The following is a 54778-nucleotide window of genomic DNA, read 5'->3' on the forward strand; positions in this document are numbered from 1 at the left end:
GAAACCTTGTTCTCACAATTGTGCGATCAGTTCATGATAAGACGCAACTATGCGAAATCTTTTGATGGGTTTAAGACCAGAATACTATCTAAAATAACAGCATTAACAACCATTCAATACATTAACAGGTTTATTTTCAAAAGAAATATTAACAATATTAAAATTAGCATTATTTAAAATGCACAACGGGTTAATATTAGAAAAATCTAGCATTGGAGGAAATGCTTTTTTAACTGAAAAAATTGAAAACTATCCTAGATTTCAATCCATTTCAGGTCCAAAATTAATGGAGAAAATGGAAGAACAAGCGAAAACTTATGGAGCGGTTATCAAAACAGGTGAAGAAGTGGTAGCGATAGAAAAGAAAGATGATATCTTTACAATTCAGACAAAAAGTAAAACATACTTAGGGAAGTCTGTAGTGTTATCTACAGGTTCAACATATCGAAAACTGGGAATTCCAAATGAAGAAGAACTAATAGGTTCTGGAATTCATTTCTGTGCAACCTGCGATGGTGCTTTTTACAGAGACAAAGATATTATAGTTATTGGAGGAGGAAATTCGGCATTAGAAGAAGGTATCTTTTTAGCAGGATTCTGTAAAAGTGTAAAAATTATAAACCGATCTGAAAATTTCTCTGCTTCCAAAACCTATGTAGAAAAGTTAGAAACCATAGAAAACATTTCTATTTATATGAACAAAACATCATTAGAATTTATTTCTAATGAAAACGGATTGTTTGAAGGATTAAAAATAAAAGACAATGATACCAATGAAGAATCAATAGTAACAGCAGATGGCGTATTTATCTTTATAGGATTAATTCCAAATACACAATCGTTTCAAAATGTTGTAACGCTCGATCAAAGAGGCTTTATTAAAACAACTGGATTGGCAGAAACTTCTGTACCAGGTATATTTGCGGCAGGTGATTGTAGAGAAGGCGCAATTGCACAAGTAGCAGCCGCTACAGGAGAAGGTGTATTGGCAAGCTATGGAATTAGAAATTATTTAAAATAAAAAAAGAAAGGACATTTATATGTCACAGCAAACAAAAGAACATAAAGTATTTGAAGCTCCAGAATTCAACGTTAATCAATGGATTGATGCTAACGGAGAGGCAACAACACCCATAAAACTTTCTGATTTTACAGGAAATTTTAAAATCATTTACTGTTTTCAAAGTTGGTGTCCAGGTTGTCACAGTCGCGGCTTACCTGCGCTAAAAAAAATGGTTGAAGCTTTACAAGATAATCCCAACATTACATTCTTGGCAATTCAAACTGTTTTTGAAGGGTTTAATGAAAATACCTATGAAAAAATGGTAGAAATCCAAAACCAATATGAGCTGAAGATCCCTTTTGGTTATGATGCAGGGAATGATGGAAAATCAAGGTCAAACATCATGAAAAACTATCAAACAGGAGGAACTCCTTGGTTTATATTCATAGACAAACATGATAATATAGTATTTGAAGATTTTCATCTAAATGTAGATGCTGCAATTGATTTTTTAAAAGCGTTATAATTATGAATACGATTCCAGTACTTAAATTATATGGAACTGAAGGTTGTCATAAAACAAATTATTACAAGCTTTTGCTTGAAGAAACAAAATTACCATATCAATTTTTAGATGTAGTAAAAAGTGAAGACCATGCATCAGAATTGCGTGGTCTTTATGAAAATAGAAAACTCAATTTTCCAACAATTACTATTGGGAAAAAGAAATTGAGAAATCCATACAAAGAAGAATTGGAGAAGTGGCTAAACAAGTTAATTCCGAGTCGTTTAGAAATTGTTCACGACAAAGAACACAATCAGTATACTTTAGATATTAATGGAGAATTGGCAAAAGTGCAATAAAGACTGAAAGACAATAAAATGTATCTCGTGCATTCGGAAGTTCCTTATAATTTAAGAGGACAAGGTATCGGGAAGGTACTCGTTGAAAAAACATTTGAAAAACTTACCGATGAAGGTTACAAAGCTATTGCAATATGTAGTTATGTAAAAGCTGTAGCGAAACGAAGTGAAAAATGGAAAACAATTATTGAATGACCTTATTGTCAAAAATAAAAAAACTACCAGAAGGATATTCAGAAGTTATGTATAATAACAGAAAATACGGTGTGACAAAAAGTGAATTCAATCAAGGTAAAAGTTACAAGGTTTATGCAAAAGAGCTAGGAGGAAATAACTTTATAAGTCTCAATTATTATTGTACAAATGAACGAGAAATTTTAAAGCCCTGTGAGATGCCTGAATCCAAAGTGATACACTTTTTAGAAAACTACATAAGTATATGTTAACATTTTAAAAATGAATGATTATATTTAAGCTGAAAAAACTACAACCAATGATAAGATATTTACAATCAGTAGGAATAATACTTCTTTTACTGTGTTTCAGTGCATGTGCTACTTTTAAAGCGCAATATGAAGAGAAAAAAAGCGTGAATTCGTATCCAAAGGATAAAGAAATCAAACATTCTTTTTATTTAATTGGTGATGCGGGAAAATCTCCAATTGGAGAAAAAACAGCAGCTTTAGAAATGCTAGAAAAAGACCTGAAATTAGCTTCAAAAAACAGTACCGCCATCTTTTTAGGAGACAATATTTATCCAGCAGGTTTGCCAAAAAAATCGAGTGAAGATAGAGCGTATGCCGCACATCAATTAGATGCTCAAACGAGTATTGTAAAAGATTTTAAAGGACAAGCAATCTTTATTCCTGGGAATCACGATTGGTATAGTGATGGTTTGGAAGGACTAAAACGTCAAGAAAAATACATTGAAAAGATTTTGGGAAAAGACACATTCCTCCCAGAAAATGGTTGTCCAATTGATAAAATTCACATAAGCAAAGATATTGAACTGATTTTGGTTGACAGTCAATGGTATATTGAGAATTGGGACAATCATCCAACCATAAATGACAACTGTGAAATAAAAACACGCACAAAGTTCTTAGATGAGTTTAGTAGCCTTATCAAAAAGGCAAGAGGAAAAACGACTATTGTAGCGTTACATCATCCAATGTATACCAATGGTTCGCATGGAGGACAATATACGTTTAAAAGTCACATGTCGCCAATTCCGATTGTAGGTTCACTTAAAAATATATTGCATAACACTACAGGAATAGCCAATGTGGATATCTTTCACAAGCGTTACAACGAACTCAGAAAGCGCATCATTACACTTTCGCAAGAAAATGATAAAGTCATTTTTGTTTCAGGGCACGATCACAGTTTACAATATATCATAGAAGACAATTTACGTCAAATAGTAAGTGGTTCTGGAGCAAAAGTATCGGGAACAAGAAATGTTGGTGGCGGGCAGTTTTCGTATGGAACACAAGGATATGCACGTTTAGATGTTTTCAAAGACGGTTCTTCCCATGTGCGTTTCTATTCTTCAGATGATGATAAACTAGTTTTTGAAACAGAAGTATTACCACCGAATGTGAAGTTTACAAAAATGACATACCCATCACAATTTCCAAAAGAAAAATCAGCGTCTATTTACACCGAAGAGGAAACACAAAAATCTGGTTTCGGAACTTTTCTTTGGGGCGAACGTTATCGAAAACAATACAGCACAAAAGTAACAGCACCAACCGTAAACTTAGATACACTTTATGGCGGATTGAAACCTGTACGGAAAGGAGGAGGAAACCAATCAAAATCATTGCGATTAGAAGATAAAAATGGTGCCCAATACGTAATGCGAGCGTTGCGCAAACAAGCCTTGCAGTATTTACAAGCGGTACTATTTAAAGATCAATATATCAAAGGACAATTTGATGATACAAGCACTGAAGATTTAATCTTAGATGTATTTACAGGGGCACATCCGTATGCTCCTTTTGCGATAGGAACGTTAGCGGATGCAGTTGGAGTATATCATACAAATCCAGTATTGTACTACGTACCAAAACAAAATGCTTTAGGACAATATAATGATGAATTTGGAGGTGAATTGTATATGATTGAAGAACATACTTCCGAAGGACATAGCGACAAAGCAAGTTTTGGGTATCAAGATGAGTTAATTAGCACAGATGATCTAATGAACGAGTTGCACAAAGACGAAGACATTGTCATTGATGAGGCAGCATATATTCGTGCTCGTTTATTTGATATGTTGATTGGTGATTGGGACAGACACCAAGATCAATGGCGTTGGATAGAATTTAAAGAAAATGGTAAAAAAGTATATCGTCCTATGCCACGCGATCGCGATCAAGCATTCTCTATCATGTCGGATGGATTCTTATTGGGAACAGCTGTGAAACTGATTCCTACTGCTCGATTGTTGCTTGCATACAGTGACGATTTAGTAGATGTAAAAGGAGTAAATGTAGAACCGTATCCATTAGATATGGAACTCATTCAACAATCAGAAAAAGCTGTTTGGGATGCTGAGGTAAAACGAATTCAAGAAGGATTGACTGATGATGTGATTGAAAAAGCCTTTTTAGAATTCCCAAAAGAAGTACGTGATGAGCGCGTAGAAGAAATCAAACAAAAACTAAAAGCAAGACGAGCCAATCTTCAAAAAATAGCAGACAGATACTATGTCTTAGTTAACAAGTTTGCAGTAATCAAAGGAACCAACAAAGACGATTGGTTTGATATTGAACGTTTGCCAAACGGACAAACCAAAGTAACAGCATATCGTATCAAAAAAGGAGAAAAGAGCGATATATTCCACGAACGTGTGTATGCAAATACAGAAACCAAAGAGATTTGGGTGTATGGTTTGGATGATGATGACCAGTTTCATGTATTTGGCGATGGAAAATGTATCACACGAATTCGTCTAATTGGAGGACAGAATAAAGATGTATACGACATTCAAAATGGTAAAAAAGTAAAAATTTACGATTACAAATCAAAAGAAAGTGAATTTTTAACCAATAAAGGAAGCCAGAGGCTTACGGACGATTATGAAACGAATGTATACGATTACAAGAAACTAAAAAACAATACCAATCAATTAATTCCTACTATCGGATTTAATCCAGATGACGGAATCAAAATAGGTGTTGCTAATACTTACACAAATTATGGATTTGAACGCAATCCTTTTACATCAAGACATACCATTTCTGCAGAGTATTTCTTTGCTACTAATGGATTTGATTTAAAATATAAAGGAGAATTTGCCCACGTAATTGGTAATTGGAATTTACAGCTCAACGCACAATTTAATAGTCCTAATTATTCAGTGAACTTCTTTGGTTTTGGAAATGAAACTCCCAATTTTGAAGCTGATGAAAATGACGCTATCGATGTAAATTTAGATTACAATCGTGTAAAAATTAGAACGATAAAAGTGCAACCTACATTGGTCTGGCGTGGTGAACTAGGGGCTAGTTTTACTACAGGAATATTTTATGAAAGTAATGAGGTAGAACGCACCGAAGGGCGCTACCTTCAACAAGTATTTGCAGCAAACTCAAGTGTCTTTGATAAACAAGATTTTTATGGAGTAGATGCCAAATATCATTTTAAAAATGTGGACAACGAAGCCTTTCCAACTATGGGGATGGAAATAAGCTTGGAATCAGGCTATAAAAATAATGTAAGTACTACTCGAGGTTTTGGGTATTTTATTCCTGAACTCTCTTTTGTACACAAATTAATTTCAAATGGTCGATTGGTATTGGCATCTAAAATTCGCGGTCATATGAATTTTGGAGACGGATTTGAATTCTATCAAGGAGCAAGTATTGGCGCCAGAAATGGCCTGCGAGGATTTAGGAATGAACGTTTACAGGTAAACGCTCTTTTGTTCAAACTACGGATTTACGCCTAAATCTCAGTAAGGTAAAAACAGTAATATTGCCACTTCATATTGGAATTTTTGGAGGATTTGATTATGGAAGAGTATGGATCAGTGGAGATAACTCAGATAAATGGAATACTTCCCTAGGAGGTGGAATTTGGGCAAATGCTGTAGATATGTTATCGGCAAACATATCAATATTCAATTCGGATGATGGATTACGTTTCGCTTTTGGTATTGGATTTGGATTTTAATCTAAGTAAAAAATGAAATTATTTAGAAACCAAAGAAGCAAACTTTTGAATAATAAAAAACTAGGAAACTACTTATTGTATGCTATCGGTGAAATTATTTTGGTAGTGATTGGAATCCTAATAGCGGTTTCTCTTAACAATTGGAATGCAAGTAGAAAAGAACAAGATAAATTGTATAATATTTACAATATTGTTTTTGCTGATTTAAATAATGACATTAAAGAGATCGATAAAATGGAACTTTATTATGATAAAGTCCAACCACTATTTAACAAAATATTGAAGGATTCTGTAAAAGCTATCGATTATGCATTTAATCCACAATACACATATATAATGATCGGTTTTCCTGAAATTACATTCAATAAACGTGGATACAATCAACTAACCGCATTCAACATAGATAAATTTCAAGATAGTTTACCAACGCAAATCATAGAATTCTACACAGAACGCTTACGTGAAATCAAAATAGATGATGACATGCGAGCTGATGATATCAAAGAAAACTACTCACACTTTAAAAATAATTATGCATGGTGGTCCGATGTCATATCTTTAAAACCTAACAAAGACTTCATCGACTATGCACTGAACGATCCCGATTACAAAAATAGAATAGCTACAACGCATTTTATGGCATATCAAGTATTCTTGCCAGAATTAAGAACCTTTAAAAAGCGAGCCTTGAAAATCTTAGCCGCAATTGAAAAACGTATTCCAAACAAGGAATAATCGTACTAAATTAATCTTTGGATAGGAAATATTTTAAGAAAAAAAAGTAGTAGTGTAAGTTAATGGTATTTGTTAGAAAAAAAGAATGCTAAACGTAATTATGATTGTATGTCTTGTATTTGATTTTTATCTACTTTTTAAAGTCCTATAAATACATGTTTTAATAGTCAAACTACATAGTTATTTGGAGTTCGTTTCAAATATCAATTGGGTTTAATTAAAATATTACCTATTTTACAGATGAAAAAATGATTGTTTAATACACTGTGTGACACATTTTTTTAATTTATAAAAAAGGGCAAAAGATAATAATGAAATGATTCTTACTGCGTGATGATGAAATTAAAAAACCATAACAAAAGTGAGGTTTAGTAGTCCTAGATTATCATTATTCACCTTAAATATATAATAGTTTTTTCTTTGCTTTTTAAGGTGTAATGTAACACAAAGAAGTATTTTAATAACCATAAATAACATAAAAAAACAGAACCAAATCAGTGAAGTTGATTCAAACTCAATTTTCAATAAATGATCAAAATATATTTACTCCACTGAAGTAAATACCTATTTGTCTTTATTGGTTTAAATGAAAATTAAATCACTGTATAGTTTTATAAAAAATCGCAATTATTAAACTTTGGTAAGCAAACAAAAGCCAGTATTATAATAATTAATATCATAAAAAACTAACCATATTATTTAACATTTTTTCTTATTTTTATTCAAATTGAAACCTTTGTAACAGACTCATTTCCAAAATGCAAAAAGTAATCAATTCAACATATTTCAAATTTACACCAGTGTACACCAAAGACGGTAACACATTATACTTTGCATCTGACATGCCTGAAGGAAAAGAACAATCAGACTTATATAAAATAGCAATCAAAGGAACGGAATATGGAGAACCTGAAAACTTAGGAGATGTCATCAATACAGGAGGAAGGGAAACCTTTCCGTTTATAGGTAAGGACAACAAGCTTTATTTTTCATCCGATGGATACTTTGGCTTGGGAGGGTTAGATGTTTTTGTGTCAGACAACGACAGGGCAAATGCAAGTAACTACAGGGAAGTTTTTAACTTGGGTCGCCCAATAAACAGTCCTGAGGATGATTTTACCTTCATCATCAATGAAACTTCAGGAAGCGGATACTTTGCTTCCAATCGTGAAGGAGGTGCAGGCGATGATGATATTTATAGTTTCAAACGCACAGAAAAAATTATTTTATCTTGCTCCCAAAAAGTAGAAGGAATTGTGATGGATGAACAAACCAACACGCTAATTGCCAATGCAAAAGTGTTGTTGTTAGATGGAGATAACAATATAATAGGACAAACTTTTACCCAAAATGATGGCAGTTTTGCATTTGGATTAAAATGTAACAATCCATATTTGCTAAGAGGTTCAAAAGAAGAATATTCAACTGCAGAAAAATCATTTGGAACCACGAATGAACTAAGTAAAGTTGTCAAGAAAACCTTATTTCTCAAAAAAGAGAGAACATTAGGGAAACCTATATTGGCAACAATCGGATCAGATTTGGTAGCAATATTAGGACTCAATCCCATCCATTTTGACTTAGATAAAGATGTCATTCGAGGCGATTCAGAAATAGAATTATGCAAAGTAGTTGCAGTGATGAAATTATATCCAAATATGAAAATTGACGTTCGCTCACATACGGACAGTAGAGCAGATGACACATACAACATGAACTTATCAAACAGACGTGCCCAATCTACCATACAATTTTTAATAACCAATGGTATCAATAAAAGTAGGCTCACAGGCAAGGGCTACGGAGAGACGAGGCACGTAAATAGATGTAGTAACGGCGCCCCATGCGCTGAATACGAACATCAACTCAATAGACGAAGTGAATTTATAATCATAGAAAATTAATACGATTCGAGTACGTGGCAATTTTTAACTAAAACGCTTGTCTATTTAAGCCCTAGAGTGTCGCTAGCTCTAGGGCTTTCTTCTTTTTAGTCGTTTCTTGAAAGAAAGAATCAACTTTCAAGGACAATTCAAAATAACTATCTTCACCGATAGGGAAAATACAAGAAAACCATGATCATAACAGCTTCAGAAATACAAGAAATTCTTTATGCTCATAAAGAAGATTTAAGTTTTATCTTAGGAAATGGAATCAATTTACATTACCAAAAAGACAATGTTTCATGGTATAACTTACTACTCGATCTGTGGAAAGAACACGCAGATGTACCTATGGATGAAATCCCAGAAGGTATCTCATTTATAGAATTCTACGATGCGTTGGGCTTGCAAAATGTAACACTATCTGGTTTTTCCACACAATTACAAAAAGATGTAAAAGCAAAAATGCTCAATTGGCAACCTGATGATGCACAAAACTTAATATTAAACAAAATACAAGCATTCAATGCGCCAATATTGACGACCAATTTTGATGATTTAATTCCGAAATCTATGAAACTCAACCTGCATCGAATTGCAGATACGAGTTTCACAGATCACTATCCTTGGGCAACCTATTATGCAAATGACAAACTCAATACACCTATAGACGGATTTGGAGTTTGGTATATGAATGGTATGGTAAAATATCACAGAAGTATCAAACTTGGACTCTCTGAATACATGGGAAATGTAGAACGTGCACGTAAAATGATTAATAGTAATTATGGATACATTCCAAATGACGATACAAATCCTTGGGTAAAAAATAATACGTGGATAGATATCATGTTCAATAAATCCCTGTGCATCTTCGGATTGAGCTTGGACGAAACGGAAGGGTTTTTTAGATGGTTACTCATTCAACGCGCCAAATTCTTCAAGCGTTTTCCAAAATACAGTCACAAAGGTTGGTACATCATGAAGAAAGAGAAAAATAATCCAAAAACAGTCGGAAAGAAATTTTTCTTAAAATCTGTTGGAATAGAAGTCATTGAAGTAGAAAACTATCCAACACTTTATGAAGATATCTGGAAGTAGTTTTTATAAATATTTGGTATTAGTGGGCTTCAAAATACTTTTCTAGGGATAAAAACTAAAATGCTTTATAAGTTTACAGCTGTAATAATTTAAACTTTGATTTAAAGAGTAACTAAAAACAACTTACCCAATACCTAATAAACCGTTCGCTATATTCTATTTTCCGTTCGTCATAATTTCGATTGTAGAAACTCCAAACTGCTATACTTTTACATCGTAATCAAAAAACGACAGACATGCAATCATTTTTCAAACTCATATTTAAGCTTGTTTTTTTCTTGGCATCCATTATTGCGTCCGCGCAAGATATCTCAGGAACTTGGAAAGGAGAATTAAGTGTACAAGGAATGGAACTTCCTATTGTATTCAATATATCTCAAAGCGACAATGGATATACTACAACACTCGATAGTCCAAAACAAGGAGCGTATGATATGCCAACGGATCAAACTACGTTTGAAGAAAACAAATTAACAATTACCTACGGTCAAATAGGAATGGAATACACAGCTACATTCTCTGATGGAGCTTTCAAAGGAACATTTAGTCAAGCTGGACAATCCTTTCCTTTAGACTTAAAAAAAGGTGAAAAAGAAGAAAAAGAGGTTAAAAAAGCAAAACCACAAGAACCAAAAAAACCATATCCGTATGCTTCAGAAGAAGTAAATTTTACAAATAAAAGTGCGGATAACATAAAGTTTTCAGGAACATTAACCTTACCTACCAATGTAAAGAATCCGCCAGTAGTAATTTTAATTACAGGTTCTGGACCACAAAATCGTGATGAAGAATTACTAGGACACAAACCATTTTTAGTCTTGGCAGATCACTTAACAAGACAAGGAATTGCAGTACTACGTTACGACGATAGAGGAACGGCAAAATCAGAAGGCGATTTTTCATCAGCGACTTCATTTGACTTTGCTTCCGATGTAGAAGCAGCAATGGAATACTTACAAACACGCAGCGATGTTGTTGATATAAATAAAATTGGTCTAGTTGGTCATAGTGAAGGTGGATTAATAGCACCAATAGTAGCAGCTAGAAACAACAAAGTAGCATTCTGCGTATTATTAGCAGGGCCCGGTGTAGATGGGAAAGAAGTATTGCTTACACAAGGAAAGCGTGCTGCAGAGCTAGAAGGTTATCCAGCAAGTGATATTGCAATTTCTCAAGAAGTGTCAGCGAAAGTTTTTGATATTTGTGCAAACCATAATGGAGAAGAATCCAATAAGCAAATGAAGGAGTTAATGGAAAGTTTAAAGACAAGAATGACTTCGCCAAAAGCAAAAGAAGAATTAACAGATGTAGCAATCAATCGTCAAATAAAAATGTTTACTTCTCCATGGATGCAAGCATTCCTAGGATACGATCCGCAAACATCATTAAAAAAGGTAAACTGTCCAGTATTGGCAGTAAATGGAGAAAAAGATTTTCAAGTATTACCAAAATTAAATTTAGACGGAATTAAAAAAGGCTTACAACATAATAAAGACGTAACTATCAAGGAATTTAAGGACCTAAACCACCTATTTCAAACCTCAAAAACAGGAGCGTTAAGTGAATATTCTGAAATAGAAGAAACATTTGCTCCTGTTGCGTTAAACTTTGTTTCAGAGTGGATCAACACAAGATTCTAAATCATCAATCAATACAATAATGCACTTTTTCAGCCTCGAGAAAGTGCATTTTCAATACATTTGATACTTACTTGCAAAACATGGCAGTTTCAAAAAAAACAAATACAATTATATTTTGGATTTTACAGATTCTTGGCTGGGGATTATTAATTACTATTAATACTTGGGCAGAAATCTACTTTAAACAAAATAGTCAAATACAGGCTGTGTACTTTTTCTTTGAAGGCTTGGCATTTTTAATTCTTGGAATTGGGCTTACCACATGGATTCGGTTATATCTAAAGCGAATAAATTTTGTAGAAAATCAAACCCAGAAAAACTATATCAAACTTTTCATAGTATATATATTGGTAGGTTTGGTATTTATCATCACAATCATTACCTATAGTAAATTAGCATTTACGTCTATTCATGACGAAATACTACCTATTACTGCTAGGATGATTATCCTGACGTCTGTCAATATCTATATTTATATATTTTTCTGGATATTATTGTACGTAGCAATCAAATCAATAGCACGTATGCAACGCAATAAAATGGATCGCTTACGTTTAGAAGCTTCTCTGAAAGAATCTCAGTTAAATACACTCAAAGGGCAGCTCAATCCACATTTCATGTTTAACAGTTTGAACAATATTCGCGGATTGATGCTAGAAGATGTAAGCAAATCAAGAGAAATGCTAACGCGACTTTCGGAAATGCTTCGCTATTCATTAAACGTAAACAAAGTAGATGCCATACAAATTGAACAAGAAGTAGAAACAGTGGCAAATTATGTCGCACTTTCTAAAATACAACTAGAAGATCGTTTACAATATGAACAAGAAGTAGATGAATCATTATTACAAGTCAAAATCCCTCCAATGATTCTGCAAATGTTAGTAGAAAATGGCATAAAGCACGGAGTATCGGCACAGAAAAATGGTGGAAAAATAAAGTTGATTGTGACAGATAATAATCAAGAAATCATTTTACAAGTCAACAATACTGGAACACTAAAATCAGAAACAGATTCCACAAAAATTGGTGTTGATAATATTAAAAAACGATTGGAATTATTGTACGGAGAAAAAGCTACATTTATATTAAAAGAAGTGGAAAATGAAGTGCAAGCTGTCATCAAAATACCTGTAAGCTAACTATGGATACAATCACTGCAATAATTGTTGAAGACTCTCGCCTAGCGCGGAATGAACTCAAAGTGCTTCTAAAAAAGCATCCGCAAATTGAATTGGTTGCCGAAGCAGAAAATGTAGATAAGGCTTACGAACTTATCAATCGAAAACAACCACAGGTTTTATTTTTAGACATCAACATGCCTGAAAAAAATGGTTTTGACTTATTAGAAATGTTGGACAATGTTCCCATCACTATTTTTACAACGGCTTATGACGAATATGCAATTAAGTCATTTGAATACAATGCTTTCGATTACTTGCTAAAACCCATCAATCAAGACCGATTCTCCAAAACGATAGAAAAAGTCATTGTCGCTATTGAAAAGGAAGCAACGGAGCAAAAACCATTTGAGTTACATCGTCAAATATTTATCAAAGATGGCGAAAACTGTTGGCTCATTCGTATTTCAGAAATTGCAGTATTTGAAATTGTTGGAAACTATACACGTGTCTATTTTGAAGACAACAAACCCTTAATTTACAAATCGCTCAATCAAATAGAATCCAAACTTCCTGAAGAAACCTTTTTCAGAGCTAACCGACAGCAAATCATCAATCTAAATCATGTAGATAAAGTCGTTCCTTGGTTCAATGGAAAACTCAAAATTACAGTCAAAGATTCCAATCAAGAAATAGAAGTATCACGAAGACAATCATATAAATTCAAAGACTTATTAGGTTTTTAAAGAACTAAAAGTCTGACGTTAGTCAGACTTTTACATATAATAATTAAAAATACTAGGTTCTAGAAATTAAATTTACCATTGGTATTCTTTCTGTCAGCTTCAGGCATAATGGTTTCTATAACGTCCCAATGTTCAGCAATTTTTCCATTTTCAATACGGAACAAATCGTAAAAAGAAGTTGGTTTTCCTGCAAAAGTTCCTTCACTTACCGCTAATACAAAGTTTCCTTCTCCTGACACAATATGATTCTTAGTATATACCATCGTAATTCCTTGTTTAGCCATAGCTTCCAAAGCTGCACCTAAACCAGAAACTCCATCTCCAATAGCTGGATTGTGTTGAATATAATTATCACCATCAAAATAGTTTCCAAGTTTATCAAACTGACCGTTCATCAAAATAGTTGCTACAAAATCCTTAACGAGTGCTTTGTTTGCAGCAGTTTTGTCTAAATCAAAACTTGTAGTTGGTCCATCTGTTTGTGTATGTCCACTAGGGTTCGGAGCTGCTGTTTCCAATAAATTATCCCAATGTTCTACAATCAATCCATCTTCGAAACGGAAAATATCAAAACCAACTTTTGGTCCAAAAAAGTCATATTCTGTATGTGTAAAAACATAATCACCATCTTCAAAAGCTCTGACAATATTTGCTTTAAATCCGCCTTCAGGTTTGTGTTGTAAAATTGCTCCAAAACCTTCCAATCCGTCGGCAACAGCTAAATTGTGTTGAATGTATTTATTTGGATTAATATATGCTACTGCTGTCTGATCGCCAGTTTCTAAACTTTCCAATAAAGTAACTGCTTTTTCCTTGTTTGTAAGTGTTTTTTCCATCTTCGTTTCTGTGTTTGTCTTAGTTGTATTTTCTTTTTTCTTTTCTGTTGTATTACATGACACTATTGCCAATGCGCATATAATAAGTGTACTTTTAAATTTCATTATTTTGAATATTTTTAACGAGACAAAAGTATACCTGAATGAAAGAATAACGTAGGTGTAAGTTGAAATGAAAAGGGTTAATGTCGAACCTTGGTTACTTTGAATGAAGTTTTTTGAACTGATTTGGGGTCAATCCCGTATGTTTTTTAAAATACTTTACAAAGTTAGTAGACTCCGTAAAACCTAATTGATACGTAAGTTCTGTACTTTTTATACCAGAATTTATCAAATTTCTTTTCGCTTCTAGAATGATAAAATCATCAATACATTGTTTGGCTGTTTTTTGAATCACCTCTTTACAAATATGATTCAAATGCTTGTAAGTAATGCCTAAAGACTTCGCATAGAAATCAGCATTTCTTGTTGTAGTAAAATGATGTTTGATGAGGTTTTCAAACTGAATAAATAAATACAAATACTTAGATGCTGTTTTATATTCTATTTGCTGATTGCGTAACTGTTCTATTTTGGAAACAATAATTGTGAATAAACCACGAACAATAGTTTCCTTGTGCGTTTGGTCAGCATTATAAAATTCTTGAAACAACAGGTCAAAATAGGAAACCACATTTTTATCTTGAGGAATCTGAATCATTGGTGAAAATAGTTGTGAAGCAAACAATCGAAAAATAATAGATTCTGGCAATATTTTAAACTGTTTCTCAAAATACGATTGAGTAAATAGAATAGCATATCCTTTTACATTCTCAGCAAATCGAAAGGCATTTACTTGTCCTTTTCGAATACAAACCAAAGAGTTTTTTTGAACATCATGCGAAACAAAATCGATCAAATGTCTAGTGTTTCCGTTCGTATACAAAAAGAAAGCATAAAACGCTGTTTGGTGTGGTTGTTCAGGATAGTGATCGTGTGAGCGAACCAAAATATCTTCCAAGCGAAGAATTTCAATACCATCTAGTTTATCATAACCAGATTGAAATTCTATTGCTGGAATATCTTGAGACATGTACTGTAAATTTTAACCGCGATGTGTTTTGGAAGAAGCACTAGTTAAATCGTTAATTCCTTTCAATTCTTCCTCTGTTAAATGACGCCATTTTCCAACGGGTACATCTAAAGAAACATTCATAATACGTGTGCGCTTCAGTTTTACAACTCTATAATCCAAATACTCACACATTCTACGAATTTGACGATTCAATCCTTGTGTCAAAATAATTTTGAAGGTGTATTTTGTAAGTTGTTCTACTTTACACTTTCGAGTTAGTGTGCCTAAAATTGGAATTCCATTGCCCATTTTCTTTATAAAGTCGCTCGTAATCGGACGATTTACGGTCACTTTATATTCCTTCTCGTGATTGTTACGAGCACGCAAAATTTTATTCACAATATCACCATCACTTGTCAAAAAAATCAAGCCTTCACTGGGTTTGTCCAAACGTCCTATCGGGAAAATTCGCGTCGGGTAATTAATAAAGTCAATAATATTATCCTTTTCCACACGTGTATCTGTTGTACATACAATTCCGATAGGTTTATTAAAAGCCAAATACACTTGCTTTTCCTTCGGATTAGAAATCAATTCACCATCAACACGTACTTCATCTCCTGGCGCAATTTTCGTTCCCATTTCAGGAACTTTCCCATTAATAGTTATACGTCGTTGTTCAATCAATTTATCAGCGGCTCTGCGCGAACAGTAACCTACTTCACTTAAAAACTTGTTGATTCTTGTCAATTGTACTTCACTCATCTAAAAGGCATTCAAAGTGCAAAGCTACGGAAAATAAATATGTGGTGTCTTAGAAAGAAACGACTTAATCAAGTTGAAAGCTATACAAATTTCGTCCACTTCCGTGTGATTCTTCATCAGAAATATATACGGTGTCATTTCCTTTAAAACAAATACTTTCTTTTTGAGTAGTATGTCCTAAATCGTATTTTTTCTCCGTTCCGCCTAAAAAGTTATCACCTTTAAAATCGGTAAATTGCCAAACAGAATTGTGTGATAACAGCACAACTTTTTTTCCATTTGGACTTATCGCTGCTGAGGTTATCCAACATTCAAGTTTATCGCAAGTGTTGAAAGTACTAATAAACTGGGCTTTATGTTTTCCTTTAGTAGCTGGGATTTTATACAAATTTGTGCGTCCGTAGGCTGATTTTGTGCGACTCTTTGTAAACAAATACAAATATCCACTATGATAAAAAAATGATTCTACATCAAAATGTCTATTCTTCTTTTTAGGTGGAAATTTTTTCTGATCAGGAAATGAGAACTCAATCTTCACCGGATCAATGCTCTTTTTGGTAGCCAAATCATTCGCAGACAACATATAAATTCTTTGATGCTTTCGATCATTAGCATTATTTCCAAAATCACCAATATATAAATTACCTTCTGAGTCTTTGGTCAAATCTTCCCAATCTCTATTCTTACCTTTAATGTGTAAAGTTTTGTAAATCTTTCCTTTAGAATTGACTTCAAAGACTTTGGGATCATTTCCACTATCATTAATCATCCAAAAACTATCAGAATTTGGAATTGATTCCATTCCAGAGACTTCTTTTAAATCACTTGAAATCTTTCCAGTGTAGTTCAATTGTCCGTAATTCACAGTACAATTAGAAAACAACAATAGAAACAGGCAGTATTTTAGATAATCAAACTTCATGTACATGGATTTTGATCAAAAATAAAATATTTAGTAGAAAACATAAAATTTTCAAGTTCAATTAAGAAGAGTTTAAGACTCATTAAATTTTAGATGATAAATGTTGAATTTTAAACTAAAAAGCATTTCTTTACAGGAAATCTTTCAATCAAATCAACAAATATTCATGGGAGTTATCGATGTTCTAATCATTGGCGGCGGAGCAGCAGGTTTTTTTACAGCTATTAATATCGCTGAAAAACATCCTGAGAAATCAGTTGTGATTGTAGAAAGAGGAAAAGAATTTTTAACCAAAGTTCGTATTTCTGGGGGAGGAAGATGTAATGTAACACATGCATGTTTTGATCCGAAAGAACTTATAAATTACTATCCAAGGGGCCAAAAAGAGCTTTTAGGACCCTTTCATCAATTTTGTTGTGGCGATACGATGGGTTGGTTTGAAGAACGCGGTGTGGAATTGAAAATTGAAGATGATGGCAGAATATTTCCTGTTACTGATTCTTCCCAAACGATTATTGATTGTTTTTTGTGTGAAGCGAAAAAGCATCAAGTTGATTTTAGAAAAAATCATGCGGTTAAGCATATCTCAAAAACCAATGATGTTTGGCAAGTAGAAACTAGTCAAGGAAAGCTACAGGCTGCGAAAATTGTAATGACTACAGGAAGCAACCCTAAAATGTGGAAACTCTTAGAAACACTTGGTCATACAATTGTGCCTGCGGTCCCATCATTATTTACCTTCAATATCAAAGATTCACGAATCAAAGATTTACTAGGAATTGCAACACCAGCAAACGTAAAGGTTGTGGACACAAAACTAGAATCCAATGGACCTTTATTGATTACACATTGGGGAATGAGCGGACCAGGAATTTTAAAACTATCTGCTTGGGGCGCACGAATTTTAGCAGACAAACAGTACAACTTTCAAATAGAAGTCAATTGGCTAGATCATATTTCTAGAGAAGATTGTTTGGAAATGATCAAAGATTCTAAAATCGAACTCGCAAAAAAAGCAGTACACAAAAACAATCCGTTTGAGGTGCCAAAACGTCTGTGGCAACGTATTATTCAAGCAGCAGGAGTCAAAGAGCAAACGCGCTGGGCAGATTTGAAAAAACAACAAACTGAACAATTGGCAAGTCAGCTAACCGAAGCAATTTTTAATGTAAAAGGAAAAAGTACATTCAAAGAAGAATTTGTTACGGCTGGAGGAATTCATTTAAAAGAAGTCAACTTCAAAACTTTCGAAAGTAAAAAACACGAAAATCTGTACTTTGCAGGTGAAATCCTGGACATAGATGCCATTACGGGCGGATTTAACTTTCAAAACGCTTGGACAGGAAGTCATATTATTTCTGAAACAATCTTTGATAGTTAGATTTTTTGAAACGTCATTACGAGGAATAATGACGAAGTAATTTATTCCTTGACAAAAAAATTGTTTCAAGTTTTCTCAAAACTTTCGTAAGCACGTTTCCTAACATTAAAGACTCCGTTAGAAAGTAATTATTCCATTGGGATATTTTCAAATTAGCACATTAAAAAAACCGTATCTTTGCCTAAATTTTTAAAATCGTCTATGGAAATAGCTGCATTTCTGCCCAAAGCATATACAAAAAATGTTGCCTCAGGAATAGTCACTTGGAAATCGCCAAGTAATATTGCACTCATCAAATATTGGGGAAAAAAAGAAGATCAAATTCCACAAAATCCATCCATCAGTTTTACGTTGGATGCTTGTGCTACAACTACAAAATTGACATATAAAAAGCACGATACTGCACTAGATGATTTTTCATTTGACTTGTTTTTTGAAGGGAAACAAAAAGACGATTTCAAACCGAAAATCAACACGTTTTTACAACGAATTGAATCATATCTTCCATTTTTAAAAGACTATCATTTTACGATAGAAACTTCAAATTCCTTTCCGCATAGTAGTGGAATTGCTTCGTCTGCCTCTGGAATGAGTGCGTTGGCATTGTGTTTAATGAGTTTGGAAAAAGAACTCAATCCATCAATGACAGCAGAAGCATTTAACCAAAAAGCATCATTTTTGGCGCGTTTAGGTTCAGGAAGTGCAAGCAGAAGTATTGAAGGTGATTTAATTGTGTGGGGAACACATGAAGATACTGTGGGAAGTTCAGACTTGTTCGGAATAAAATATCCGTACAAAGTACATGAAGTCTTTAAAAACTATCACGACACAATTCTGTTAGTGGATAAAGGTGAAAAGCAAGTCAGTAGTACAGTTGGACATAATTTGATGCACAATCATCCGTTTGCTACTCAGCGTTTTGCGCAAGCACATGAAAACTTAACAAAAATGCAATCTGTGTTAGCTGAAGGCGATTTAACAGAATTCATTGCAATAGTTGAAAGTGAAGCTTTAACACTTCATGCGATGATGATGACTTCAATGCCGTATTTCATTTTGATGAAACCAAACACATTGGAAATTATCAATCGAATTTGGAAATTTCGTGAAGAATCTGGAACGCACGTTTGTTTTACGCTAGATGCAGGAGCCAATGTACATGTGTTATATCCTGAAAATGAAAAAGATATCGTATATCCATTTATTCAGCAAGAACTAACAAAATTTTGCCAAAACGAACATCATATCTGTGATAGAATAGGTTTTGGAGCAAAAAAGTTGTAAATTTACATAACAATAGTCGCAAATTGAACGAACAAATGAAGGGACCTCTTTTTTATTCAAAAATCTTACTCTTCGGAGAATACGGAATCATCAAAGATTCCAAAGGATTATCCATTCCATACAACTTTTACAAAGGAGCATTAAAAATTGACGAGAATCTTTCAGATGAAGCAAAAGACTCTAACGAAAGTTTAAAAGGTTTTGCCAACCACTTAGAAGCCTTAGATGCTGAATTGGTGACATTTGACATTGCTGCTTTAAATCGTGATTTGGACAAAGGAATGTACTTTGATTCGTCTATTCCTCAAGGATATGGAGTAGGAAGTTCAGGTGCTTTAGTAGCTTCTATCTACGACAAGTATGCGTATGATAAAATCACAGTTTTAGAGAACTTGACACGAGAGAAGCTCTTAACATTGAAAGAAATTTTTGGTGCTATGGAATCGTTCTTTCATGGAAAAAGTTCTGGTTTAGATCCTTTAAATAGTTATTTGAGCATTCCAATTCTAATCAATTCTAAAGATAATATTGAACCTACAGGAATTCCTTCGCAAAACGAAGTTGGCCAAGGAGCAGTATTCTTATTAGATAGCGGAATTATGGGAGAAACGGCACCAATGGTTAATATATTCATGGAAAATATGAAACAAGAAGGGTTCCGTAAAATGCTTAAAGATCAATTTATAAAACATACAGATTCCTGTGTGGAAGATTTCTTAAAAGGAGATGTAAAATCCTTATTTGGAAACTTAAAATCATTGTCGAAAGTAGTTTTCAATAACTTCAAACCAATGATCCCACAACAATTCCATTCACTTTGGAAACAAGGAATTGATACCAACGATTATTACTTGAAACTTTGTGGATCTGGCGGCGGCGGATACATTCTTGGATTTACACAAAACATTGAAAAAACAAAAGAAACGCTCAAAGATTACAAACTTGAAGTAGTATACAACTTCTAAAGTTTGGACGTGAATGCTCTCTAGAAAGCAAAAGCTATTTCTATACAAACTCTTCAGTCTATTTTCTGTTGTCAGAGTATACAACATCCTTATTATTGTAATTGCGCAATATTTGGCTGCCAAATACATCTTGGCACCAAAAGAAGGCTTTATGGAAATCATTTTAGATGGACATTTATTAGCAATTGTGTTAGCTTCGGCAGTTGCAATTGCGGCAGGATACATTATCAATAATTTTTATGACGCCGAAAAAGACTTAATCAATCGACCAAATAAATCAATGTTAGATCGTTTGGTAAGTAAACGTACAAAACTAACAACATATTTTATTTTAAACTTCATTTCGGTAGCCATTGCTAGTATTGTTTCCTTCAATTCGTTTATTTTCTTTTCTGCTTACATTTTCGGAATTTGGTTTTACTCTCATAAACTCAAAAAGATTCCATTTATAGGAAATCTAACTTCGGCAGTATTGGCAATTACGCCATTTTTTGCTGTATTTATCTATTACAAAAACTTAAGCAGTGTCATATTTGTACATGCAGCTTTTCTATTTTTACTCATTCTGATTCGTGAATTCATCAAAGATTTAGAAAATATTAAAGGCGATTTGGCACAAGATTACAAAACCATTCCTGTAATGTATGGCGAAAAAGTGTCGAAAGGACTCATAACCTTCTCGGCAGGAATTGCCATTGCCGTTACTGTTTTTCTAATTTCCCGTTACGATACAAGCTATATGCTGTATTATTTCTACGGCAGTATTGGACTTTTAATTATTTCGGTAGTTATACTATATAAATCTACGGCGAAGTCTCATTATATCTTACTTCACAACATTTTAAAGTTCATTATTGTTTCTGGCGTTTTCAGCATTCCACTCTTAAATATTGATGTGATTTTAAATAAAATTACTAGAGTTTTGTGATAAAAATTCGCAGACGCTTAAAAATTGTTAAAGCAACTTTAAAGTGTGTTTTTCTTCTCTAAAATTGGTAATTTATAGCAACTTAAATGTTAAACTTTTAAAGGTTCTTAAGGTTTCATCGACAGATAGAATTAAGGAATAGTAAATCAAAAAAATCTATGGCATCTTCACATGAATTAAAAGTCGCACTCGCGCAAATTGCACCAGTTTGGTTAGATAAATCCAAAACTATCGAAAAAATAAAACAACAAATTCTCGATGCGAGTCAACAAGATTGTGAACTCATCGTTTTTGGAGAAGCCTTATTGCCAGGATATCCGTTTTGGGTTGCCAATACCAACGGAGCTGCTTTCAATTCAATCATACAAAAAGAAATTCACAGACATTATGTTCAAAATTCCATCCAGGTTGAAAAAGGCGATTTAGATGAGATTTGTGACTTAGCAAAACAACACAATATTGCCATTTATTTAGGATTGATGGAACGTGCTGCAGATCGTGGCGGACATAGCATTTACTGTTCGTTAGCATACATCAATCAAGAAGGAAGCATAGAATCCATGCATCGAAAATTAATGCCAACCTATGAAGAACGTTTAACATGGGCAAGTGGTGATGGAAATGGTTTAAAAGTACATCCGTTAAAAGATTTTACCGTTGGCGGATTGAATTGTTGGGAAAATTGGATGCCTTTGCCAAGAGCCGCTTTATACGGAATGGGCGAAAATGTGCATATTGCAGTTTGGCCAGGAAGTGAAGTCAACACCAAAGATATCACGCGTTTTATTGCAAGAGAATCACGTTCATATGTGATTTCTGTGTCAAGCTTGATGCGAAAGTCAGACATTCCTGCAGACATTCCGAATGTAGCTGAAATTTTAAACAATGTTCCAGATGAATTGGCAAATGGCGGATCGTGTATTGCAAGTCCAGATGGCGAATGGTTAATTCCACCAGTCTTACATACCGAAGGTTTGATCATTGCAACCTTAGATTTTAATCGAATCTTGGAAGAACGCCAAAACTTTGATGCTGTTGGACATTATTCGCGTCCAGATGTTACACAACTGTTGGTGAATAGAGAGCGTCAGAGCACCATTAAAATTAATGATTAATAAATTTCTATTTTTGAGTTAGTTGTATTTTATCAAATAAAAAATATTCTGTATATAGATGAGAGAAGAATTAGAGATTTTACGATCGGAACTTTATAAAAGTTGTAGTGAACTATATAAAATAGAAAGCAATACAATAACGGTTGAACCTGATTTTACGTTTGAATCTAATATTGAATTAAAAGATAAAGAAAGGAGTTGTAAAATTTATCCATTCTTTTTTGGTGAAATTCCAAAATATGTTTTTGAATGGGATGGTTGCCCAATTTTTGAAATTTCCAGTACAAATCTTCAAAGACAAGGAGAACTAATAATTAATTGGGTATTAGAAAAGTCAATGCCTTCAACTATGCAGAGTCAATTTCCAGAAATAAAACTTAGCGAACTTGCAAGGTACTATGAAAGAGGTGAAGGAATCAAAGGTGAATTCATAGAGAGCTGGAATTTAACAGAAGAAACTAGTTACGATTTATTTTCTTTAGATCCAAATCAGTATCATGCTGAAAAGTATATAATTAAATTGATCAAAGAGATGAGAACTTTCCAACTTGATAAATCATTGAGAATCGGAACTAGTTTATCTCATTTAATTTTATCGAGGTCCAAAAGACAGACTAATCATGAAAAAATACCGCACATAAGCATATATTTCTTAGGAGATGATAAAATGAAAATTACATCTAATTTGAATAGCGAAGATAGTGTTGAAACAGAAGTGAAATACAAAGGGTATTTGGAAGAAATGGTGAAAAAATTACTGAAAGAAGAAATAAAATAAGTATTTCACACACTTCTAAATACTCATTTTATACTCCTTACTTTTCTATAAGTACCACAATATTGATTCTGAATACATTATCCTAAAACGAATAATTGAATCAAGATTCGGTTATCGTAAATTAAAAAGTATCTTTGCAAAAATTTTTAGAGCTAAAAACAATGGCAAAAGAACGACAAGGCAAAAGTAGAGTTTCTTCGGGAGGAAAGGATCATGGAGGAAAAAAATCGTTTCAAGGAAAGAAATCATCAGATGGTAAAAAGTCATTTGAAGGGAAAAAATCTTTTGATAAAAAGAAGTCAAATTCAAGTTATAAAAAGAAAGCAACGCCAAAATCAAAATCTTCAAGCAATCCAAATGAGATTCGCTTAAATAAATATATTTCAAATTCAGGTATTTGTTCACGACGTGAAGCAGACATGCACATTTCTATTGGAAGTGTGACTGTCAATGGCAAAGTCGTAACAGAGATGGGTTATAAAGTACAATTGACAGATGAAGTACGTTTTGATGGACGTATTATTAATCCAGAAAAACCAACCTATATTTTATTGAACAAACCCAAAGGATTTTTAGTAACAACTAAAGACGAAAAAGGGCGTAAAACCGTAATGGATTTAGTTGCCAATGCAACTACTGCCAGAATTGTTCCTGTTGGACGCTTGGAACGACAAACTACAGGTTTGTTGTTATTTACCAACGATGGAGAATTGGCAAGAAAGCTAACAGATCCTAACCAAAAAGTTCGTAAAATCTTTCATGTAGAGTTGGATAGAAACTTAAGTCAAGCAGACTTTAACAAAATCAAAGACGGACTCAACATTAGAGGTGTAAAGCACGAGGTAGACGAAATTTCTTGGATTCAAGGAGCTTCAAAACGTGAAATAGGAATCAAAGCAAGCTCAGGAAGTAATAGTTTGGTAAAAGCAATTTTTGAGCATTTGTCATATACAGTTGCACGTTTGGATAGAGTTGTTTTCGCTGGATTGACGAAGAAAGATTTACCACGAAGTCACTGGCGAAACCTAACAGCACAAGAAGTCATAAATTTGAAGCATTTATAAAATAAAAGTATTGTTAAAACAGCTTCTTTCAATTTATTTTAAACGAAAAGAAGCTGTCTTTAAAAATGATTTTTTGTGTTATAAACTAGCAATATAATCTACTAATTTAGCAAAGTCTTTCTCTTTTTTAAGTTTTAATTTTTCAGATTTTATATACGATTTTATTTCACTCCTCTTATCAGGAAACATCTTCAATACCGATTTCTTCTTTGGTTCAATAGATGTTAAGTTTCCATCTTTTAAGATATAAAAATAGTCATATTGCGTAAACTTTGCAGCTCTATCTTTTTGATTTGCTGTCAATGCTTTTTCGTTTGGCGAGAATAAACACTTCTTTCTGAGTAATAACTTTAAATCTTTATTTTGAGTCAGTTCTAAAAAGTATCCTTTTTGAGCATAGTCATCTTCATCTTTGTATGGAAGCAATTTTAAAGTTTTATTTTCAAACGTAAGTCGAGAATCATCAATTTTCATTAATGCTCCAACTTCCTCTCCTTCTACTGGCATTAACTCAATTTCATCCGTATACGTATTTAAACGCATCATTACATTTCCATACGATTTATCGCCAACAAAAAACTGCCCTAACTTATATTTTTCATACAAGTATGGACTTCCTTTGACGTTTTCCCAGTCAATTTCATAAGGAGTTTTTTCCTTAGAGTTAATTACTTTACGGAGTTCTTGAAATATTTGTGAAGTACTTTCAAACTGTCGTGGTGAGCCATCTATTTGAGCAATTAAAGACATGCTAAACAGTAGCGAAAATGAAAATGGTAAGAGACGTAATGTTTTCATAATCAGTAAATAAATTGATTGTAATTATAAAAGTAGTGAAAAAAGCGGAAAGATTTTATTCTTTTTAGAAGAATATGAGCGTGTAAGAATCGCTATGAAGTCTCAGTTTTTACTTTTTTTGTGTTTCGAAAAAATAATTCATAGATCAAAAATCCATAAACAACAATGTATTCAAAAGCTACAAAGTATAGGTTTTCAGCATAAGTCTCATTTTGATAAGCAGTATAACTAAAGATGATCATAAACGACCAAATTACAGTAAATCGATACTTTGTGAGCACACTTAAAATAAGTAAAGTTGCCAAGTACCAAGGATGCATGGTAGTAGTCGTAAAAAAGTAAAATGAAAGTCCAAATAATAGCGCTGTCATAGTTTTTTGAAAGTCTTTATTGTTTCTGAAAAGACTGATTCCAGTAACAAAGATGAGCACAATGATTGGCGTGACACGTCCAATTTCCTTGATCAAATTCCAACCAATGGTTTCATAGCCAATCCAGCGGGCGATATAGTAAAAACTTGCATTAAACTCAAAGTTTTGAAACCACAATCCAACAGTTTGTTGATAGTTTTCTATGAACTGCTTCGAGAGAAATGGTAAAAAGAGTATGATAATAGTTGCAATGACAATTCCATAGAAAGCCAAGAGTTTTAGAGCACCTTTCCAAATAATAGGAAATGTCTTTTTGGATACTTCTGAAGCTTTATGCTTGGTGAACCATTGAAACAATAATGGTAGAAATATTAGCGGAATCAATTTTACGGAAACGGACAATGCCAATACAATAGCTGCCCAAATCCAGGAACCTTTGTGTAATAAATATAAACTCCAAACTACGAAGAAAATCATGACACCTTCAAAGTGTAAATTCCCAGTGAGTTCAATAATGATAAATGGATTTAAAACATACCACCAAATATTGTAAACAGACAAATCTAAGCGTTTTAAGAGCTTTTTTCCAAAATATAAAGTTCCAACATCAGCCAGAATAATCAAGATTCGCAAGACAACTACCGACCCTAAAATACTTTTCCCTGCAAACAATCCTGCAATGGCAAAACACAATTGATTTATTGGCGGATAGTTGGTATAATGCGAAGCACTCAAATTACCCATTCCATTAAATAGTTCCTGTGCTTCTGCTATGGGAGCAATTCCAGAAGCCATCAAATCGTTTGGTAAATATAAATACGGATTCCAACCTTCCACCAACATTCTTCCGTCCCAAATAAAGCGGTAAAAATCTTGTGATAAGTTGGGGATACTTCCTAAAAAGACCAATCGGAACACAATGGCAATTCCCGCAAGGAATATAAAATTTGTCTTTTTCAGTTGAATCAATCCGTAAAAACTGGCAAATCCGACTGCGAATAGCGAAATTAAAATAGTGACATCAGTACGTACAAGTGGATATCCAATGTAGTAATATACAAAGGCACTAATAAGCACAAGGACAATAGAGAAGTTCTGATATTTCTCTGCGGAAACGATCACACTTTAGAACGAATCGAATTAAAAAATACAAAGGCAAAACCTAAGAATAACATTAAGTGAAATGGGAACAATCCAAAGTCATTTAATGGATATGCACTGTACATTCCAAATAAGAAATACACCATTAAAATTGCTTCAATAATAGTGTTGGCAGAGATTTTCTTTTTGATGTATTTGTTATTTTTCCACGAATCTTTTAATGTCTTAATGTTGAATTTTGGCGTACGAACAAACTCGCTTCGTTTTCCTAAATGTCCTTCCATTACAGCTACAGAATTGTGAACTGAGAATCCCATCGCAACCGAGAAGAAGGTGAAAAACATCTGAATATACTCGATAAACTTCATAAATCCGCCGCCTTGTACACGTTTAAATGGAAACCAAAAGCAGATAAAAAATATAATCGTACTAATGATAAAAAAGCTAGAAACGGTAAAGTATATTTCTAAATGTCCATAGGTGTTTTTAATGTATAACATCGGAATACTTAAAATTCCAACAATCAATACATTTAAAAACATGGTACTGTTGAGCAAGTGTAAAATTCCGTGAACTTTAGTTTTGAACGATATATTTTTAGAGAGAATAACGCGCTTTACCATTTTGCGGAAATTCTCAGCGCCACCTTTGTTCCAACGAAATTGTTGCGAGCGTGCAGCACTGATTACTACAGGCAATTCGGCAGGCGTTTCTACATCTTCTAAATACTTAAATTTCCAGTTTTTTAACTGTGCACGGTAGCTTAAATCTAAATCTTCCGTAAGTGTATCACCTTCCCAGTTTCCAGCATCAATAATGCAGGTTTTACGCCAAATTCCAGCAGTTCCATTAAAATTGATAAAATGGCCTTTAGAATTTCGTCCAACTTGTTCTAAGGTAAAATGTGCGTCAAGCGCGAATGCTTGTATTTTGGTGAGTAATGAATAATCGCGGTTAATATGTCCCCAACGTGTTTGTACTACACCAATTTTTTCATCTTTAAAGAAAGGAATGGTTTGTTTGAGCCAATCTTTATTCGGAAGGAAATCTGCATCAAAAATTGCAACAAACTCACCTTTGGCATCTACCAAACCTTCTTTTAAAGCACCAGCTTTAAATCCAGTTCTGTCCTCACGGCGAATATGAGAGATATCAATTCCAAGTTTTTGGATTTCCTTAATTTTTTCTGCGGTAGAAACGACAGATTCGTCTGTAGAATCGTCTAATACCTGAATTTCAAGTTTGTCTTTTGGATAATCGATCAACGCAATATTGTCCAATAAACGTTCCATTACATACAATTCATTGTACACTGGAAGTTGAATAGTCACATACGGAACTTCGTCAGGATTATTCAAGTCAAAGCGAGGCGCATTGTCTTCTTTCTTTTTTGATCGTAAATAATTGATCAATAAATTCAACTGTGCCAAGCTATACATTAAAATCAAAATCAAAGCGATACCGTAAATTGCCATGACAAAAAACGATAGTGCTAGTTTGAAAAATTCTGCATCAAATCCCATCTATTTAAAACTATATTTAAAAATCCAACCTAAAATTTTCACGCCCGCAAATATAGTACCTTTTACGGTTCCTGAAACTTTTGAGACACCAATTCTCTTTTTATATTTTACAGGAACTTCTATATACGATAGTTTCTGTTTCAACGCTTTGAGCTGCATTTCCACGGTCCAACCATAGGTTTTATCTTCCATATTCAAATTTAGCAGCTTTTCATACTTAATTGCTCTAAAAGGTCCTAAATCTGTAAATCGTGCTCTAAAAAACAGCTTCATCAAAAAAGTAGCTAACCAATTTCCAAACACTTGTTGAGGTGTCATGGAGCCATCTTCTCGAAGCGATTTTACGCGTGCACCAATCACAAAATCAATGTCTTGCTCTATAATTGGTGCCACAATTTTAGTCAATTCTTCAGGATAATCCGAATAATCACCGTCCAAAAATACAAGAATATTTGGCTTTTCTGCTTGATTTGCAATGTATTCCATACCTTTCAAACACGCATATCCATATCCTTTTCTTGGTTCTTTCAACACAGTTGCACCTGCGGCTTTGGCATTTGCTTCCGTATTATCGGTAGAATTATTACTTACCACAATAACTTCGGTAACGTTCTTGGGGATTTCCTGAATCACATTTGCAATAGAGTCTTCTTCATTATATGCAGGAATAATGACTTTTATGATCATATTTTATTTTTTAGCTACTTGCTTTTGGCTTTTAGCTCTTTGTTTTGTCATTCCTGCGAAGGCAGGAATCTATTATTGTATTTTATTTCAAGGTTGTTTTCGATACAATTTTTCTTTGCTTCATTACAAACAATCACTCGAACTGACGTTTTCTAAAAATTAGTAACGGATAACTAGCAATTAGCAATCAAGCTACTGTAAATCCCAAACACTGTTTTCTTTTTTGAAACTCTTTAAATCGGTCCATTCACCAATTTTTTCTCCATTTTTATACTTTTCAGCACGAATCAATTCTTCATTTTTATAGCGTAGGCAATAACCATTTTTCTGGTTATTCTTCAATTGGCATTTATGATCTATCTTTTCATTTTGATCATAAAACAACCACCATTTTGCTTTTTGCCCTTTTACATAATGTCCTTCGCTTTTCTTTCTACCATTTTCGCGATAAAAGTACCAATATTTTGCGGGTTTCCCATTTTTGAAGCTACCTTCTTTTGCAAGTGTTCCGCTTTCGTAATAGAATTTCCAATATTTTGTTTTTACGCCTTTTTTAGTCCAACCTTCTTCTTTGAGTTGTCCATTATCGTAATAACTTTTTTGATATTCTTTTTGTGCGCTTACGCTAGTCATGGCACAAAAGTATATGATGAAGTGTAGATATTTCATGTTTTTAGTATTGGCGTACAACATATTGTAAGTAGGTTGTTATACTATAGTTGTCTGGATAAAGTATATGAACATACAGTAAATGGTCTTTTTATTGTTCATTTACTGTAAAAACTTCTCTAGCAATTAACAATTACTTATTCTCTTCTAGCATCTCAAATAAATTCACATCGTTTCCTAAGATTACTTCTGGAATTTCGTGACGTGTTGCACCATCGTCTGGACCGTTTTCTAATTTTAAAACTCCTCTTGGGCAAACTGCACTACAAATTCCACAACCTACACATGATGAACGTACAATATTTTGTCCTTTTTGTGCATACGAACGTACGTCAATTCCTTGCTCACAGTATGTTGAACAGTTTCCACAAGAAATACATTGTCCGCCATTGGTTGTAATTCTGAATCGAGATTTGAAACGTTGTACGATTCCCATATACGCAGCTAAAGGACATCCAAAACGACACCAGCTTCTGTTTCCAAGAATTGGATAGAATCCTGTTCCAATAACTCCTGCAAAAATAGATCCGATCAAGAAACCATACCATTCATTAATTTTATATGCATTGATACCTAAGAAAGTGCTGTTACCAATATTTGCAGGATCATTGATGATATTATAGGTATTGTAACCAACCACAACTGTCATAATAATAGCAAATATTAAGGTTGGATAAATAGTCCAACGCTCAATTCTCCAAGCAATTAAACGCTTGTCAGAAAGTTGACGGTATGGATCTCCTAGTGTTTCTGCTAATCCACCACATCCACAGACCCATGAACAATACCAACGTTTTCCATAAAAGTACACTAAGGTTGGCACAATTATAATGGAAAGAATGATTCCCCAGAAGAACATGAATTTTCCTAAATGTCCAGCTGCTAAATAATTTTTTACATTCCAGTCAGTTAGGAAATTGTAATCTAATGGCCAAGCATTTTTTAAATCTACTCCTGGTAAATCAAACAATGGTAAAATCTCAACTAATAAGAAAGCAAAGATAATTTGGAAAAATAATACGCTTGCTGTTCGCACCACTTGATATTGATTGTGACGATATTTTATAAACATGCGAATTCCCATCACAATCATAGATACGCAATACAAAATTCCATATAAGAACCATTGTGAAGCAGAAGCACCTTCAATAAAAAATCCTTTTAGCGGGTCTACAATGTTGGTCCAATTGGCAATAATGTACGGATGAAAATAAAGTAAAACATAAAATGCTACTAAGAATCCGAAGGCTGCGATTCCTACCCAACCACGATTGGTTGCATTGTTTAAGTAAATTCCGTTGTTTTTGATACCAGGAATTGGTTTTAAGAACAATCCAGCAATAATAAACATCAAGGATCCAATGATTCCCAATCCAAAAGTTAAGAACAAGAATAAGACTTTGTTATCTGAAATGATTCCTGTTGCGGCACGTTCTGTAATGTCAAAACGTGAATATTTGTTATCGTACAATAAATAATTTCCAGCTTGACTGCGATTGATTTCATTGATTTTATTCGTCAAATCGTTTTTAAAAGCATCTACCGAATCATAGGTTTTTCCTGGACTGTACATCCAATTTGTTGCGCCATCTAACATCTTTACTTTGGCTTCAGGCAACACACTTTGCAATACTTCTTTTGTATATGCTACTTTTCCACTTTTTGAAGCTGCAACAATAATTTTATCAGTTTCTGAAGTTGAAATTCCTGTTTCTTCAGCAACAGCTTCCGAAACACGTTTGTTATGTTTATGAAACAATCCAACTACATCGTTCATGAATGTAAATTGACTGTTATATGTTTTGTCTAAAACGCCATTTTCTTTGGCGACTGCGGCAAAAGTTTCCGTAACTCTTACGTCTTTTCCACCAAATGATCCTTTAATAGAAGCTTCCGATAGGGTATAGGTTCCCATAAAAACCGTTGCACTAAACACCACTACGGAAGCAATAAATATATAGAGTCCTGCAATTCGAATGAATTTCATAATATTTTTTTTAAAATGTGATGATTAGTAACTGAAAATACGTTTCCAGCTTTTCTTCTTTAATTGAATATTAGTGTTGTTTTCTTGATTGAATTGTGCTACGATAGTTTTTTCGTGTAGCTTGTAGAATTCTGGATCAAAGTTGGCATCGGCTAAGTGTTCTAGTACATATTCTACAGAACGTTTTTCATTTAACCATTTGTCAAAAGCATGGTGACGCATGCGAATTCCAAACGTATTGATTCCTAAGAATTCCTTCGTTTCCTTGTGAAAAGCAACGGTAATGCATATATGTTTATCAGGATGTTTCCAGTGAAAATGTTGTTCGTATGCTGGTCGTCCGCGTTCTCCAAAAACCCAACCATAGGTTTGGTATTCAATGTCTAAAAACTTTGCAGAGTTGAACCAGTGTCCAGGATTATAATCTCTAGGATTTCCACAAATAGTTTGTGCCAGTGTTTCGCCCATCATACGTCCCGTATACCAAACGGCTTCAATTGGTCTGCGGTTTCCAATAGCTTCATGCTGTTCGGCACAATCACCAATAGCGTAAATATCTTTAACGTTGGTTTCTAATCGTCTATTTACCTTAACACCACGACCGAGTTCTATATTGGAATCTTTTAAGAAATCAATATTTGGCGAAACTCCTGCGGTGAGTCCAACAACTGTACATTCAATTTCTTCACCTGTTTCTTTGATGATGATCGATTTTACTTTTCCGTGTTCGTCCGCTTTAATTTCTTGCAAATTTACGCCTAAACGTAAATCGATATGATGTTCTTTGATGTGTTCGTTAATCATGGCAGATTCGCCAGCAGGCAGTACACCATTCCAAAAACTAGTTTCGCGCACTAAAAAGGTTACTGGAATATCGCGACTTTGTAGCATTTCAGCCAATTCAATTCCTATGAGTCCACCACCAACAATAACAGCACGTTTACATACCTTATTATTAGGCGCGTATTTTTCTAAATTTTCTAAATCTTGTTTGTGATACATTCCCATTACACCATCTAAATCTTGTCCTGGCCAACCAAATTTATTCGGTTTTGAACCTGTTGCAATGATGAGTTTGTCATATTTCATGGTTTCTCCACTAGCAAAAACCAATTCTTTAGAAGCGTCTTTTACTTGCTTTACAAACCCTTTTTTAAGTTCGATGCGATTCTTTCTCCAAAACCAATTTTCGTAAGGCTGTGTGTGTTCAATCTTCATGTGTCCCATGTATACATACATTAATGCAGTACGCGAGAAAAAATATTCTGTTTCAGCCGAAATAATGGTAATTCTTTTATCAGAAAGCTTTCTGATATGTCTGGCAGCCGTAACTCCAGAAATTCCATTACCTATGATTACAATATGTTCCATAAAATGTTGCTTGGTTATTAAGTTCCTAATTATGAGTAGGAATTGACTTGTGTTGGGAATTCTGTCGATGTTAAAGTTAAGAACTTAAACAAAGTGAAGAATTTAGAATAATTATAAATTAAAAGTTTTTTGTAAGGATTTTTAAAAAGCAACAACCTGTTTGCTGCTTGAAAATCAATTTGATACGAATTATAAACTTTTTTTAGAAAGTTTGTAAGTTCCTCAGTTTTTTGTGGACTTACCCACCATTACAAATTGAAACGAATATGAATTTTTTATTATTTCCAAATTCATTTAAAAGAGATAATAAAAATATATGTGAGTTACTGAATGTATTCGAATTTTTTGAACACTCATAAATCAAAAAAATTTAAATAGATGAAATTAATATTGAAAAAAATTGCTATGAAATATAAAATCATTACACTAATTGTATTATTTATGAGCTCTTTAAGTTTTGCTCAAAATACAGACGCTTTCTTTACCTCTTCAGATGCATTTTTTAAGGAATATGTAAAAGGTGGACGCGTAAATTATAAAGCGATTAAAAATAATCCTGCGGAGTTGGAAAGAATTTTGGCCTCTACTAATGGTATTACAGTAGATAAAAGTGATGCAAATACCTATCAAGCTTTTTGGGTTAATATCTATAACTTATCTGTTATTAAGGGAATTATTAAAAAATATCCTGTAAAATCTCCACTAGACATCAAAGGTTTCTTCGATAAAACAAAACATGCTGTAGGAGGAAAGAAGATTACACTGAATGATATAGAACACAAATTATTACGTGGGCAATTTAACGATGCACGTTTTCATTTTGTATTGGTGTGCGCAGGTTTAGGATGTCCTCCAATTATTTCAGAAGCATATCTGCCAAGTACATTAGACAAACAATTAGATAGACAAACGCGAATTGCTTTAAATAGTGACAGTTTTATCAAAGTAAATGCTCGTAAAAAACGTGTACAATTATCTGAAATTATGAAGTGGTACAAAGAAGATTTTACTCAAAACGGAAATGAAATCGATTTTATTAATAAGTATAGAGAAGAAAAAATCGCAGAAAAATCTAAAATCAGTTATTATCCATACAATTGGAATTTAAATAAAACGAATTAGTTCTTTCAAACGTCGTTACGAGTAAGTGCTAACGGCGAAGTAATCTGTTACTTAAGAAAATATTTCTATATATTTTTTCAAACTCAGTATAAACAAAAAATAAAACCATAAGCTAAAGGCTGAAAGCAACAATAAAAATTAAAAACTAATTACTATACTAAATCAAATTACAAAATGAACACTAAAAACTTATTCATAACTGCAATTGCCCTACTGTTCGTAAGCTTGTCATTTGCCCAAGATCAAGATCAAGACGATGATACTACGGACAATTTAACAAATATTCAGGAGTTTACACCTTCAAAGTTATTACGTAAAGGACAATGGGATATTAAATTCTTCAATAGTATTTATACACAAACAGAACGTACAGATGCAGGAAGTACGTCAGTAACCATTCCTAGAGAAACATTTTTTACAAATACGACAGAGATTTATACAGGAATTAGCGATAATCGTCGTATCAACATCGGATTTATTTTTCAAGTACGTTCCAATACATTTGGAGGAGCAGGCGCTTTAGATGTTTTTAAATTTAGAGATGATGCAACTTCAAGAAGTGGATTAACAACTATCGCACCTTCTATTCGTGTGCAACCATTTAAGAATATTTCAAACTTCTCATTTACAAGCTCTATTTATTTGCCAGTTTTTAAAGATAAAGCAAACGCACCGTATTTAGATAAGAGAAGTGTATTTTGGGAAACAAAATTCTTCTATGATAAAACGTTCGGACAAGACAAATGGCAGTTATTTACACAAGCTGATTTCGGATTTAACTTTGGAGAAAAATCAGAAGATGCAAATCCAAATGATTCTAACGTAGGAGAGCGTTTTGCAAACAACAGTTTATTCTTGCCATTGGCAGTATTTTTAAGCTATTTCCCATCATCAGCATCAACAATTTATGTAAATACAAAGCAAGCTTTCTTAATTGATTTAGGGAATAACTTCTCTCAAAACTCAACTTCGTTAGGTATTGGGACAAAATATCAATTGACAGAAGTATTAAACATAGAAGCTTCTTTCGATAAGTTTGTACGTGGAAATAATTTCCAAGGATTAGGACAAACTTTTAGCATAGGTTTAAGAGCGCTGTTTTAAGAAAAAAAGTATTTTAGGAGTCTAAAAATTAGTATCTATGAAATTTAGACTCCTTTGTATCTTTTTAGGCTTGTTGCAATTTCCATGTACAAGTCAAACTCAAAAAATGAATGGTGTAAGTTTTGTAGCCGCATCAGAAGCCATTGATCAAACAAATGTTGATCCTGTTATGAAAGTGAATGCAAACTATGCCGCAATCATGCCTTTTGGTTTTATGCGAAAGTTATCTGCTACAGAAGTCATTCACAATACAGACCGACAATGGTTTGGTGAAACTCGAAAAGGAGCCAAGCAATATTCCGAGTTATTACAAAAGAATAAGATCAAAATCATGATCAAACCACAAATTTGGGTTTGGAATGGTGAGTTTACAGGTTTTATTGAAATGGAATCTGAGGAAGATTGGAAAGCATTTGAAAAATCCTATGAAAGTATTATCCTCGAATATGCAGGTTTAGCTCAAGAAATAAAAGCTGATATGTACTGTATAGGAACAGAATTGCACAAGTTTGTTGCTGCACGACCAGCATTCTGGAAAGAACTCATCACGAAAGTGAAAAAAGTATACAAAGGCAAATTGACGTATGCAGAAAACTGGGATTCTTTTCACAAAGTGCCTTTTTGGGAAGGGTTGGATTTTATTGGAATTGATGCTTATTTTCCGTTAAGTGAAGAAAAAATGCCTTCACTAGAAACATTGCAAGCAGGTTGGCAACCACATAAAAAGAAAATTATGGAGTTGTCTAAAAAACTAGATCGGAAAGTAGTTTTTACAGAATATGGCTATCGAAGCATGGATTATACAGGAAAAGAACCCTGGGATTCTAGCAGAAAAGGAAAAGTACTGAATTTAAAAGCACAAGAAATCGCATTGCAAGCTTTGTTCAATGAATTTTGGAAAGAAGAATGGTTTGCAGGCGGATTTATCTGGAAATGGTTTCACAACTACGAACGATCTGGTGGATTGGAAAATCACCAATTCACACCACAAAACAAACCCGCAGAAAAAGTTTTGCGAGAAAATTATAAAGTACACGGATGAACCGATTCAAAACAATCATATATCTTACATTAGTTCTTACCATAATATCGTGTCAGTCAGACGATGATAATTTAGATTCAGTCAATGTTATAAATACAGTAAAACTATCAGATATGATTGTCAATCGTACTGTAGAAACTGGCGCTGTAATAGCTTGTGCAGCTAGTGATGCAACAAATGCTGATGTAGTACATGCGTTTTATTACTTAGAAGAAGGCGCTACGAATGTTCGATTTTTTGAAACAAATACAACTGATATCGATAAAGATGATTATTCAAGTTACCGAGAACTAGCCATTACTTCGCAGCCACTTTTTGATGGATACATTTATAAGTTTACCAGACCTTTTGCACATGAACAATGGATTATTATTGCATTTGAGTTGGATGGAGAAATAAAACTCTCAAATCCCATCCGAACTAAAAATGTAACGAAACCAACGGTTTGGGGAAATAAGTTAATGATCAATCAGCAAACGTCTAACATGCCAGTATTTTCATGGGAACACAATGCTAATGGTGACAATGCTATTTATTTTCAAGTAGTGTCAACTACCGATAATGGTTTGCTTTCTGGAACCTACACTTATGAAAATCAATTTCAATACTACGATACATCAAATGTGGTTTTAAATATTACTGAAGAAAATCCACTTGAATTAACTATTGATAATTCGTATAAATTTACCTTAATGGACGTTAGCGAAGATAATTGGGTAAATGCCGTCATTCAAAGTATCTTTATGGTTGAATAGCTATGAAAAAAAATATCCTCCTTCTTACGTTTCTTTTGATTGCATTTTATGGAATCGCACAAGAAAAGATTGTCTATGATGTAAAATTTCAGGGACATAAAAAAAACAAAGTTGGTTTTTTAAGAAACTACGTCAGTGTTCGAAATGGCGATAAGCTCGATTCATTAAAATTGGACCAAGATGTTATTTTATTAAAACGCTTGGCTGGTATTACGCATGCGTATTATCAAGTGTTTTATTCGCATGACAATTTATACAACATCTATTTTAATATAGAAGAAAACTTCACGCTGATTCCAAATGCGAATCTTTGGACGACAACCAATGAGCAAATTGCCTATAAAATTGGTTTGTACGACTATAATTTTTTAGGGAGAAATATCGCTTTTGGTGGATTTTACCAAAACAACGGATTTGACTCTTACGGAATCAATTTGCGAGCGCCAAACCTCTTTACGCGGAATTTTGGAGTTGCCATCAATCATCAAAATTGGACAAGTCAAGAACCATTATACTTTGACGATGGCTCGGCTAACTACAAATACAGTAACACGTCTTTTGAGGTATTAGCACTGTATCAAATTAACTTTAAACATCGATTGCAGTTCGGAATCAATGTGTTCAAAGAAGAATATGATTATATTAATGGAATTACTTCAGATGCTATTCCGCAAAACTTATCCTTAGACAAACAAATGCTAAAATTTGTTTATGAATATGATGGTTTAAACTATTATTACCAATATGTGGAAGGATACAAAAACACCTTGTATTTGCAATATGTAACTACCGAAAATAACTTTCAAGATAACTTTTTAATTGGTTGGAGTGACTTTTTATATTTTGAAAGAGTTGGCGAAAAAGGAAACTGGGCAAATCGTTTCCGCTTTGGTGTTGCCTCTAATAATGCAAGTCCGTTTGCACCATTTTCTGTTGATAACAATTTAAATATTCGTGGTGTTGGAAACATTATTGATCGCGGAACAGCAAGTTTGGTATTAAACTCAGAATATCGTTATACACTTTACGAAAAAGATTGGTTTATTTTACAAGGAAATGGATTCATTGATACGGGAACTTGGCGAAATCCAGGCGGAAGTTTTAGCGATTTTATAAACAGTGAAAACTTCAGAATATATCCTGGAGTCGGATTGCGTTTTATTCACAAACGAATCTTTAATGCTATTTTTCGAATCGATTACGGATACGGAGTTACCAAAAATTCAAGTAGCGGAATCGTTTTTGGAATAGGACAGTACTTTTAATTCTCAGGTATCTCAATGAGTATAGTCGAGATGAAAGAGCAATTTCATCAAAAGAGAAAAAAGGAATCTCTTTTGAGAACGAAACGAATTACAATTCCAATTTTTCAATCAAATTTAAAAAACCATTCCAAGCACAACTTTCATCAATTACTTTAAGAGTTTCATGTGTGGTAGTATTTGTAATAAGATATTGATCAACTATACTACAATTACTGCTATGTTTTTTACGTAATTCTTTCTCAAAACGTTGTATTAGTTTGAATTTATCCAGTGTGATTATTGACGTCTTTTTATTATATATTACTTCATAATCCTTAATTAATTTTGTAATTGACAATTCATAAGTGTGCCCATCAAAGCAACTGCGTCTACTGAGATCGATTCGAACAGTTTCTCCAACCATCATCTGATCTACAAACAGAACATTTTGAGCACTTTTTTCTGACAGAGTAATTATCAAGTTATTTTCCTTCGGATTACAATTCACAAAAAATATACAAGTTAAAAATATACTAAACCTCATCCCAATTTCCTTAAATTTGTTATTAATCAATACTATTGAATTCTATGAAAACTCTCTTTCCCTTCTGTACTATATTATTACTTTGTTTTACGAGTTGTCAGACCTCAAATTCGAAAGCTACACTAAACAAATCAAGCGAACCAAGCGAAATAAAATTCCACAAATCTCACTTACCACAACGTCAAAATACACCTTTTAGTGCTGCAGTAGAAACAGAAAACCTACTCTTTCTATCTGGTCAAATTGGAAAAGATCATACCCAAGGAATTTTAGTGTCAGGTGGAATTAAAGCAGAAGCAAAACAAGCTATTGAAAATATAAAAGCAGTATTAGCGCAACACAATTCTTCCTTGGATCGTGTGGTAAAATGCACCGTAATTTTATCGGATATCAACGATTTCAAAGACTTCAATAGTGTATATGTGCAATATTTTCCTAACAAACCTGCACGCACAACCTTTGCTGCTGGCGGATTGGCTATTGGTGCAAAAATTGAAATAGATGTCATAGCAGCCAAATAGAATACTAAAATTCTAACGCTTCTTTGTAATTCTAAATTGATACTGTGTTGAGAATTTTGAAACCCATAGTTTTTTGTGCTTACTTCTATTCCAAAATTATCATACAATTCCATATCATACTGCGTACTTGCGCACGGACTATATTTTGAAATAGAATCTCTTAAGCGTTTTCCTCTTTCTATTTTTTCTTTAATGGGAAAAGAAAATTCAGGAGTTTCGTTTGAACGCGGTAGCAGAATCACATAGTGCCAAGTACGATCTCTAAATTTTTGATACAAAGCATTATTAATTTGATGAACAAAACCAGTTCCTCTAGGAGTATGCGGATCAACACTAGCATGATATCCTTATTCGTCTACAATTTGTTCAAAAGTTTGTAGCATATTGTTAGTAGCTTGTAGAGTTTATTGAAATAAAACGTCTAGCGGATCATCATTTATTTGAACAAAAAGAGGAGTAGCAAATAATATAAAATTGAGGGAGAGTAGAAATCTTTTCATAAAGAAATAATGCCAGGATTTTTACAATAAGAACAGAGAAAAAAGATATTACCCTACCAAACAGAAAAGATTACTGTAAGTGAGGATAACTTTAAATGAGTGTTTTTTAATTTTAAATATTTGTAAAACAATTGGTTGGAAATAATTTTTCACTTTTTTTGTAACATATTTTCAAAGTCGATACTTACGGAGCAAATAAATATTAATACAATAAAAGATCTATTCAGCTGAAAAAATATCTTTTGTGATAAAAAACAACATCATGCAACAACTCATTATACTTATTTGCTTTATTGTAAGCAGCTTTGTCGCAAATGCGCAAAATACAAAACTTGAAAATTCCGTATTGTGGAAAATAGAACACAAAGACTTACAGAAACCTTCTTATCTTCTGGGAACGGTTCACATTTTATGCAAAGACGATTTTACAATTCCTGAAAAAGTAACGAAAGCATTCAATGAAACAGAGCGTTTGGTTTTGGAAGTAGACATGTCTGACACAAAAGCCTTGATGGCAGCGCAACAAAAAATGATGTCCGGTGGAAAACTAACAGAAGAATTATCAAAAGAACAGCAAACATATTTAGATAATTTACTAAAAAAAGAACTGAACATGTCATTAAAAATGATAAATAGCTATACTTTGATGACTGTATATACTTTGCTGATTCAACAAAGCTATGATTGTCCGCTTAAGAAAATGTATGAAGTAGAATTGACGAGTTTGGCAAAAGCACAAAACAAAAAAGTAGCTGGATTAGAAACGTTAGATGGTCAATTAGATTTTTTTGATAAAGCTTATCCAAAAGACTTTTTATGGCAGCAAATAGAGTTATTTGATGCCTATAAAACAGAAATGGAAGAAATGGTGACGTCTTATAAAAAAGAGGAAATACAAAAATTGTATGATGGTATGAATGATGAACGTTTTTTTAATGAAAACGCGGCTTATTGGATGTTGACAGTGCGCAATACAAATTGGTCGAAAATCATGCCTGAAATGATGAAAAAAAAGTCCAACTTATTTGCCGTAGGTGCCGCGCATTTAGCTGGGAAAAATGGCGTTATTGAATTATTACGTAAACAAGGATATACTGTTACGCCTGTATTTTAAAGAGCGATTTAGTGGAACTCACAGAACAAGAATTTCTTAGCAAAATTACCGTACACAAAGGTATTATACACAAGGTTTCTCGGATCTATTTTGAAGATCCGAGTGATCGCGAAGACTTGGTACAGGAAATTATTCTACAACTTTGGAAATCTTTAAAATCATTCAATGGAAAAAGTCAATTTTCAAGCTGGATGTATCGCGTTGCTTTAAATACAGCAATTGTATTTTTTAAGAAAGAAAAACGCAAGTCAGACAATTACCAAATGCCAGAACATGTACAATTAGCTCATGAGGAATATTCAGATGAAAAAGAGCAGCAATTGGCTGTTTTTTACAAAGCTGTTCAACAATTAAACAAAATTGAAAAAGCCTTGATCTTTCAGTTTATTGAAGGGTTTTCGGGAGAAGAAATTGCGAAAAACTTAGGAATGTCGCCAGGAAATGTCCGCGTTAAACTGAATAGGACGAAGAAAAAATTACAAGAAATTATAAAAACACAGAATCATGGATTTTGATAAAATAAAAGAACTCATGGACAATGAAAATCAAGATGATTTACAGTTGCCAATAAGTTTAGAAAATCTTAAAGAAAGTAATATGCCAATTGCCAAGATTCGCAAAACGATGAAAGGAGAAATTGCCATACAATTAGTAGCTATTGTAATCTTTTTTACCTATCCATTTTTAATAGAAATGTACGAATTGCCACGTGCTGTGTATTTAATATTTATGTTCATTACCAGTTTAATGACCTTAGGTTATTTGGCAAAAATGATCTGGTTTTTACGTAGAACTTCCAATGTAAAGCAACAAACCAAAGAAACCATTTTAAACTTTATTCACGATATAAAACTTACGATGGAAGTCTATAAAACAGGAATTATTGCTGGTTCATTATTATTACCCGTTTCAGTAGCTGCTATTTTCATGGGAGCCGTAAAATTTGGACCAGATCGTTTTACAGAATGGTTTTTACTGCAAATGCCCACAAGTATCTTCTCTCTTGTACTTTTAGGATATTTAATTTCGTGTGTGCTTATTTACTATATTACTGTTATTTGGGCAGATAAATTGTATGGCGTGCATGTTCGGAAATTGGAAGAGATTTTGGCTCAGATGGAGGAATAGATTTTTAGAAATGTTTCGCCTTATAATTATTACGTTTCATAGACATAACCATGAAATTTATTCAAATGTTAAATGGATTTTCAATGAATCTGAAAACCCAAAGAGTTGATAAAAAACTTCGTGATGAAAAGAATCTTAATAATCAAATCTTTTATAGTCCAATAATGACTTAGGTAGTATTTTGGTTGATTCTATTTTTTATGGCAATTCTTCTAGTATTTATTTTAAGGAAGCTAATTTGGAATAGCTTAGGGAATAATTTATTCATTATTCTGCGAGTTTATTTTGGGATCGAATATCTAATTGCTGGTAAGTTAAACAATAGTTCTGTTCTTAATGAAGAGAATTTAATCATCGTAAATCCAAACTTTCCTTGGAATAGAGTTCAATATTTTAAATTGACTGACATTTTAAAATAGAAATTAACGAAAATTCACAATTCTTTTTTGTTATACTGTTCGGAATAGTAAAACAAAATCACAAAAAATTTCTTTTAAAAAAAGGAGAATTTCGATTTTATTGTATGGGACTTAATGTCGATTGTTTCGATGAAAACTGAACAGAAAGACATTAGATGATTTTAAACCTGAACTAGAAAAAAGGAAGTAAAAATTGAATGGCTATTGGATTAAATAAAACGTTTTACTTCAATACATATGTGATCATAGCGCCTGAGAGATCAATTGAAAGATTATTGTATTCAAGTAAGTTGTAATGCTTGCAAAAGGAAAAGTTAGTTCGCAATACTCAGAAAAAATCAAAGACAAAGTAACATTTTCCATTGCTGCAACACATATATATATATAGCATTGGTAGGAAACTAATGATAGAACTCAATAATTGAATTAAACATGATAAAATCAAAGGTTAAAATAGGGAATGTTGCAACTCTCTTTTTAGGCGGGATTGTAATGATTGTTCTTGCATCATACTTAATAAAAACAGCATTTAATTCAGAATATCCTCAAATTATAGGATTAATATTGGGTGGACTAATTGGATTAGTAGGAATTGTTTCGTGTTCGTCATTATTTTTTTTGAATTCATTTGCTATTGATAAAGAGAAATTTATTGTAAAAACATTATTTGGAAATACTAAAAAGGTTATATATCTATCTGAAATAGTAAGCTATACAGAAATTGAAAAAGAAAACAAGAAAGGAAAATGGAAAGACTTGACAATTTATACTAAAACTAACAAGATCAAATTATCTTCTTTTATGGTTTTAAACTACATGGAATTTAGGAAAATATTAATTAAAGGGAAAAAACAGGACTTGGAAATTGAGAAATTTTGGAGTACTAGAGTAAAAAGAAGGTTAGGAATCGGAATTGTAATTTTTGGATTTGTATTTCTTATGGGCACTTTTAAAGTATATCTTGATAGAAATACCGAAATAGATACTAAACAGATAAAAACAATTAGTAGTCAACTTGCTGAGGAATTGAAAATCGAAAGGACAGGCGGGATTCATAGTGTTTCAAGAGTTATTAAGATAAAGCTTTTAGACTATAGAGATTATACATTTAATTTAGGTGGAAATAGTTTTATAGCAACAGAAACTAATAGGTTATTGAATGCAGTAAAAATAGGTGATACAATAGAACTTGATATAAAACTTGAAGCTTTTGAGAAAAAGATTTCTAAAACAAAGGACTTATCCTTTTTTGACAAAACAGTTGGCTATCATTATATTTCGATATATGGTATAAGAAAAGGGAACTCTGAGTATTTAAAATTATCAGATTATAATTTACAGCATAAAAAAAATGCTACTTCAATTGGATTTTGGACACTTGTTTTAGTTGCATTTGGAGTACTGATTCATGGTGTATATATGTTGATTGTAAATAAAAAGTCTACCATCTAGAGGCAAAACGATCTAAAAGTAACATTGCAGTCTACGCTAGAATATTGCTTCTATTGTATCTTTTGTCGTAGTATCGTAATCGGTTCTGGAGCCTTTGCTCTAGACTGATTTGTGGTTTTAAGCCTTCCTTTCACTATTGATATTTTGAATATGTAAGGTATGATTGATTTTTAAAAAATCTAAGAGTGAAAAAAGATTCAATACAAAGTAAGTCTAACTATCTAACAAGCAACATACTTCTTATAATACGCATACAATTCTTCAGGAGAAGCACCTTTTGATTTTTTAATATGAATTACGGCAAAATGATATTGTAATTTCCAAGTGCCTTGTTCACGGTATTTTCTGGCGGAAGTCACGACACTTTTTGGAATCACAGTGAATTCATTTTCTTCATACAAACGGTGAATAAATTCGCAATCTTCGTAAATAGGATAGTTTTCATTATAACCATCAAGCTCATGAAACAAGGATTTCATCACAAATAAAGATTGATCGCCACCGCGACACCAATTGACATTGAAACGTGTGAAAAACTGAGATACAATTAGTACAGGATGCAAATAATCAAACTTCATACGAAAACAACCCGCTTGATGCCCTGCGTTTATTTTTTGTAAAATGAATTCATCAAAATGTTTTGGAGGAAAGGTGTCTGCATGCAAGAAATATAAAATAGCTCCTGTCGCTTTTTGAGCTCCAAAATTCATCTGTTTGGCACGTCCTTTTTCAGAAGAAAATAATTGAATTTCCACTGTTGACCGAGTGTTTTCAAATAAGGAATCTATACATCTTTTTTGAGAAAAGTTTTGTTGATTGTAAAATTTAGCAATAAAATCAGTCACAATTTCAACGGTTTTGTCAGAACTTCCTCCATCAATTAATAAAATTTCATGCTGTGAATATTTCACACGTGCCAACAAAGTTTCAAGCAGTTTTACAATTGTTTCTGCTTCGTTAAATATTGGTATGATGATAGAAATTTTATTCATTCAAATCCCAGTTGTAGTCCTTGTATTTCTTTTTGGCTTTTATGTTGATTTTTACATTACTGTATCTATTTAAAAAGTCAATCAATGAACCGTTTTGTTTGAAATCTTTGGCAAACCATTTGAAAATCTTTGAAATTTCTAGTTGATTTTCTGTAATGGTATTTTGTTTTGTGTCAGCTAAAAATAGTTTGGTAACTTGTGTTAATTGTTGTTCTAGTTTCTCTGAAACGAAAGCTTCATTCAATAATGGAGGGCAAGAAAAGGAAGCACAATTAATTGCAAAATGAATTCTTGGTTCGTTCATTTTACGCAGAATTTTATGTTCTATTTCGTCTAAATTGTACCATTTATCGCCCAATTTCCATAAACGCTGATTCCAAGGTTTTTTGATGTCTTTGATACTTTTTAAGGGATAATTTCTCAAAATTAAATCTACCGTAAGTGCATTATATGCATTGATCCAATAGGCGAGTTTTTCTTCTTTTGACCAAGTATCAGTCGGCATGTTTTCTCCTAACGAATTGATATACTTTTGTAATTCAGTACGATTTGCTTTAAAACCTTTATAGTTGACAACGCCATCTTTTGTGACATGTTTTTTTAGTAAATCATTGAAGATTTGATGATTAAAAACAACATTCTTTTCAGGAGTTAAAATTTTAACATCAGCTGCCATTTGCCCATTGTTAAACCTTATAGAGTCTGTAGATGTTGTAAACTTAGCGTTATTTATAAAGAGAACTGAATCAACTATTTTTTTGCTTTCAATTCGATTTGTAGCATAATTGTACCTAAATTTTTCATCAAAATTATTATGAGAAGTGATTTTTAGTGAGAATTTTTTATTATCAATTTTTGGCAAACTACCATTTTCAATCAATTGATTTACTTTTTGTTGAACGATAGTTATGGCTTCTTCTTTGGAAATACCTGGATTGAAAAGTACTATCGTTTTTGAATAATCTTCTTCAGATGTAGCAGTAATTTCATCCAAATATTCAAGTGTTTTTAGAGTGTTTTCAATCGGAACCGTAATTTTTTCTTCTACTTCTAAGGGCGCATATCCAACGCAAAAAATATTGATATATACTTCTGTACTTTCTGTATGCGTAGCTGTTTTAGTCGTGTTTAAAGCATCACCTTCCGCAATTTTGTCATGTTGTGCATTTACAGAATCTACAGTGGATTCATGTAACTCAGGTGTCATTTCTTTGGTAGAATTTTCAACTGTTTTTTGCTGTATACCACAAGAAGTGATCAAATAAAATGTACACAAAATCAAGAAAAGATATTTCATGTTACTCTTTTTTTAGATTGATAGGATAGATTTCTTGTCGTAAAAAATCTTGCGGAAATGATTCGTCATTGGAAAAACCCAATTCGATATCACGTCCATTTTTGGGAATGTAATTTGTCTTAAAAAGGTAATCCCAAATACTTAAAGTCAGTCCAAAATTTACACCATACCTTACAGGCAACTCTTTACTGTGATGCCAAATGTGCATTTTTGGATTGTTGAAAATATACTTTAAAAAGCCATAATCCCAACCTAAATTCGCATGATTCAAATGTCCGACAGAGATGGTAAAGAAGTATACAAAAACCACATGTTGTACATCAAACCCACCAATAATAGCAACAGGAATATAGAGTAACGATTTATACACCACAGTTTCCATCCAATGGTAACGCAAATGTGCCGCAAAGCCCATTTCTTTTACAGAATGATGTACTTTGTGAAAGTTCCATAAAAAATCAACTCTGTGTAACAAACGATGCGTATTCCATTGTACAAAATCTGTTACCACAAAGAAAATTAGTAAGCCTAGCCATGCAGGAAGTGCGCTGACATTAAATAACTGTAAACTTTCTAATGATACACCAATTTCGCCTAAAAAATCATTAAAAAATGCAGCCGTTGTATTGGAAAGTGCTACAAAAATGAGAATATTAAAAATGAAAAGTTGAAAAACATGTAGAAGGTATCCAACCAAAAATCCTTTCTAAAGATGGATTGATTCTCTCGCCAAGGAAACAAGATTTCTAAAACCCAAACAATGACAGAAATTGCAATTAAACCATAAAAATAATTTTCTATTTCTCTAAAATAGATAAGGTTTAAGAAGTAATTCCAATATTCACTGTAAGAGTTTATAAAAATATCTAGATAGTTTTCCATGGTCTAACAAAGATACGTATGATTCCTTAAAATTGATACTTTACACCAAACTGCGCTTTCCATCGTGAACTTTCTGTATCCACAACCCAAGGCGTTGCATCTTGAACATTAAATTGATACGTTGGTTGATTGTTTTCGATACCTCGAAAATTCAATAAACTAAAACTAGAATTTACCACATTAGGAACAAATACCTGTTTTCCCCAATTTCTGTTGACCAAGTTAAAAACATTGAAAACATCTAATGATAAACTGATACGATGCGAACCTTTTAGATTTAAACCATATTCAAAACGTGCATCCAATCGATGATTCCATGGCGTTTTAGCACCATTTCGTTCGGTATATTGTCCTCGACGCGAACGCAGGTAATCATTGTTATTGATGTAATTGTTTAAATTTTCCCATTGCTGTTCCGCAGTGGTGATCACAACTGCGTTACTATCGGTAATGTCTACCAAATTGATTTCACTTTGATCTCTTGGAACATACACCAAGTCGTTGCGAGAAGAACCGTCACGATTGACATCTCCTTGATTTACAAATGAAAATGGACTTCCTGAAGTTCCGTTGTATAACATGGAAACTTGCAAGTCACTTTTGCTAGAAAGATTGAATTGGTAACTGTGCGAAGACACAATTTTATGTCGTAAGTCAAAGTTAGAAAATGACAAATCTGGATTGTTGGCATTGATTGCCTGATTCCATTCAAAGTTGGCACCAGGCGAGTTTCTAACCGTACTTGAAATGTCTTTACTTTTTCCGTAGGTATAACCTAAAAATCCGTTGTATTGAGCTGTATTTTTAGTCAAACCAAGGGTTACATTGTAACGATATCCTTTGTTCGTATTTGTCAATAAAAATACATTAGTAAAGTTCGGATTGATTTTAATAGCTTCTCCCGTAGCAGTAAAATATTCACGATTATCAGCACCCGAAAATGTTGCTGTATCATTTCTTCTGTTGATCGATTTAAAGAAGATTCCGTTGATTACATTTGTATAGCTTCCTTCAACCGTTAAGCCGAAGTTGTTTGGCAATTTAAAATCGACAGCAATGTTGCTTTTCCATTCACGCGGTAAATCAAAATCATTATCAATCAAATTAATCTCAGTTAAGCCAGGTTGTTGACTCGCCAAGTCTTCCACATTTTCTACAATAGGAGTAGCTTCCGTTGGGCGAATGTCTACATTAAAATAATCTGTTCCAGAAATATATTCCGCGTATGCGAACCATAAGTACGGAATACGACCTGTAAACAATCCAGTTCCACCACGAAGCTGAATCTTTTTGCTATCATTAAGGTAATAGTTAAAACCAATTCTAGGATTGATTTGCGGCGTTGCATTGATGGTATTTTCAAAACGACTAAATTCTGGCGTATTTTTTACTTCTTCACTTACGGGCAATTCATCCAATAACGCTTGACTGTCCAAACGAATTCCAGCAGAAACCGTTAAACGATCACTGAAACGAATACGATCTTGCACATAAAATCCAGTTGTTAAAATGTCTAAAGTAGCTGAAGGCGTATTGCTTACAAAGTCAAAATTATTATTGTTAGTTCTGTACACACCGCGAATTCGTGAAGGTCTGTCATTGATAAAGTTTTCTACAGATGAATATTGCCAGCGTCCGTTCCAAGCAGATAAAAATCCATAATCAATATCATTGTATTGAATCAATGCTCCAGCAGTAAATGTATGTTTGTCTTTTGTATACGTAAACTTATTTGTGATTTGAAACGTATTTAAATTTGTACTGTAAACAGAAGCTTCTCGGTAGGTTCCTGCAAAAATTCTGTTAGAAGCATCTTGAATTAATAAATGTGGAAATACACGTCCGTTAAACTCTCTATCTTCCGTTACTTTATTGTAACCAATAGATAAGACATTTGAAGTGTTGTTGTTGAAATTGGCATTCCATTCCGCCGTTAAACTATTGGCAATACTGTTGTGTCGATATCCTTGATTTCCAAAGTTGAAAATAGATTCATTCCATTCTAAATTATCCGAAAAACTATTGACATAATTATTACGAAGCGTCAATTTGTGCTTATCAGAAATATTATAATCCAAACGTGCAAAAATCTTAGTACTTGCTGTTTTTAAATCCGCGTTTGTAAACGTTCCTGGATCGTAATTGTAACGTGATTGTAGTGTTTCAGAAATTAATTGTACTGTTTCAAAGTCAATATTCGAAGTCGCACTACCTGGCGCGTTTAATACGGGAAGACTGCCCAATGCTTGTTCTACATTGACAAAGTAAAACAGTTTATCTTTTTTCAATGCACCACCAATACTTGCACCAACTTGAATATCGTAGAAATTATCTACTTCTTGTCGTGTTCCATCGGCATACTTTCCAACCAAACTTTGATTGTTTCCAAAACCATAAATCGATGTTTTCGTTGTATTTGTTCCGTTTTTGGTCACCAAATTGATATTTGCACCTGTAAAGTTTCCAATACTTACATCAAAAGGCGTTGTTTTAACGGCCAATTCTTTGATAGCGCCAAAAGCAATTGGCTGTGTTTTAGACAAACTTCCCGGCGTTCCATTGGCAGATGATCCAGCTGCGCCACTCGAAGGTTCTTGGAATCCAACCACATCATTATTGGCAATTCCGTCAATATTTAAATTGTTGAATCGATTACTGGCACCTGCAAAAGAGTTTAAATTCGCTTCTGGAAGCGTTCGTGTTAAATCTTGAATACTTCTGCTAATCGTAGGTGTTTGTGCAATAGTTCTTTTAGAAATCAGTTGTTCATTATCTTTTTTAAGATTCGTTCTATCTACTTCTAACACAATGGCATCAAGTGATTCATTATCTTCTTTAAGGATAAAGTCTTTTGTGGTTGTAGCACCAAGATTAATGGTAACATTTTCTAGTATTTCAGTTCTATATCCTAAAAAACTTACTTCAATTTTATAGGTATTTCCTGGCGGAAGATTGTTGACAATATAAAACCCAGATTCCTGAGAAATACTTCCATATTTAAAATTTGTTTCGGTGTCTGTGATGGTAACATTCGCAAAAGTAATAGGTTGATTTTTGGTGTCATTTATTTTTCCTTCCAAACGTCCTGTAGTTTCCTGCGCATTTAATAATAGGGGAAAAAGAAAGCATAACAATGTTATGGGTACTAAAGTGTAATTCATGTAATCGTTTAATTTTCAGACTTGAGCTGTATAGTCTGTAAATTAACAGTATCCTTACAGTTTAGAAACAATATTTTAAATTAATATGTGTTAAAAATTAACTTTCCTAAATATCGTTATTGACTTCTATCCAATAGCTGTCTGGATCTTGAAAATATACTTGTTTAATTCCGTCTTTTCGTATGTAACCTTTGTTAGGAGTATTGCGCCAATCAGAATACGGAACTTCTATTTCTTCTAAAAAGTTGACAAATGCATTAAAGTTTGTTGTTGCGAGTGCAAAATGAACTGCTTTGTTGGTTTTTATGTCTGCATCGGGACGCGGAATGAGATGCAATTGTTTGGTGCTTCCCATAGCTAACCATCTCGTTTTGGAAGTGGAAGCTGTGTTGGGAATTTCTTGGAATTGAAATACTTTTTGATAAAATGCAACAGATGCGTTTACATCTTTTACAGAAAGTGCTATGTGATTGAATGTGAAGGTGTGCATTTGTGGAAGTTTGTACCAAATATAAACTATCTAATGTGAAAATACCACAACATACACTGAATTGCAGTGTTTTAACTGTTTGGAGTCCTTGCAGAACTTTTAGAAACGTCATTGCGAGAATTTCGTGAAAATACGTGACAATATTATATTTCAAATAACAAAACTGCTATGTGATAAACAGATTACCGCGCTATTGCTCGTAATGACGTTTTGAAGTACTTCTTGATAGCTTTATTGAGTGTAGTCGAAATATATATTTTTCTTCATTTTATTTTGAAAAATCGCTCGAAGTGACGTTTGTGGGAATTGAATTTGAACTCTATATGCTTTGATGCGTTATTGCGAGAACTTTAGTGGAAATTTGAGGTAACAGTTAGTTTATGAGGTATTTGGTGTTTCAAAGCAATTCATTTTCAGTTTAACTTAAATTTTATTTATTATTCTAATTTTTATTTTAAATACTTATCAAGCAATAATTTATGCATTTTGTACCTGTTACACAAGTCTAAGATATTGAATAATTACGTATCTTAGAATATGTAAGGCAAGAAAGCCTATCAAGAAAAATTATTCAACAATTTTCAGTTAAGTGATCGCATTCCAAAGGAGAACTTTTATCGTCGTTTATTAGGAGTTTTAGACTTTGATTATTTATATGAACTTACCAAAGGCTATTATGGAACAAGCAAACAAATTCATGCGCATGGCAGCTATTGCTTAAAACTTATAGAAATACCTAAAATTCATTACAAAAACAGCAAAAAGTGGGGCAAGATCGCTTGTCGCAATCATTTTCAATATAAAGTCATTATGTAAACACTATATCCTTATTTTAAGCGGTCTTTATTTTAGAATTAAATGGTAGATCTAAAAAGAAAGACATCCTTAAAAGCGCTAAGAATGCCTTGTTTTTTTGAAATTATAGGCTTGTGCAACGGTTACCCGTGTTATACCACGTATTTTTTCATTTCCTATTTTTCTTTCTTAATTCAGACATTTTCTCTAAATAAGCTTCTTCTTTTTTCACAAATTCTCTTATTGCATTTGGCTCAAGAAATATTATTTTTTTCAAAAGTTCCGAACTTCCACGATTTTCTATACGTTTATAAGTCCGATATTCAGTTATGCTATTTGGAATCTCAAACTGTGAAAAATTCACAAATCCAACCAATGAATTTGAATAATAAACTTTATTGTCATTTAGAAGTTTAAATCTTATTTGAGTTTCAAAATTCCCATTATAAACTTTGGATTCAGTTTTCAATAATCCGTTTGGTTTAAGTTTCTCCGATAGATAACTATTTCCGCACCACGAATATTTCCAATATTCAATAGGTTTCCAATCTCCGTTTTCGTTTTTCGCCTCTTGTATTAAGAATAAATGCCAATCTTGACTTGAAATTTTTAATGAGTCAGTCGTTTTATTGAAAACATAAATAGAGTATAAGCTGTCGTTAGCTTTTTCTATAATCAGATTTATTTCATTTTCGGTATTACTTTGTCCATTGATTTTTTCCCTTACTTGAGCAGATGAAACAAAATCTCTGTCAATTCGATTTTCGTTAGTTTCCATTTCAGACGTTTGTGCATTCAAGTCAAAAGTCAGAAGTAAAATAAGAACTCCAATTATGTATGTCAGATTTCTGTTTCTCATATGTGGTACAACGGTTTGTGTATAGTACGTGTCCCGAAGGGTATGCACTACACACCTTGTTGTGCTTTCGTGTTTTTTATTTTCTCCTTGTAAACTTTGAGTTTGAATTCACTCTCATCATTTTTATCCATTTCACCTGAAACATCCTTTAGCTCATTCCAAGAAATCCCATCCAAATATTTTGATTTTAAACAGTCGTTTATGACTTGGTCAATTGAATCAACAAACTCTAATTTTGCACCAAAAGGTAGGTGTTCATGTTCCGAGTTTATTAAATTGAAATTCAGGTTGCAAGCCTGTTCATCAAACCAGATGTAGAATAGCAACCCCATTTTTTTATCAGAATCCTCCAGTTGCTTAACTCTATTTTGAATTACCTTTCGGAGAAAATCTTGTAGGTCATGATTGTTGATTAGTTGAGCAGCATCTGAATCAATTCCAATCGACCAATGATTAGCTTGTATTTCCTTATCTAGCTCATCGAGACTCTCAGTCAAATATATTTCGTCCGGTACGATTTCGTCAAGATTCTTAAAAAATTGTTCTTTAGTCATTTTGGATTCTTTTGTTCTCATGAAGCACAACGGTTTGGGTATGGTGCGTGTCCCTTAGGGTATGCAGTATACCTGTTGTTGTGTGCTGTGTTTTTTAATGTTTTGATTTAAATCCGTTAGAGAAACTACCCGAATTATTTTCTCCCTTATAGTTTATCTGAACGCCGTACGATTTTCCCTTTTCTAACTTTTCTGTCTTTACTGTGAATGAGTTTATTCCTTTTTTTGACTTTGTTTTTAATGAACCGATTACTTTATCATTATCATAGTCCTTGATTTCAATTTCAACGTCTAATTGGTCTAACAAGTAAATTTCTAATTCTACTTTCTTGTATGAAGTACTATAAATATCTCTAATGTTGGTCGCGTCTGTTATGTATGTTCTTTCCCGTTTTGTTCCTTTTTCTATTCCTTTAATCTTTGAATAGGTAATTATCACTTGCACGTTTCCAAACTCCACAAACGGCATTGGAAAAAACGGTAGAATAAAATATCGGGAAGGGTCAGGTGTTGCTTGAACAATTTTTTCATAGGTAAATCCATTAATTGTGTCTTTACTTACTCCTTGAAGAAAAAATTCCTTTTGTCCATTTTTCTCAATAAGTTTGAGTTCGGTTGAATATTCCTTAAATGGAATGAACTGATTGCCATAATAGTAGCCACTATCAGAAACTTGCATTAAAAATTCTTCTGGTCCATCTTTTAAGCCACTTAAATAGTTGTAGCCTTCAATCTCTATTTTAAGCGACTTATTTCCGTCAACTATTGTATCTCCAATGTATCTGACGGTTTTAAATTGTTTGTCTTCGTATTCAGCTAACCCTGTTGAGTCGTTATACCATTTTCTGCGATAAAACAATTGAATTTCATCTCCAGGTTGAATGTCAAATCGGTTGCTGGTTCTAAAGTCATTTTTAATTCCTTCCGAAATGTCATTGTAATTGTCTCCGAAAAGCTGTTTTGTGTAAAACTGTCCATTGCTTGAAACCGCTACTGTTTTAAGATCTGGAATAATTACAGCATAAATTTCTGAATTGCCAGTAGTGTAATACTTTCTTGGTGTTTTGTCTGTTGCGATTAAACTATCTCTTGGATAACTTCTTCTTGTGTCGATATATTCGAGTGAAGATTTTACTTGGTTTCCAAAAATTGTAGCTATTTGTTCTTCCGTCTTATTGTAGTCAATATCGTGAACCGTTTCAAAGCTACTATTGAGAAGTTTATAATTACCGTTATCAAAGGATTCGAAATAGATTTCGGTTGTTTCAATATCGGAATAGTCGACAAAGTGCTCTGTTTTAAATTTTATGAAGTTTCTATTCTCTATTAAAGTGTCTTTTAAGTCCGTTCTTACTTGAAGTCCGATAAACTCATTCTTTTGGTCAAAGTAGGTTGCTCGAACATAGATTTTCGATTTAGTCATTTCTTTTCGGTTTTCTTGTCCAAAGCTTATTTGAGTTAGAAAAAGTAAAGTAAGAAGTATTATTATTCTCATGAATCAGGTTTCTTTTTATGGCACACAACGTTTTGGCTAAGCTGCGTTTTAATGCAGTTTAGGTGGTATGCCTTTTGCACAAGTTTAAGATAGTGAATAATTACGTATCTTAGGTTATGCAAGGCAAGAAAATCTATCAAGAAAAATTATTCAATAATTTTCAATTAAGTGATCGCATTCCAAAGCAGAACTTTTATCGTCGTTTATTAGCAGTTTTAGACTTGGATTATCTCTATGAGCTTACCAAAGAATATTTCGGAAGTAGCCAACAAACTCATGCACATGGCAGCTATTGCTTATAACTTAAAGAAATACCTGAAATTCATTACAAAAACGGCAAAAAGTGGGGCAAGATCACTTGTCGCAATCATTTTCAATATAAAGTCATTATGTAAACACTATATCCTTATTTTAAGCGGTCTTTATTTTAGAAT

Annotated in this window: 50 protein-coding genes and 2 pseudogenes; 32 read left to right on the top strand and 20 right to left on the bottom strand. The window is 33.1% G+C overall.

What is annotated here, in order from left to right; all coding sequences use genetic code 11:
- From MK119_RS19615 to MK119_RS19675, 14 genes and pseudogenes are all read left to right on the top strand, one after another.
- Positions 1-177, top strand: a pseudogene (locus MK119_RS19615) (IS982 family transposase); the annotation flags it as partial.
- 1 nt (position 178) lies between these two features.
- The gene (locus MK119_RS19620; RefSeq protein WP_290682524.1) at positions 179-1021 is read left to right on the top strand and encodes an FAD-dependent oxidoreductase; all 843 of its coding nucleotides are present in this window, start codon (positions 179-181) and stop codon (positions 1019-1021) included.
- A gap of 19 nt (positions 1022-1040) precedes the next feature.
- Complete coding sequence (locus tag MK119_RS19625) at positions 1041-1529, top strand: redoxin domain-containing protein (RefSeq protein WP_290682527.1); 489 nt, start codon at positions 1041-1043, stop codon at positions 1527-1529.
- Positions 1530-1531: 2 nt separating this feature from the next.
- On the top strand, positions 1532-1867 hold the full coding sequence (locus MK119_RS19630) for a glutaredoxin family protein (protein WP_290682530.1): 336 nt from the start codon (positions 1532-1534) through the stop codon (positions 1865-1867).
- 18 nt (positions 1868-1885) lie between these two features.
- Positions 1886-2062: a GNAT family N-acetyltransferase gene (locus tag MK119_RS19635; RefSeq protein ID WP_290682533.1), complete on the top strand. Its 177-nt coding sequence runs from the start codon at positions 1886-1888 to the stop codon at positions 2060-2062.
- The gene (locus MK119_RS19640) at positions 2059-2313 is read left to right on the top strand and encodes a peptide methionine sulfoxide reductase (RefSeq protein ID WP_290682536.1); all 255 of its coding nucleotides are present in this window, start codon (positions 2059-2061) and stop codon (positions 2311-2313) included. Before MK119_RS19635 ends, MK119_RS19640 begins: the two co-directional genes overlap by 4 nt.
- Before the next feature lie 47 nt (positions 2314-2360).
- Entirely contained in the window at positions 2361-5825 is a 3465-nt protein-coding gene (locus tag MK119_RS19645; RefSeq protein WP_366512845.1) for a metallophosphoesterase, read from the top strand.
- 26 nt (positions 5826-5851) lie between these two features.
- Complete coding sequence (locus tag MK119_RS24410; protein ID WP_366512846.1) at positions 5852-6049, top strand: hypothetical protein; 198 nt, start codon at positions 5852-5854, stop codon at positions 6047-6049.
- 12 nt (positions 6050-6061) lie between these two features.
- Positions 6062-6784, top strand: coding sequence for a DUF6090 family protein (locus MK119_RS19650; protein WP_290682538.1), 723 nt, complete (start codon positions 6062-6064; stop codon positions 6782-6784).
- 758 nt (positions 6785-7542) lie between these two features.
- Positions 7543-8688: an OmpA family protein gene (locus MK119_RS19655; RefSeq protein ID WP_290682540.1), complete on the top strand. Its 1146-nt coding sequence runs from the start codon at positions 7543-7545 to the stop codon at positions 8686-8688.
- Between the two features lie 171 nt (positions 8689-8859).
- Complete coding sequence (locus MK119_RS19660; protein WP_290682543.1) at positions 8860-9768, top strand: SIR2 family protein; 909 nt, start codon at positions 8860-8862, stop codon at positions 9766-9768.
- Between the two features lie 236 nt (positions 9769-10004).
- Complete coding sequence (locus tag MK119_RS19665; protein WP_290682546.1) at positions 10005-11408, top strand: alpha/beta hydrolase; 1404 nt, start codon at positions 10005-10007, stop codon at positions 11406-11408.
- 80 nt (positions 11409-11488) lie between these two features.
- Positions 11489-12550: a histidine kinase gene (locus tag MK119_RS19670; RefSeq protein WP_290682549.1), complete on the top strand. Its 1062-nt coding sequence runs from the start codon at positions 11489-11491 to the stop codon at positions 12548-12550.
- Between the two features lie 2 nt (positions 12551-12552).
- Positions 12553-13275: a LytTR family DNA-binding domain-containing protein gene (locus MK119_RS19675; protein WP_290682552.1), complete on the top strand. Its 723-nt coding sequence runs from the start codon at positions 12553-12555 to the stop codon at positions 13273-13275.
- 59 nt (positions 13276-13334) lie between these two features.
- Here the strand turns inward: MK119_RS19675 and MK119_RS19680 are convergent, their stop codons facing one another.
- From MK119_RS19680 to MK119_RS19695, 4 genes are all read right to left on the bottom strand, one after another.
- Positions 13335-14216, bottom strand: coding sequence for a nuclear transport factor 2 family protein (locus tag MK119_RS19680; RefSeq protein ID WP_290682555.1), 882 nt, complete (start codon positions 14214-14216; stop codon positions 13335-13337).
- Between the two features lie 94 nt (positions 14217-14310).
- Complete coding sequence (locus MK119_RS19685; RefSeq protein WP_290682557.1) at positions 14311-15183, bottom strand: helix-turn-helix domain-containing protein; 873 nt, start codon at positions 15181-15183, stop codon at positions 14311-14313.
- A 12-nt stretch (positions 15184-15195) separates the two neighbouring features.
- A complete protein-coding gene (gene rluF, locus MK119_RS19690; protein WP_290682560.1) occupies positions 15196-15930 on the bottom strand; it encodes a 23S rRNA pseudouridine(2604) synthase RluF in 735 nt (244 codons plus the stop codon).
- A gap of 64 nt (positions 15931-15994) precedes the next feature.
- A complete protein-coding gene (locus MK119_RS19695) occupies positions 15995-16852 on the bottom strand; it encodes a hypothetical protein (RefSeq protein WP_290682563.1) in 858 nt (285 codons plus the stop codon).
- Positions 16853-17018: 166 nt separating this feature from the next.
- Between MK119_RS19695 and MK119_RS19700 the strand changes: the two genes are divergently transcribed.
- From MK119_RS19700 to MK119_RS19730, 7 genes are all read left to right on the top strand, one after another.
- A complete protein-coding gene (locus MK119_RS19700) occupies positions 17019-18233 on the top strand; it encodes an NAD(P)/FAD-dependent oxidoreductase (RefSeq protein WP_290682566.1) in 1215 nt (404 codons plus the stop codon).
- A 201-nt stretch (positions 18234-18434) separates the two neighbouring features.
- On the top strand, positions 18435-19517 hold the full coding sequence (locus MK119_RS19705) for a diphosphomevalonate decarboxylase (protein WP_290682629.1): 1083 nt from the start codon (positions 18435-18437) through the stop codon (positions 19515-19517).
- A gap of 35 nt (positions 19518-19552) precedes the next feature.
- The gene (locus MK119_RS19710; RefSeq protein ID WP_290682569.1) at positions 19553-20482 is read left to right on the top strand and encodes a mevalonate kinase; all 930 of its coding nucleotides are present in this window, start codon (positions 19553-19555) and stop codon (positions 20480-20482) included.
- Between the two features lie 13 nt (positions 20483-20495).
- On the top strand, positions 20496-21410 hold the full coding sequence (locus MK119_RS19715) for a geranylgeranylglycerol-phosphate geranylgeranyltransferase (protein WP_290682571.1): 915 nt from the start codon (positions 20496-20498) through the stop codon (positions 21408-21410).
- Positions 21411-21568: 158 nt separating this feature from the next.
- Positions 21569-22525 carry a carbon-nitrogen hydrolase family protein gene (locus tag MK119_RS19720; protein ID WP_290682573.1) on the top strand — a complete coding sequence of 319 codons (957 nt, stop codon included), beginning with the start codon at positions 21569-21571 and terminating at the stop codon, positions 22523-22525.
- A gap of 58 nt (positions 22526-22583) precedes the next feature.
- The gene (locus tag MK119_RS19725; RefSeq protein ID WP_290682575.1) at positions 22584-23303 is read left to right on the top strand and encodes a hypothetical protein; all 720 of its coding nucleotides are present in this window, start codon (positions 22584-22586) and stop codon (positions 23301-23303) included.
- A 161-nt stretch (positions 23304-23464) separates the two neighbouring features.
- The gene (locus MK119_RS19730) at positions 23465-24367 is read left to right on the top strand and encodes a pseudouridine synthase (RefSeq protein ID WP_290682577.1); all 903 of its coding nucleotides are present in this window, start codon (positions 23465-23467) and stop codon (positions 24365-24367) included.
- A 78-nt stretch (positions 24368-24445) separates the two neighbouring features.
- On the opposite strand, the gene MK119_RS19735 is transcribed toward MK119_RS19730, so the two are convergent.
- From MK119_RS19735 to MK119_RS19765, 7 genes are all read right to left on the bottom strand, one after another.
- Entirely contained in the window at positions 24446-25165 is a 720-nt protein-coding gene (locus tag MK119_RS19735) for a hypothetical protein (protein WP_290682579.1), read from the bottom strand.
- 92 nt (positions 25166-25257) lie between these two features.
- Positions 25258-26658 (bottom strand): glycosyltransferase 87 family protein, encoded by a 1401-nt coding sequence (locus MK119_RS19740; RefSeq protein ID WP_290682581.1) that lies wholly within the window; start codon positions 26656-26658, stop codon positions 25258-25260.
- Complete coding sequence (locus MK119_RS19745) at positions 26655-28160, bottom strand: cellulose synthase family protein (RefSeq protein ID WP_290682583.1); 1506 nt, start codon at positions 28158-28160, stop codon at positions 26655-26657. Before MK119_RS19745 ends, MK119_RS19740 begins: the two co-directional genes overlap by 4 nt.
- Complete coding sequence (locus tag MK119_RS19750) at positions 28161-28847, bottom strand: glycosyltransferase family 2 protein (RefSeq protein ID WP_290682585.1); 687 nt, start codon at positions 28845-28847, stop codon at positions 28161-28163.
- A 192-nt stretch (positions 28848-29039) separates the two neighbouring features.
- Complete coding sequence (locus MK119_RS19755; RefSeq protein ID WP_290682586.1) at positions 29040-29516, bottom strand: hypothetical protein; 477 nt, start codon at positions 29514-29516, stop codon at positions 29040-29042.
- Positions 29517-29649: 133 nt separating this feature from the next.
- Positions 29650-31503 (bottom strand): 4Fe-4S dicluster domain-containing protein, encoded by a 1854-nt coding sequence (locus MK119_RS19760; protein WP_290682588.1) that lies wholly within the window; start codon positions 31501-31503, stop codon positions 29650-29652.
- A gap of 24 nt (positions 31504-31527) precedes the next feature.
- Positions 31528-32874 carry an FAD/NAD(P)-binding oxidoreductase gene (locus tag MK119_RS19765; protein WP_290682590.1) on the bottom strand — a complete coding sequence of 449 codons (1347 nt, stop codon included), beginning with the start codon at positions 32872-32874 and terminating at the stop codon, positions 31528-31530.
- Between the two features lie 378 nt (positions 32875-33252).
- Here MK119_RS19765 and MK119_RS19770 point away from each other — a divergent pair, with 378 nt between their 5' ends.
- The 5 genes from MK119_RS19770 to MK119_RS19790 all read left to right on the top strand — a co-directional run bounded on the left by MK119_RS19770 (position 33253) and on the right by MK119_RS19790 (position 38162).
- Positions 33253-33996, top strand: a complete 744-nt coding sequence (locus tag MK119_RS19770) for a DUF547 domain-containing protein (RefSeq protein ID WP_290682592.1) — start codon at positions 33253-33255, stop codon at positions 33994-33996.
- Positions 33997-34170: 174 nt separating this feature from the next.
- The gene (locus MK119_RS19775) at positions 34171-35100 is read left to right on the top strand and encodes a hypothetical protein (protein ID WP_290682594.1); all 930 of its coding nucleotides are present in this window, start codon (positions 34171-34173) and stop codon (positions 35098-35100) included.
- A 37-nt stretch (positions 35101-35137) separates the two neighbouring features.
- Positions 35138-36142: a glycoside hydrolase gene (locus MK119_RS19780; protein WP_290682596.1), complete on the top strand. Its 1005-nt coding sequence runs from the start codon at positions 35138-35140 to the stop codon at positions 36140-36142.
- Positions 36139-36897 (top strand): hypothetical protein, encoded by a 759-nt coding sequence (locus MK119_RS19785; protein WP_290682598.1) that lies wholly within the window; start codon positions 36139-36141, stop codon positions 36895-36897. Before MK119_RS19780 ends, MK119_RS19785 begins: the two co-directional genes overlap by 4 nt.
- Before the next feature lie 2 nt (positions 36898-36899).
- Positions 36900-38162 (top strand): outer membrane protein assembly factor, encoded by a 1263-nt coding sequence (locus MK119_RS19790; protein ID WP_290682600.1) that lies wholly within the window; start codon positions 36900-36902, stop codon positions 38160-38162.
- Positions 38163-38250: 88 nt separating this feature from the next.
- On the opposite strand, the gene MK119_RS19795 is transcribed toward MK119_RS19790, so the two are convergent.
- Positions 38251-38622 carry a hypothetical protein gene (locus MK119_RS19795; protein ID WP_290682602.1) on the bottom strand — a complete coding sequence of 124 codons (372 nt, stop codon included), beginning with the start codon at positions 38620-38622 and terminating at the stop codon, positions 38251-38253.
- 107 nt (positions 38623-38729) lie between these two features.
- Between MK119_RS19795 and MK119_RS19800 the strand changes: the two genes are divergently transcribed.
- The 5 genes from MK119_RS19800 to MK119_RS19820 all read left to right on the top strand — a co-directional run bounded on the left by MK119_RS19800 (position 38730) and on the right by MK119_RS19820 (position 43819).
- Positions 38730-39206: a RidA family protein gene (locus tag MK119_RS19800; RefSeq protein ID WP_290682604.1), complete on the top strand. Its 477-nt coding sequence runs from the start codon at positions 38730-38732 to the stop codon at positions 39204-39206.
- Between the two features lie 762 nt (positions 39207-39968).
- Entirely contained in the window at positions 39969-40820 is an 852-nt protein-coding gene (locus tag MK119_RS19805) for a TraB/GumN family protein (RefSeq protein WP_290682606.1), read from the top strand.
- A gap of 11 nt (positions 40821-40831) precedes the next feature.
- Complete coding sequence (locus MK119_RS19810) at positions 40832-41335, top strand: RNA polymerase sigma factor (RefSeq protein ID WP_290682608.1); 504 nt, start codon at positions 40832-40834, stop codon at positions 41333-41335.
- Positions 41325-41948 carry a hypothetical protein gene (locus MK119_RS19815; RefSeq protein ID WP_290682610.1) on the top strand — a complete coding sequence of 208 codons (624 nt, stop codon included), beginning with the start codon at positions 41325-41327 and terminating at the stop codon, positions 41946-41948. Before MK119_RS19810 ends, MK119_RS19815 begins: the two co-directional genes overlap by 11 nt.
- Positions 41949-42799: 851 nt before the next feature.
- The gene (locus MK119_RS19820) at positions 42800-43819 is read left to right on the top strand and encodes a hypothetical protein (protein ID WP_290682612.1); all 1020 of its coding nucleotides are present in this window, start codon (positions 42800-42802) and stop codon (positions 43817-43819) included.
- 221 nt (positions 43820-44040) lie between these two features.
- Here MK119_RS19820 and MK119_RS19825 read toward each other — a convergent pair whose 3' ends face one another.
- From MK119_RS19825 to MK119_RS19860, 8 genes and pseudogenes are all read right to left on the bottom strand, one after another.
- The gene (locus MK119_RS19825; protein ID WP_290682614.1) at positions 44041-44811 is read right to left on the bottom strand and encodes a TIGR04283 family arsenosugar biosynthesis glycosyltransferase; all 771 of its coding nucleotides are present in this window, start codon (positions 44809-44811) and stop codon (positions 44041-44043) included.
- Positions 44804-46108 carry an efflux RND transporter permease subunit gene (locus MK119_RS19830; RefSeq protein ID WP_290682616.1) on the bottom strand — a complete coding sequence of 435 codons (1305 nt, stop codon included), beginning with the start codon at positions 46106-46108 and terminating at the stop codon, positions 44804-44806. Before MK119_RS19830 ends, MK119_RS19825 begins: the two co-directional genes overlap by 8 nt.
- Before the next feature lies 1 nt (position 46109).
- A pseudogene (locus MK119_RS19835) lies at positions 46110-46990 on the bottom strand (sterol desaturase family protein).
- 26 nt (positions 46991-47016) lie between these two features.
- A complete protein-coding gene (locus tag MK119_RS19840) occupies positions 47017-50151 on the bottom strand; it encodes a TonB-dependent receptor (protein ID WP_290682618.1) in 3135 nt (1044 codons plus the stop codon).
- 106 nt (positions 50152-50257) lie between these two features.
- Positions 50258-50641 carry a VOC family protein gene (locus MK119_RS19845; RefSeq protein ID WP_290682620.1) on the bottom strand — a complete coding sequence of 128 codons (384 nt, stop codon included), beginning with the start codon at positions 50639-50641 and terminating at the stop codon, positions 50258-50260.
- A gap of 964 nt (positions 50642-51605) precedes the next feature.
- Positions 51606-52214: a hypothetical protein gene (locus tag MK119_RS19850; protein WP_290682622.1), complete on the bottom strand. Its 609-nt coding sequence runs from the start codon at positions 52212-52214 to the stop codon at positions 51606-51608.
- Positions 52215-52342: 128 nt separating this feature from the next.
- Positions 52343-52870, bottom strand: coding sequence for a hypothetical protein (locus MK119_RS19855; protein WP_290682623.1), 528 nt, complete (start codon positions 52868-52870; stop codon positions 52343-52345).
- Positions 52871-52943: 73 nt separating this feature from the next.
- Positions 52944-54272, bottom strand: coding sequence for a hypothetical protein (locus MK119_RS19860; protein ID WP_290682625.1), 1329 nt, complete (start codon positions 54270-54272; stop codon positions 52944-52946).
- 188 nt (positions 54273-54460) lie between these two features.
- Here MK119_RS19860 and MK119_RS19865 point away from each other — a divergent pair, with 188 nt between their 5' ends.
- Positions 54461-54646: a hypothetical protein gene (locus tag MK119_RS19865; RefSeq protein WP_290682627.1), complete on the top strand. Its 186-nt coding sequence runs from the start codon at positions 54461-54463 to the stop codon at positions 54644-54646.
- The last annotated feature ends 132 nt before the right edge of the window (positions 54647-54778 follow it).

The organism is Kordia sp. (assembly GCF_022447245.1).
In the GTDB taxonomy this organism is placed as follows: Bacteria; Bacteroidota; Bacteroidia; order Flavobacteriales; family Flavobacteriaceae; genus Kordia.

Bases quoted from the DNA above. Each gene is read 5' to 3' on its own strand.
- MK119_RS19620 (WP_290682524.1), top strand. From the start codon at position 179: ATGCACAACGGGTTAATATTAGAAAAATCTAGCATTGGAGGAAATGCT.
- MK119_RS19625 (WP_290682527.1), top strand. From the start codon at position 1,041: ATGTCACAGCAAACAAAAGAACATAAAGTATTTGAAGCTCCAGAATTC.
- MK119_RS19630 (WP_290682530.1), top strand. From the start codon at position 1,532: ATGAATACGATTCCAGTACTTAAATTATATGGAACTGAAGGTTGTCAT.
- MK119_RS19635 (WP_290682533.1), top strand. From the start codon at position 1,886: ATGTATCTCGTGCATTCGGAAGTTCCTTATAATTTAAGAGGACAAGGT.
- MK119_RS19640 (WP_290682536.1), top strand. From the start codon at position 2,059: ATGACCTTATTGTCAAAAATAAAAAAACTACCAGAAGGATATTCAGAA.
- MK119_RS19645 (WP_366512845.1), top strand. From the start codon at position 2,361: ATGATAAGATATTTACAATCAGTAGGAATAATACTTCTTTTACTGTGT.
- MK119_RS19650 (WP_290682538.1), top strand. From the start codon at position 6,062: ATGAAATTATTTAGAAACCAAAGAAGCAAACTTTTGAATAATAAAAAA.
- MK119_RS19655 (WP_290682540.1), top strand. From the start codon at position 7,543: ATGCAAAAAGTAATCAATTCAACATATTTCAAATTTACACCAGTGTAC.
- MK119_RS19660 (WP_290682543.1), top strand. From the start codon at position 8,860: ATGATCATAACAGCTTCAGAAATACAAGAAATTCTTTATGCTCATAAA.
- MK119_RS19665 (WP_290682546.1), top strand. From the start codon at position 10,005: ATGCAATCATTTTTCAAACTCATATTTAAGCTTGTTTTTTTCTTGGCA.
- MK119_RS19670 (WP_290682549.1), top strand. From the start codon at position 11,489: ATGGCAGTTTCAAAAAAAACAAATACAATTATATTTTGGATTTTACAG.
- MK119_RS19675 (WP_290682552.1), top strand. From the start codon at position 12,553: ATGGATACAATCACTGCAATAATTGTTGAAGACTCTCGCCTAGCGCGG.
- MK119_RS19680 (WP_290682555.1), bottom strand. From the start codon at position 14,216: ATGAAATTTAAAAGTACACTTATTATATGCGCATTGGCAATAGTGTCA.
- MK119_RS19685 (WP_290682557.1), bottom strand. From the start codon at position 15,183: ATGTCTCAAGATATTCCAGCAATAGAATTTCAATCTGGTTATGATAAA.
- rluF (WP_290682560.1), bottom strand. From the start codon at position 15,930: ATGAGTGAAGTACAATTGACAAGAATCAACAAGTTTTTAAGTGAAGTA.
- MK119_RS19695 (WP_290682563.1), bottom strand. From the start codon at position 16,852: ATGAAGTTTGATTATCTAAAATACTGCCTGTTTCTATTGTTGTTTTCT.
- MK119_RS19700 (WP_290682566.1), top strand. From the start codon at position 17,019: ATGGGAGTTATCGATGTTCTAATCATTGGCGGCGGAGCAGCAGGTTTT.
- MK119_RS19705 (WP_290682629.1), top strand. From the start codon at position 18,435: ATGGAAATAGCTGCATTTCTGCCCAAAGCATATACAAAAAATGTTGCC.
- MK119_RS19710 (WP_290682569.1), top strand. From the start codon at position 19,553: ATGAAGGGACCTCTTTTTTATTCAAAAATCTTACTCTTCGGAGAATAC.
- MK119_RS19715 (WP_290682571.1), top strand. From the start codon at position 20,496: ATGCTCTCTAGAAAGCAAAAGCTATTTCTATACAAACTCTTCAGTCTA.
- MK119_RS19720 (WP_290682573.1), top strand. From the start codon at position 21,569: ATGGCATCTTCACATGAATTAAAAGTCGCACTCGCGCAAATTGCACCA.
- MK119_RS19725 (WP_290682575.1), top strand. From the start codon at position 22,584: ATGAGAGAAGAATTAGAGATTTTACGATCGGAACTTTATAAAAGTTGT.
- MK119_RS19730 (WP_290682577.1), top strand. From the start codon at position 23,465: ATGGCAAAAGAACGACAAGGCAAAAGTAGAGTTTCTTCGGGAGGAAAG.
- MK119_RS19735 (WP_290682579.1), bottom strand. From the start codon at position 25,165: ATGAAAACATTACGTCTCTTACCATTTTCATTTTCGCTACTGTTTAGC.
- MK119_RS19745 (WP_290682583.1), bottom strand. From the start codon at position 28,160: ATGGGATTTGATGCAGAATTTTTCAAACTAGCACTATCGTTTTTTGTC.
- MK119_RS19750 (WP_290682585.1), bottom strand. From the start codon at position 28,847: ATGATCATAAAAGTCATTATTCCTGCATATAATGAAGAAGACTCTATT.
- MK119_RS19755 (WP_290682586.1), bottom strand. From the start codon at position 29,516: ATGAAATATCTACACTTCATCATATACTTTTGTGCCATGACTAGCGTA.
- MK119_RS19760 (WP_290682588.1), bottom strand. From the start codon at position 31,503: ATGAAATTCATTCGAATTGCAGGACTCTATATATTTATTGCTTCCGTA.
- MK119_RS19765 (WP_290682590.1), bottom strand. From the start codon at position 32,874: ATGGAACATATTGTAATCATAGGTAATGGAATTTCTGGAGTTACGGCT.
- MK119_RS19770 (WP_290682592.1), top strand. From the start codon at position 33,253: ATGAAATTAATATTGAAAAAAATTGCTATGAAATATAAAATCATTACA.
- MK119_RS19775 (WP_290682594.1), top strand. From the start codon at position 34,171: ATGAACACTAAAAACTTATTCATAACTGCAATTGCCCTACTGTTCGTA.
- MK119_RS19780 (WP_290682596.1), top strand. From the start codon at position 35,138: ATGAAATTTAGACTCCTTTGTATCTTTTTAGGCTTGTTGCAATTTCCA.
- MK119_RS19785 (WP_290682598.1), top strand. From the start codon at position 36,139: ATGAACCGATTCAAAACAATCATATATCTTACATTAGTTCTTACCATA.
- MK119_RS19790 (WP_290682600.1), top strand. From the start codon at position 36,900: ATGAAAAAAAATATCCTCCTTCTTACGTTTCTTTTGATTGCATTTTAT.
- MK119_RS19800 (WP_290682604.1), top strand. From the start codon at position 38,730: ATGAAAACTCTCTTTCCCTTCTGTACTATATTATTACTTTGTTTTACG.
- MK119_RS19805 (WP_290682606.1), top strand. From the start codon at position 39,969: ATGCAACAACTCATTATACTTATTTGCTTTATTGTAAGCAGCTTTGTC.
- MK119_RS19815 (WP_290682610.1), top strand. From the start codon at position 41,325: ATGGATTTTGATAAAATAAAAGAACTCATGGACAATGAAAATCAAGAT.
- MK119_RS19820 (WP_290682612.1), top strand. From the start codon at position 42,800: ATGATAAAATCAAAGGTTAAAATAGGGAATGTTGCAACTCTCTTTTTA.
- MK119_RS19825 (WP_290682614.1), bottom strand. From the start codon at position 44,811: ATGAATAAAATTTCTATCATCATACCAATATTTAACGAAGCAGAAACA.
- MK119_RS19830 (WP_290682616.1), bottom strand. From the start codon at position 46,108: ATGAAATATCTTTTCTTGATTTTGTGTACATTTTATTTGATCACTTCT.
- MK119_RS19840 (WP_290682618.1), bottom strand. From the start codon at position 50,151: ATGAATTACACTTTAGTACCCATAACATTGTTATGCTTTCTTTTTCCC.
- MK119_RS19845 (WP_290682620.1), bottom strand. From the start codon at position 50,641: ATGCACACCTTCACATTCAATCACATAGCACTTTCTGTAAAAGATGTA.
- MK119_RS19850 (WP_290682622.1), bottom strand. From the start codon at position 52,214: ATGGAAACTAACGAAAATCGAATTGACAGAGATTTTGTTTCATCTGCT.
- MK119_RS19855 (WP_290682623.1), bottom strand. From the start codon at position 52,870: ATGAGAACAAAAGAATCCAAAATGACTAAAGAACAATTTTTTAAGAAT.
- MK119_RS19860 (WP_290682625.1), bottom strand. From the start codon at position 54,272: ATGACTAAATCGAAAATCTATGTTCGAGCAACCTACTTTGACCAAAAG.
- MK119_RS19865 (WP_290682627.1), top strand. From the start codon at position 54,461: ATGCAAGGCAAGAAAATCTATCAAGAAAAATTATTCAATAATTTTCAA.